Origin of the sequence: Acinetobacter sp. YT-02 (genome assembly GCF_002412355.1) — a bacterium.
GTDB classification, from domain to species: Bacteria; Pseudomonadota; Gammaproteobacteria; order Pseudomonadales; family Moraxellaceae; genus Acinetobacter; species Acinetobacter towneri.
The window spans coordinates 1-57671 of record NZ_NOZT01000017.1; the positions used below are offsets into that span (position 1 = coordinate 1).

General features: G+C 39.8%; 56 protein-coding genes and 1 pseudogene (1 of these 57 running past the window's edge). 24 read left to right on the plus strand and 33 right to left on the minus strand.

What is annotated here, in order from left to right; genetic code table 11:
* Positions 1 to 165: 165 nt before the first annotated feature.
* The 3 genes from CF596_RS06455 to ilvA form a co-directional block, all read right to left on the minus strand.
* A complete protein-coding gene (locus CF596_RS06455; protein WP_004973423.1) occupies positions 166 to 1506 on the minus strand; it encodes a TrkH family potassium uptake protein in 1341 nt (446 codons plus the stop codon).
* The gene (locus CF596_RS06460) at positions 1503 to 2159 is read right to left on the minus strand and encodes a TrkA family potassium uptake protein (protein ID WP_096901585.1); all 657 of its coding nucleotides are present in this window, start codon (positions 2157 to 2159) and stop codon (positions 1503 to 1505) included. The genes CF596_RS06455 and CF596_RS06460 overlap by 4 nt, the downstream gene beginning before the upstream one ends.
* A gap of 129 nt (positions 2160 to 2288) precedes the next feature.
* Positions 2289 to 3827 carry a threonine ammonia-lyase, biosynthetic gene (ilvA, locus tag CF596_RS06465; RefSeq protein ID WP_019837302.1) on the minus strand — a complete coding sequence of 513 codons (1539 nt, stop codon included), beginning with the start codon at positions 3825 to 3827 and terminating at the stop codon, positions 2289 to 2291.
* A gap of 106 nt (positions 3828 to 3933) precedes the next feature.
* Here ilvA and rpiA point away from each other — a divergent pair, with 106 nt between their 5' ends.
* The 7 genes from rpiA (at position 3934) to CF596_RS06500 (ending at position 10664) form a co-directional block, all read left to right on the plus strand.
* Positions 3934 to 4605, plus strand: a complete 672-nt coding sequence (rpiA, locus tag CF596_RS06470) for a ribose-5-phosphate isomerase RpiA (protein ID WP_004973429.1) — start codon at positions 3934 to 3936, stop codon at positions 4603 to 4605.
* 90 nt (positions 4606 to 4695) lie between these two features.
* Positions 4696 to 5376, plus strand: a complete 681-nt coding sequence (locus CF596_RS06475) for a SprT family zinc-dependent metalloprotease (protein WP_096901586.1) — start codon at positions 4696 to 4698, stop codon at positions 5374 to 5376.
* Between the two features lie 187 nt (positions 5377 to 5563).
* Complete coding sequence (argC, locus tag CF596_RS06480) at positions 5564 to 6619, plus strand: N-acetyl-gamma-glutamyl-phosphate reductase (protein WP_171062573.1); 1056 nt, start codon at positions 5564 to 5566, stop codon at positions 6617 to 6619.
* Positions 6620 to 6698: 79 nt separating this feature from the next.
* Positions 6699 to 7472 (plus strand): DUF6776 family protein, encoded by a 774-nt coding sequence (locus CF596_RS06485; RefSeq protein ID WP_096901621.1) that lies wholly within the window; start codon positions 6699 to 6701, stop codon positions 7470 to 7472.
* A gap of 19 nt (positions 7473 to 7491) precedes the next feature.
* Complete coding sequence (gene clpS, locus CF596_RS06490; protein WP_096901587.1) at positions 7492 to 7908, plus strand: ATP-dependent Clp protease adapter ClpS; 417 nt, start codon at positions 7492 to 7494, stop codon at positions 7906 to 7908.
* A gap of 9 nt (positions 7909 to 7917) precedes the next feature.
* Positions 7918 to 10194 (plus strand): ATP-dependent Clp protease ATP-binding subunit ClpA, encoded by a 2277-nt coding sequence (gene clpA, locus CF596_RS06495; RefSeq protein WP_096901588.1) that lies wholly within the window; start codon positions 7918 to 7920, stop codon positions 10192 to 10194.
* Between the two features lie 116 nt (positions 10195 to 10310).
* On the plus strand, positions 10311 to 10664 hold the full coding sequence (locus CF596_RS06500; RefSeq protein ID WP_004973443.1) for a YnfA family protein: 354 nt from the start codon (positions 10311 to 10313) through the stop codon (positions 10662 to 10664).
* 75 nt (positions 10665 to 10739) lie between these two features.
* Here CF596_RS06500 and CF596_RS06505 read toward each other — a convergent pair whose 3' ends face one another.
* From CF596_RS06505 to CF596_RS06515, 3 genes are all read right to left on the minus strand, one after another.
* Positions 10740 to 11228, minus strand: a complete 489-nt coding sequence (locus CF596_RS06505) for a hypothetical protein (protein ID WP_004973445.1) — start codon at positions 11226 to 11228, stop codon at positions 10740 to 10742.
* 148 nt (positions 11229 to 11376) lie between these two features.
* Positions 11377 to 12297 (minus strand): ornithine carbamoyltransferase, encoded by a 921-nt coding sequence (gene argF / locus CF596_RS06510; protein ID WP_096901589.1) that lies wholly within the window; start codon positions 12295 to 12297, stop codon positions 11377 to 11379.
* Between the two features lie 111 nt (positions 12298 to 12408).
* On the minus strand, positions 12409 to 13059 hold the full coding sequence (locus CF596_RS06515; RefSeq protein WP_096901590.1) for a TetR/AcrR family transcriptional regulator: 651 nt from the start codon (positions 13057 to 13059) through the stop codon (positions 12409 to 12411).
* Between the two features lie 337 nt (positions 13060 to 13396).
* On the opposite strand from CF596_RS06515, the gene prpB reads away from it, so the two are divergent.
* The 4 genes from prpB (at position 13397) to CF596_RS06535 (ending at position 16222) form a co-directional block, all read left to right on the plus strand.
* Positions 13397 to 14281 (plus strand): methylisocitrate lyase, encoded by an 885-nt coding sequence (gene prpB / locus CF596_RS06520; protein ID WP_004973459.1) that lies wholly within the window; start codon positions 13397 to 13399, stop codon positions 14279 to 14281.
* A 3-nt stretch (positions 14282 to 14284) separates the two neighbouring features.
* A complete protein-coding gene (prpC, locus tag CF596_RS06525) occupies positions 14285 to 15421 on the plus strand; it encodes a 2-methylcitrate synthase (RefSeq protein ID WP_004973461.1) in 1137 nt (378 codons plus the stop codon).
* A 298-nt stretch (positions 15422 to 15719) separates the two neighbouring features.
* A complete protein-coding gene (locus CF596_RS06530; RefSeq protein WP_004973462.1) occupies positions 15720 to 15941 on the plus strand; it encodes a hypothetical protein in 222 nt (73 codons plus the stop codon).
* Between the two features lie 5 nt (positions 15942 to 15946).
* Entirely contained in the window at positions 15947 to 16222 is a 276-nt protein-coding gene (locus CF596_RS06535; RefSeq protein WP_004973465.1) for a type II toxin-antitoxin system RelE/ParE family toxin, read from the plus strand.
* A gap of 7 nt (positions 16223 to 16229) precedes the next feature.
* On the opposite strand, the gene CF596_RS06540 is transcribed toward CF596_RS06535, so the two are convergent.
* Complete coding sequence (locus tag CF596_RS06540; protein ID WP_096901591.1) at positions 16230 to 16724, minus strand: CinA family protein; 495 nt, start codon at positions 16722 to 16724, stop codon at positions 16230 to 16232.
* A 212-nt stretch (positions 16725 to 16936) separates the two neighbouring features.
* On the opposite strand from CF596_RS06540, the gene CF596_RS06545 reads away from it, so the two are divergent.
* The 3 genes and pseudogenes from CF596_RS06545 to CF596_RS06550 all read left to right on the plus strand — a co-directional run bounded on the left by CF596_RS06545 (position 16937) and on the right by CF596_RS06550 (position 19528).
* The gene (locus CF596_RS06545; RefSeq protein ID WP_096901622.1) at positions 16937 to 17167 is read left to right on the plus strand and encodes a hypothetical protein; all 231 of its coding nucleotides are present in this window, start codon (positions 16937 to 16939) and stop codon (positions 17165 to 17167) included.
* Between the two features lie 532 nt (positions 17168 to 17699).
* Positions 17700 to 17861: a hypothetical protein gene (locus CF596_RS14715; protein ID WP_171324886.1), complete on the plus strand. Its 162-nt coding sequence runs from the start codon at positions 17700 to 17702 to the stop codon at positions 17859 to 17861.
* Positions 17862 to 18448: 587 nt separating this feature from the next.
* Positions 18449 to 19528: pseudogene (locus CF596_RS06550) on the plus strand (IS3-like element ISAba20 family transposase).
* Between the two features lie 210 nt (positions 19529 to 19738).
* Here CF596_RS06550 and CF596_RS06555 read toward each other — a convergent pair.
* From CF596_RS06555 to CF596_RS06565, 3 genes are read right to left on the minus strand one after another with little or no spacing between them, the layout of a single operon-like run.
* Positions 19739 to 20188 carry a hypothetical protein gene (locus CF596_RS06555; RefSeq protein ID WP_096901592.1) on the minus strand — a complete coding sequence of 150 codons (450 nt, stop codon included), beginning with the start codon at positions 20186 to 20188 and terminating at the stop codon, positions 19739 to 19741.
* A complete protein-coding gene (locus CF596_RS06560) occupies positions 20185 to 20604 on the minus strand; it encodes a hypothetical protein (protein WP_096901593.1) in 420 nt (139 codons plus the stop codon). The genes CF596_RS06555 and CF596_RS06560 overlap by 4 nt, the downstream gene beginning before the upstream one ends.
* 5 nt (positions 20605 to 20609) lie before the next feature.
* Entirely contained in the window at positions 20610 to 20963 is a 354-nt protein-coding gene (locus CF596_RS06565; RefSeq protein ID WP_096901594.1) for a hypothetical protein, read from the minus strand.
* A 264-nt stretch (positions 20964 to 21227) separates the two neighbouring features.
* On the opposite strand from CF596_RS06565, the gene CF596_RS06570 reads away from it, so the two are divergent.
* The 3 genes from CF596_RS06570 to CF596_RS06580 all read left to right on the plus strand — a co-directional run bounded on the left by CF596_RS06570 (position 21228) and on the right by CF596_RS06580 (position 23340).
* Complete coding sequence (locus CF596_RS06570; protein ID WP_096901595.1) at positions 21228 to 21533, plus strand: DUF4298 domain-containing protein; 306 nt, start codon at positions 21228 to 21230, stop codon at positions 21531 to 21533.
* Positions 21534 to 21668: 135 nt separating this feature from the next.
* Positions 21669 to 21971 carry an I78 family peptidase inhibitor gene (locus CF596_RS06575; protein ID WP_096901596.1) on the plus strand — a complete coding sequence of 101 codons (303 nt, stop codon included), beginning with the start codon at positions 21669 to 21671 and terminating at the stop codon, positions 21969 to 21971.
* Between the two features lie 187 nt (positions 21972 to 22158).
* Complete coding sequence (locus tag CF596_RS06580) at positions 22159 to 23340, plus strand: MFS transporter (RefSeq protein ID WP_096901597.1); 1182 nt, start codon at positions 22159 to 22161, stop codon at positions 23338 to 23340.
* A gap of 99 nt (positions 23341 to 23439) precedes the next feature.
* On the opposite strand, the gene CF596_RS06585 is transcribed toward CF596_RS06580, so the two are convergent.
* Both CF596_RS06585 and CF596_RS06590 read right to left on the minus strand, forming a co-directional pair.
* Entirely contained in the window at positions 23440 to 24930 is a 1491-nt protein-coding gene (locus CF596_RS06585; protein ID WP_096901598.1) for an amidase family protein, read from the minus strand.
* 51 nt (positions 24931 to 24981) lie between these two features.
* The gene (locus CF596_RS06590) at positions 24982 to 26415 is read right to left on the minus strand and encodes a GGDEF domain-containing protein (protein ID WP_197704858.1); all 1434 of its coding nucleotides are present in this window, start codon (positions 26413 to 26415) and stop codon (positions 24982 to 24984) included.
* Between the two features lie 230 nt (positions 26416 to 26645).
* On the opposite strand from CF596_RS06590, the gene CF596_RS06595 reads away from it, so the two are divergent.
* Positions 26646 to 27128: a hypothetical protein gene (locus tag CF596_RS06595; RefSeq protein WP_096901600.1), complete on the plus strand. Its 483-nt coding sequence runs from the start codon at positions 26646 to 26648 to the stop codon at positions 27126 to 27128.
* A gap of 487 nt (positions 27129 to 27615) precedes the next feature.
* Here CF596_RS06595 and CF596_RS06600 read toward each other — a convergent pair whose 3' ends face one another.
* The 7 genes from CF596_RS06600 to plsB form a co-directional block, all read right to left on the minus strand.
* Positions 27616 to 28902: a mechanosensitive ion channel domain-containing protein gene (locus CF596_RS06600; RefSeq protein WP_096901601.1), complete on the minus strand. Its 1287-nt coding sequence runs from the start codon at positions 28900 to 28902 to the stop codon at positions 27616 to 27618.
* Positions 28903 to 29175: 273 nt separating this feature from the next.
* On the minus strand, positions 29176 to 29709 hold the full coding sequence (locus tag CF596_RS06605) for a DUF2058 domain-containing protein (RefSeq protein WP_004973493.1): 534 nt from the start codon (positions 29707 to 29709) through the stop codon (positions 29176 to 29178).
* A gap of 15 nt (positions 29710 to 29724) precedes the next feature.
* Positions 29725 to 30399 (minus strand): YoaK family protein, encoded by a 675-nt coding sequence (locus CF596_RS06610; RefSeq protein WP_004973496.1) that lies wholly within the window; start codon positions 30397 to 30399, stop codon positions 29725 to 29727.
* Between the two features lie 37 nt (positions 30400 to 30436).
* On the minus strand, positions 30437 to 31633 hold the full coding sequence (gene sstT, locus CF596_RS06615; protein ID WP_096901602.1) for a serine/threonine transporter SstT: 1197 nt from the start codon (positions 31631 to 31633) through the stop codon (positions 30437 to 30439).
* A 212-nt stretch (positions 31634 to 31845) separates the two neighbouring features.
* Entirely contained in the window at positions 31846 to 33570 is a 1725-nt protein-coding gene (gene sulP, locus CF596_RS06620; protein WP_096901603.1) for a sulfate permease, read from the minus strand.
* A gap of 118 nt (positions 33571 to 33688) precedes the next feature.
* Complete coding sequence (locus tag CF596_RS06625) at positions 33689 to 34000, minus strand: metalloregulator ArsR/SmtB family transcription factor (RefSeq protein WP_004973501.1); 312 nt, start codon at positions 33998 to 34000, stop codon at positions 33689 to 33691.
* A 191-nt stretch (positions 34001 to 34191) separates the two neighbouring features.
* Positions 34192 to 36696 carry a glycerol-3-phosphate 1-O-acyltransferase PlsB gene (gene plsB / locus CF596_RS06630; protein ID WP_096901604.1) on the minus strand — a complete coding sequence of 835 codons (2505 nt, stop codon included), beginning with the start codon at positions 36694 to 36696 and terminating at the stop codon, positions 34192 to 34194.
* Between the two features lie 242 nt (positions 36697 to 36938).
* On the opposite strand from plsB, the gene cysK reads away from it, so the two are divergent.
* Positions 36939 to 37937 carry a cysteine synthase A gene (gene cysK / locus CF596_RS06635; protein WP_096901605.1) on the plus strand — a complete coding sequence of 333 codons (999 nt, stop codon included), beginning with the start codon at positions 36939 to 36941 and terminating at the stop codon, positions 37935 to 37937.
* A gap of 180 nt (positions 37938 to 38117) precedes the next feature.
* On the opposite strand, the gene CF596_RS06640 is transcribed toward cysK, so the two are convergent.
* Positions 38118 to 38726, minus strand: coding sequence for a TetR/AcrR family transcriptional regulator (locus tag CF596_RS06640; protein ID WP_004973506.1), 609 nt, complete (start codon positions 38724 to 38726; stop codon positions 38118 to 38120).
* A gap of 438 nt (positions 38727 to 39164) precedes the next feature.
* Here CF596_RS06640 and CF596_RS06645 point away from each other — a divergent pair, with 438 nt between their 5' ends.
* Positions 39165 to 40334 (plus strand): thiolase family protein, encoded by a 1170-nt coding sequence (locus CF596_RS06645; RefSeq protein ID WP_096901606.1) that lies wholly within the window; start codon positions 39165 to 39167, stop codon positions 40332 to 40334.
* 99 nt (positions 40335 to 40433) lie between these two features.
* Here CF596_RS06645 and pcaD read toward each other — a convergent pair whose 3' ends face one another.
* The 12 genes from pcaD to CF596_RS06705 form a co-directional block, all read right to left on the minus strand.
* The gene (pcaD, locus tag CF596_RS06650) at positions 40434 to 41213 is read right to left on the minus strand and encodes a 3-oxoadipate enol-lactonase (protein WP_096901607.1); all 780 of its coding nucleotides are present in this window, start codon (positions 41211 to 41213) and stop codon (positions 40434 to 40436) included.
* A gap of 71 nt (positions 41214 to 41284) precedes the next feature.
* Positions 41285 to 42490: a 3-oxoadipyl-CoA thiolase gene (gene pcaF / locus CF596_RS06655; RefSeq protein WP_070155120.1), complete on the minus strand. Its 1206-nt coding sequence runs from the start codon at positions 42488 to 42490 to the stop codon at positions 41285 to 41287.
* A gap of 138 nt (positions 42491 to 42628) precedes the next feature.
* Complete coding sequence (locus CF596_RS06660) at positions 42629 to 43282, minus strand: 3-oxoacid CoA-transferase subunit B (protein ID WP_096901608.1); 654 nt, start codon at positions 43280 to 43282, stop codon at positions 42629 to 42631.
* A 22-nt stretch (positions 43283 to 43304) separates the two neighbouring features.
* Positions 43305 to 43991, minus strand: a complete 687-nt coding sequence (locus tag CF596_RS06665) for a 3-oxoacid CoA-transferase subunit A (protein WP_096901609.1) — start codon at positions 43989 to 43991, stop codon at positions 43305 to 43307.
* A gap of 27 nt (positions 43992 to 44018) precedes the next feature.
* Positions 44019 to 45239 carry a benzoate/H(+) symporter BenE gene (gene benE / locus CF596_RS06670; protein ID WP_096901610.1) on the minus strand — a complete coding sequence of 407 codons (1221 nt, stop codon included), beginning with the start codon at positions 45237 to 45239 and terminating at the stop codon, positions 44019 to 44021.
* Positions 45240 to 45298: 59 nt separating this feature from the next.
* Positions 45299 to 46084, minus strand: a complete 786-nt coding sequence (gene benD / locus CF596_RS06675; protein WP_096901611.1) for a benzoate diol dehydrogenase BenD — start codon at positions 46082 to 46084, stop codon at positions 45299 to 45301.
* A 38-nt stretch (positions 46085 to 46122) separates the two neighbouring features.
* Positions 46123 to 47139, minus strand: a complete 1017-nt coding sequence (benC, locus tag CF596_RS06680; RefSeq protein WP_019837573.1) for a benzoate 1,2-dioxygenase electron transfer component BenC — start codon at positions 47137 to 47139, stop codon at positions 46123 to 46125.
* A 95-nt stretch (positions 47140 to 47234) separates the two neighbouring features.
* Complete coding sequence (gene benB, locus CF596_RS06685) at positions 47235 to 47726, minus strand: benzoate 1,2-dioxygenase small subunit (RefSeq protein ID WP_096901612.1); 492 nt, start codon at positions 47724 to 47726, stop codon at positions 47235 to 47237.
* The gene (benA, locus tag CF596_RS06690) at positions 47723 to 49111 is read right to left on the minus strand and encodes a benzoate 1,2-dioxygenase large subunit (protein WP_096901613.1); all 1389 of its coding nucleotides are present in this window, start codon (positions 49109 to 49111) and stop codon (positions 47723 to 47725) included. Before benA ends, benB begins: the two co-directional genes overlap by 4 nt.
* A 73-nt stretch (positions 49112 to 49184) precedes the next feature.
* Positions 49185 to 50105 (minus strand): catechol 1,2-dioxygenase, encoded by a 921-nt coding sequence (gene catA, locus CF596_RS06695; protein WP_096901614.1) that lies wholly within the window; start codon positions 50103 to 50105, stop codon positions 49185 to 49187.
* Positions 50106 to 50252: 147 nt separating this feature from the next.
* Positions 50253 to 50543: a muconolactone Delta-isomerase gene (gene catC / locus CF596_RS06700; RefSeq protein ID WP_096901615.1), complete on the minus strand. Its 291-nt coding sequence runs from the start codon at positions 50541 to 50543 to the stop codon at positions 50253 to 50255.
* A gap of 13 nt (positions 50544 to 50556) precedes the next feature.
* Positions 50557 to 51666, minus strand: coding sequence for a muconate/chloromuconate family cycloisomerase (locus CF596_RS06705; protein ID WP_096901616.1), 1110 nt, complete (start codon positions 51664 to 51666; stop codon positions 50557 to 50559).
* A gap of 116 nt (positions 51667 to 51782) precedes the next feature.
* Between CF596_RS06705 and CF596_RS06710 the strand changes: the two genes are divergently transcribed.
* The 3 genes from CF596_RS06710 (at position 51783) to CF596_RS06720 (ending at position 55827) form a co-directional block, all read left to right on the plus strand.
* Positions 51783 to 52697 carry a LysR family transcriptional regulator gene (locus CF596_RS06710; RefSeq protein ID WP_096901617.1) on the plus strand — a complete coding sequence of 305 codons (915 nt, stop codon included), beginning with the start codon at positions 51783 to 51785 and terminating at the stop codon, positions 52695 to 52697.
* Between the two features lie 289 nt (positions 52698 to 52986).
* Positions 52987 to 54360 carry an MFS transporter gene (locus CF596_RS06715; protein ID WP_096901618.1) on the plus strand — a complete coding sequence of 458 codons (1374 nt, stop codon included), beginning with the start codon at positions 52987 to 52989 and terminating at the stop codon, positions 54358 to 54360.
* A gap of 108 nt (positions 54361 to 54468) precedes the next feature.
* Positions 54469 to 55827 (plus strand): DcaP family trimeric outer membrane transporter, encoded by a 1359-nt coding sequence (locus CF596_RS06720; protein WP_096901619.1) that lies wholly within the window; start codon positions 54469 to 54471, stop codon positions 55825 to 55827.
* Between the two features lie 76 nt (positions 55828 to 55903).
* Here CF596_RS06720 and CF596_RS06725 read toward each other — a convergent pair whose 3' ends face one another.
* On the minus strand, positions 55904 to 57328 hold the full coding sequence (locus CF596_RS06725; protein WP_096901620.1) for a PLP-dependent aminotransferase family protein: 1425 nt from the start codon (positions 57326 to 57328) through the stop codon (positions 55904 to 55906).
* Positions 57329 to 57535: 207 nt separating this feature from the next.
* Between CF596_RS06725 and CF596_RS14720 the strand changes: the two genes are divergently transcribed.
* Positions 57536 to 57671: the 5' portion of a hypothetical protein gene (locus CF596_RS14720; RefSeq protein WP_004973540.1), read on the plus strand. 14 nt of this gene lie beyond the right edge of the window; only the first 136 of its 150 coding nucleotides appear in the window; the start codon lies at positions 57536 to 57538; the stop codon falls past the right edge of the window.

The following is a 57671-nucleotide window of genomic DNA, read 5'->3' on the forward strand; positions in this document are numbered from 1 at the left end:
TTGTGTCGTAACTTTCTAAATGGCTCTAACTACCTTTTTTTCAAGGGCTTTTCTTATCCGTAATTCGGGTTAGATTAAGATTGATTTCTCATTATTGCTCGCTGAATATAAAACGCCAATCTTGAAGATTGGCGTTTGTTTTTGAAGTCGGATCGTATCCAGCTTTTATCCAACTTGAATATCTGCGGTTGGATGTTTAAGTCGGCTTTTTTGTGGTGTGGCGATTAAATAAGCCAAAGTCAGCGGCCCTAAACGACCTGCAAACATCAACAACATTAAAATAATTAAGCTGGCAGGTTGTAATTCACCTGTAACACCACGGGATAAACCCACCGTGCACGCTGCAGATACAGCCTCAAACAACAGGTCTAAAAAATTCAGTTTCGGTTCAAGGGCAAGTAAGCTAAACAAACCGAGGCAAATTAACATACCTGTGATGCTGATCACCGCCAAAGCTTTAAAGGTGGTACGTTCAGGTACAGCATGATTAAACACACGCACCTCATCTGAACGTCTTAAAAAACTGATCACACTTAAAATGACAATAATAAATGTGCCAACTTTAATACCGCCTGCGGTACTGAGCGAACCACCACCAATAAACATCAGAAGCATGGTGAGCAAGGTCGAGCTATTTTGCATACTTGCGACATCTAGACTATTAAAGCCTGATGAGCGAGGAACGGTAGCGTGAAACCATGCATTGAGGGCTTGATCGCCAATACTCATGGCTGCAAGGGTATGTGGATTATTGGCTTCAATCGCCCAAATCAGCAGAAAGGCCACAAAGTTTAAACCAGCAATGGTCGATAAAATCAGCTTGCTATTGGGTGAGAGTTTTTTCCAGCGTTTGGCACGTTTAATATCCATGAGTACCACAAAACCAATACCGCCAATGATATACAGCATACTAATAGTTAAGGTAATCAGGTATTGATCTGCAAAACTCATTAAGCTATTGGGAAATAATGAAAATCCACCATTGTTAAAGGCTGAAACACTATAGAAAGCCGCATAGAAAAATGCATCGCTAAATGGATAATCCTGCATCCATGCCAAGGTTAAAATAACCGTGCCAATCCCTTCAAAAAACAATGAGTAGAGCAACACGCTTTTAATGGTCATCGACACTTTAGACAGGTTGGTTTGCCCAATGGTGTCTTGCGCCATGATTTGTTGTTTTAAACCAATTTTGGATGACAAACTTAAAACCGCTAAAATCGCAAAAGTCATAAAACCTAAGCCACCACATTGTAACAACAACATAATGACCATTTGCCCAAATACGGTATAAGCATCGCCAATATTCACTACAGACAATCCAGTGATCGTCACTGCAGATGTAGCAGTAAATAAGGCATTAATCCAACTCATCTCGCCATGATGGGAAATGGGCAGTTTCAGCAAGATTGTGCCAATGCTAATAAAGCTTAAAAAGCCCAGTGCCAAAAGACTGGGTGGGCTTAAATTGACAGTTTTGATTGGTTGTTTCGCTGTTTTTTTCATTCTGACTTAAATTGTTTAGATAAGCGTTTTAATGGTTCAAGTTGTCCTTCAACCACCAAAATATCATCTGTTTGTAGCATTAAATTGGATTCAAGCGTATAGAAAATCGTTTCGGCACGTTTAAACAGTAAAAGTTTAACCTCGGGTGCATGTGACATCAGACTATGAATGCGCGTGCCATGCAAGTTGTCTTTAATTTTTACTTTTACAATATAGTGGTTGTCGTTTAGGCTCATATAACGACTCACCATCGGATAACTCAGCGATTGCGCGATGCGAACGCCCATATCTTCTTCAGGGTGAATAATTTTACTTACGCCCAAGTGGGTCAAAATCATGGTGTGCGCTTTACTTTTGGCTTTAACGTAAATTTTAGAAATACCCAAATTCTTTAAATTTAAGACACACAAAATACTGGCTTCAATATCTTCACCAATGGCGACCACCACTGCATCACAATTTTGAATATTCAGTTCTTCCAAAACGTGTTCATCGGTTGCATCGGCAATCACCGCATGGGTAATTTGATCGGCAATGTTTTCTACAAACTTTTTATTGCTATCAATCCCAATGACATCATGGTTGAGTTTGACCAATTGTGTCGCCACAGTTGCACCAAAGCTACCTAAACCAATGACAGCAAATTGTGTCATAGCATCATCCTGAAAAATTATATTATTCTTCCAATATTCTAAAATATTTTAGGGCTCTATACTGTAGCAATATGACTAAAAAACCGCTGAAATCAGCGGTTTTTTGCACTTATTGAGATGTGTGATCGGTTATTTTAAGAAACGCTGATAACCCAAGTTATTAGTAATCTCTTGGTATGGATAAGTGATCTTTTCCAAAGTTTCAATTAAACCATCTGGGTTCTGTTTGGCATCCGAAGCTTCTAAACCGACCAATACACGACCTTCCGCTGCACCGTGGTTACGGTAATGGAACAGGGTGATGTTATGGGTTGGGCCTAAGCGCTCCAAGAAAGTCAGTAATGCACCCGGACGCTCTGGAAATTCCACACGGAATAGACGTTCATTTTCAATATCGGCATGACCACCGACCAAATAACGAATGTGTAGTTTTGCTACTTCATCATCCGACAAATCATCAACATCGTACTGGGTTTTGAGTAACTCATAAATATCGTGGCGTTCTTTTTCACCAGATTTTAAGCTGATGCCGACAAAGACTTGTGCAGCAGTAGCATCGCTGGCGCGGTAGTTAAACTCGGTGATATTACGACCTTGCAGCGCACGGCAGAAGTTAAGGAACGCACCTTTTTCTTCTGGAATGGTCACGGCAAAAATTGCTTCTTTATGTTCACCGAGTTCAGTACGTTCCGCAATATAGCGTAAACGGTCAAAGTTCATGTTTGCGCCACAGACAATTGACACAATATTTTTATTTTGCAATTGGTGTTGCTCGACATATTTTTTGATGCCTGCCAAAGCCATTGCACCTGAAGGTTCTACAATGCTGCGGTTTTCATCAAAGGTGTCTTTAATTGCCGCACAGATTTCATCGGTATTCACCAAAACTACATCGCGCTCAACAATTGGGCCTGATTGATCTGATTTTTGTAGTTGTAAAACTTCAAACGGTTTCTCACCAATTTGTGCGACAGCAGTACCATCGGCAAATAAACCCACTTGCGGCAAAATAACCCGTTCATTGGCTTCAAAAGCCGCTTTTAAGCAAGCCGATTCATCATATTCTACAGGAATGACTTTGACATGCGGTGCGACATCGCCCAAGTAGGCTGCAACACCTGCAATTAAACCGCCACCACCAACAGCAACGAAAACATATTCGACATCGCGCCATTGACGCAAAATTTCGTTGGCAATCGTACCTTGACCTGCCATGACCAATTCATCGTCATACGGTGGAATAAAAGTCATGCCTTCATCTTGGGCACGTTGAATTGCATATTTGTTGGCAACATCAAATGAGTCACCATGTAATACCACTTCGCCACCCAAGCGTTTTACCGCTTGTACTTTAATATCTGGCGTGGTTTTAGGCATAACGATAATGGCGCGAATGCCCAGTTTTTGCCCAGACAATGCTACACCTTGCGCATGGTTGCCTGCAGAGGCAGTAATTACACCACGTTCAAGTTGGTCTTTGGGTAATTGGCTAATACGGTTATACGCACCACGCAATTTAAAAGAGAATACAGGTTGTAAGTCTTCACGTTTAAAGCGAATGTTATTGTTCAGTTTTTCACTAATTCGTGGCGCTGCGTCGAGTGGGGTTTCGATTGCAACATCGTAGACCGTTGCTTGTAAAATTTGTCGAACCAAACGAGACAGCATGTTAATCTTCCATCTAACAGTTTAAAATAGGGGGTTATTGTAACAAACCCCTGCACATTTGCGCTGTAAAATCGGCAACAAATGTCAAAAATAGTTGAGTGAAGTCATGAGTCTGTATGCTACCCAAGATGAAAAGAAGCAAGCGGCTGCCAAAGCAGCATTAAAACATTTGCCTAAAGGCGGGATTTTGGGGGTAGGTACAGGCAGTACAGTGAATTTCCTGATTGATTTATTGCCTGAATTACAATTAGAAGCAGCTGTGGCAAGTTCTGAAGCGACTGCGGAGCGCTTAAAGAAACTTGGTATTGAAGTGGTCGATATGAACTCTGTGGGCAGTTTAGATGCTTATGTTGATGGTGCAGATGAAATTGACCGTCACATGCACATGATTAAAGGCGGCGGCGCAGCGTTGACCCGTGAAAAAATTGTGGCTTCTATTGCACGTAAGTTTATCTGTATTGTCGATGATTCAAAATGGGTAGAGCAGTTAGGACGTGAGTTTCCATTGCCAATCGAGGTCATTCCAATGGCTCGTTCTGCGGTAGCACGTAAAATTGTGGCTTTAGGTGGCGATCCTGCTTACCGTGAAGGTGTGGTGACTGATAACGGTAACGTGATTTTAGATATTTATAATTTAAATATTTTAAATGCGTTGGAATTAGAAAAAACCTTGAATGATATTCCGGGTGTTGTGACCAATGGTATTTTTGCCATCAATAAAGCTGATATTGCAATTGTAGCGACCAATAACGGCATTGAAGAACGTACTGCGGTTTAATTCGTCTCCCAAGCCCCTTGTTTTTAATAGGGGGCTTTTCTCCCTCCTTTATTAAAGGAGGGTCAGGGAGGATTTAATAAAAGAACAACAATGACATTGTCTGACTTACCTGAAATTCAAATTACACCACATGCAAAAGCAACACGTTTACGGTTACGTGTCGAGCCGAATCAAATTCGCTTAACTGTGCCGAAATATTGCACTCAGCGACAAATTCAGGATTTTTTGCAACAATCTGAACAGTGGATGATTGAAACTTGGCATAAACAGCAAGCACAGCAAGGACTTGTGCAGCGTGAATTGCCAAATCAGTTATCACTTTTTAATTTGCCTGAGCCTTTAAATATTCATTATCAAACACAAAAACACAGTTTTATTTTAGATTTAAAACAGCATTGTCTTTGGGTCAGTGACCGTCAACCTGCAGCATATTTAAAAGCCTTTGTTATTGCTTATGCCAAACAAATGTTGCCGATGTATTTGCAAACAGTCAGCCGTGAAATTGCTTTGCCATTTAAACAGTGCGCAATTCGTCAACCGAAAACCCGTTGGGGCAGTTGCAGTACGCAACAGCATATTATGCTCAATAGCGCCTTGGTGTTGTTTCCTGAACAAATTGTGCGATATGTTGCTGTGCATGAGTTGGCGCATACACGACATTTTGATCATAGTCCTGCATTTTGGGTTGAAGTACAACGGCATGATGCGCACTATTTGCAGCATCGCAAGCAGTTAAAAACAACGTCTTTGCCTTGGTGGTGGTATCAATAAAAAAGCCAACACCCACATGATAAGACTACAATGCAAAGGTGTTGCACGTATTGACTACAATCCAAATCATCTTTTATAAAATCAACAGAATAAAGAAAAGCCCCAAAACCCTAGTAAAACAGTTTAGAAAACCAAAACTTCCTGTCATACTATAGCGTTAGCTTAAACATGCTTTTGAATTGAGGTAATGCACGTGATTTCAGTTGGTATTGTCGGTGGTACAGGTTATACAGGCGTTGAATTATTGCGTCTTTTGCTACGACACCCAAATGTAAAAGTAAATGTACTGACTTCACGTACAGAAGCGGGTCGCCGTGTAGATGATATGTTCCCAAGCCTGCGTGGGCACACAAACCTATGCTACTCAGATTTAAACATCGAAGAATTAAAACAGTGTGATGTGGTGTTCTTTGCTACACCGCATGGCGTTGCCATGCAACATGCTGCGGAACTTGTTGCAGCCAATACCAAAGTAGTCGATTTAGCAGCAGATTTCCGTTTGCAAGATTTAGCACAGTTTGAAAAATGGTATGGCATGCAACATGCTTGCCCAGACATTTTAAAAGATTCAGTTTATGGCTTGTCTGAACTCAACCGGGAACAAATTAAACAAGCACAGGTGATTGGTAACCCAGGGTGTTATCCAACCACAGTGCAACTTGGTTTAGCGCCATTATTTAAACAAGCTGAAGCTTTAGTGAAACCTGAAAGTATTATTATTGATGCAAAATCGGGTGTATCTGGTGCAGGGCGTAAAGCCAGTTTGGGCATGATTTACTCTGAAAATGCCGACAACTTTAAGGCTTATGGCGTTGCGGGGCATCGTCATCATCCAGAAATTGTAGAAGCATTGGAAAATATTTCGGGTCAAAAAGATGTGTTTAATCACATTGTGTTTGTACCGCATTTAGTACCTATGATTCGCGGTATGCTCAGCACCATTTATGTAGATTTAACTGATGCAGGTGATGCAGCAGATTTACAAAGCCTGTATGAGCAGTTTTATGCCAATGAACAGTTTGTAGATGTCATGCCAGCCAACAGTTCACCAGAAACACGCTCAGTACGTGGCGCTAACCAGTTGCGTATCGCATTGTATAAGCCACAACCGAAAAAATTAGTACTTTTGGTGGCACAAGATAACTTGGTGAAAGGTGCAGCAGGGCAAGCAGTACAAAATATGAACCTCATGTTTGGTTTTGCAGAACATGCAGGACTTGAGGTGATTGGTTTATTACCATAAGAACACGTTTTTCAACTTCACACACATTTAGATTTCGATTTAAATGTGTGCTTTGAATGAATCAAAACAAGAGATGACGATGCATAACACCGATACAGAAACCACGTCACAGTCGAATTCAAGCATGACACCCTCATCTACACCGCCAGAAAAAAAGCCATTTCTTGAAAGCAATGCGCCTTTGGCAATTGGTGCTGCCATTTTAATTTTAGGTAGTGGCTTTTTGGGCTATTCAGTCGGGCATCGTCAGGGCTTAACTGTGGTTGGTTACGATGCCGATGCAGAACAACTGGTTGAAGTGGTGCAAGAACAAAAAACGCGTTTGGAAAGTCTGAATAAGAGCTTAAATGCTGCGGTTCAAGAACGCGATGTTGCGGTCAGTAACTCCAATGATTTGTATCAAGCTTTCACTCAAGCAACTGAAGATAAGCAACGTACTGAAGGCATGAGTGCGATTTATCGTGAAGTTTTGCGTCAACGTGGTGGTTTAAGCCTGACCGTGCAAAATCTTGGGGTGAAACCATTACCAGACAATGCTTATGAATATCAGGTCGATTTGGTACAAGTGAGTCCAAACAAGCGACGTGCAAGTGGTACGGTAGAACTGCGTTTAATTCAAGGCACAGAAGTGCTGGTTGTTCCGATGGAAGACAGCAATTTTAATTTTGATAATTATGAGCGTTTAACAGGGCGCTGGAGCATGCCTAAAGGCTTTAATCCAGACTTTATTGAAGTCCGTTTAAATGGCGCAACTCCTGTGATTAAACGCTTCAGTTGGAGCAAAGGCAAAGCCGTGGAGGCAGATTCTGCCTTTATTTCTGAAATTCCACAAGCAGAAGCTAGCGCTCAATAATGTGTGATATGTAAAACTTATGCGAACCCAAAAAAGATCCATCTGTTTAAATGAAATTAAAACCACTTTTTATCAATCTGGCTATGTCGATTGGCATTTAACCCCGCGTTTAAGTGTGGATGATGCAGGACATGAAGATGATGGTGATATTGCGGTACAAACTGCGCCGCCACAATTAAAACGCCCACCTTTATATGTTGTCGTTTTAATGAACGATGATTACACCCCAATGGACTTTGTAATTGAAATTTTACAACAATACTTTGCAATGAATCTTGACCAAGCGACTCAAGTAATGCTAACTGTACACTATGAAGGAAAAGGTGTCGCAGGGGTCTATCCGCGGGATATTGCGGAAACGAAAGCGAACCAAGTCAATAATTACGCTCGATCACAAGGTCATCCATTACTTTGTCAGATTGAGCCTAAAGATTAAGGGGGTTACATGCTCAGTCGTCAATTAGAAGTATCACTACGTTTGGCTGTTAGCATGGCTCGTCAAAAGAGACACGAGTTTCTAACGGTTGAACATTTATTATTGGCTTTATTAGACAATGATTCGGCAGTCAATGCACTCAAGGCGTGTGGTGCAGATGTTATTGTGCTGCGTAAAGAACTCGAAGAATATGTAGAACAACATACCCCTAAACTTGCTGAAAATAACGATCAGGCACCGCACCCGACCGAAAGTTTTGACCGCATTTTGCAGCGTGGTATTTTCCATGTGCAATCTAGCGGTGGTGACCGTACGGTTGAAGGCGCAGATATTTTAGTGGCAATGTACTCTGAACGTGATTCATTTGCCGTGTATCTACTCAAGCGTCATCAAATTAACCGTTTGACCTTAACGCAATACTTATCGCACGGTACACGTAAAGACGAAACGCAAGCGGAGGAAGAGGTTGAAGAATTAGATAGCGAAAGTTCAAGCTCTGCCAATGCTGGCCCGTTAGAGCTTTACACGCTAAATTTGAATACTGAAGCGCAAAAGGGTAAAACCGATCCGTTAATTGGGCGTGAAAAAGAAATTGAGCGTGCTGCACAAATTCTATGCCGTCGTCGTAAGAACAACCCATTGTTGGTGGGTGATCCAGGCGTGGGTAAAACCTCTATTGCCGAAGGTCTGGCGTGGCTGATTGTGAATGGTAAAGCGCCAAAACCACTCGAAAATGCCGAAGTATATAGTTTGGATATCGGTGCGTTGGTAGCGGGTACAAAATACCGTGGTGACTTTGAAAAGCGTTTAAAACAACTGTTAAATGCCTTGAAAAAGAAACCTGATGCCATTTTATTTATTGACGAAATCCACATGATTATTGGTGCAGGCTCAAGCATGGGTAGCACTATGGATGCATCAAATTTAATTAAACCTGCGTTGGCAAATGGTACTTTGCGTTGCATTGGCTCGACGACATTCCAAGAATATCGTCAGGTATTTGAAAAAGACCATGCACTTTCACGCCGTTTCCAAAAAATTGATGTGAATGAGCCTTCAATTTCAGAAACGATTGATATTTTACGTGGTTTAAAATCGAAATTTGAAGAATTTCACCATGTTAAATATGATGATAAAGCATTGGTGTCTGCGGTAGAGTTATCGGCCAAATTTATCAATGACCGTTTCTTGCCAGACAAAGCCATTGATGTGATTGATGAAGCAGGTGCGCAGCGCCGTTTAAGAGCTGAGCAAGATGATACTTTAATCACAGTAGAAAACATTGAAGATATCGTCTCTAAAATTGCACGTATTCCACCTAAAACCGTATCGAAAGATGACAAGACTGTACTTGAACATCTTGAGCGTGATTTAAAACGTGTGGTCTTTGGTCAAGATGAAGCTATTGAAGCGTTAGCATCAGCAATTAAACTGTCACGTGCTGGTTTAAAAACACCAGACAAACCAGTGGGTAGTTTTGTATTTGCTGGCCCGACAGGCGTTGGTAAAACCGAAGTTACCAAGCAGTTGGCAAAACTGTTGGGTGTGGAATTGGTTCGCTTTGATATGTCTGAGTACATGGAGCGCCATGCCGTTTCACGTTTAATTGGTGCACCTCCAGGCTATGTCGGTTTTGATCAGGGTGGCTTACTCACCGATGCGATTCATAAAAATCCGCATTGTGTGTTGTTGTTGGATGAAATTGAAAAAGCGCATCATGATGTATTTAACCTATTGCTGCAAATTATGGATCATGGTTCATTGACCGATAATAATGGTCGTAAATCAGACTTCCGTAATGTGATTTTGGTTCTGACCACTAATATTGGTGCGGAAAGTATTTCCCGCGTGAGCATTGGTTTCATGGATCAAGACAACAGTAATGACAACCAAGAAGCGATGAAAAAAGCCTTCTCACCTGAGTTCCGTAACCGTTTGGATGGGGTCATTCAATTTAAAGCTTTACCTACTACAGTAATTGAAAATGTAGTGGATAAATTCTTGACTGAATTACAAGCGCAGTTGGATGATAAAAAAGTCATTCTTGAGGTTGATCAAGATGCGCGTGAATGGATGGCTGAGCATGGATATGATCGCTTAATGGGCGCACGTCCAATGCAACGTCTGATTCAGGAACACTTGAAAAAGCCATTGGCAGAAATGATTCTGTTTGGTGAACTTGCAGAACAGGGCGGTAATGTGGCTGTTTCTGTGAAGAAAGAGAACGGTAAGGCAGTCGGTTTGAAACTTGAAGTCTTTGAAGATCAAACGGCTGAACCAGCCTAATCAATCCTTATTTGAATTTTGAAAATAACCCATGTTGAACAATGGGTTATTTTTTATGAATTCGCAGATGCGTGAACTTGAATCGTTACTGCTAAAAGAGAGACCACACAGGATTTATGGATTTTCAGATCACTAAAATTGCCAGCACAACGTTCTTGTTTTTTGTTACGGCAGTTATGGAAATATTAGGCTGTTATTTTCCTTATTTGATTTTAAATCAGGGGAAATCACAGTGGTTATGGCTGCCAACAATTTTAGCCTTAGCGGCTTTTGTGTGGTTATTGACTCTACATCCTGCGGCATCGGGGCGAATTTATGCGGCTTATGGTGGTATTTATATTTGTACAGCCTTGATTTGGTTAAAGTATGTAGATCAAGTCAATTTAACACGTTGGGATATGTTCGGTGGAATGATAGTAGTTTTAGGCGCATTGATCATTATTTTACAACCGCAAGGTTTAATACGTTAGGTTATATTTGGGTTTACGCATTAAACCTTAGGCATTAAATCTTAAAGCTGAGGTTGTTTTAGTTTTAAATACAGTTCAGTCTGCTTTAAATTGGCACTCGCTATTTGCCAATTGCACATTAAACTGGGTTTTTTCTGCACTGAGTTTTAAGTTCAATACATAGGGATTTACCCGTTGGAACTGATGCTCAAAAATAGATTCACAATTATGAATTAAGTTTTGTTTAATCATATTTTTGACATTGTTATAACCCGTACTTTCTACAAACTGCGTGAAGTCAGGTGAAATAATCATGCCACGAATATTGATTTGTTTGTCTGTCGCCGTACTTTGTTCAATCACTGTATTTTGATCGACCTGATAAGGCATAGTACGAGAATCTTCATCACTAATGACATCTAAAATTTCATTTAAAGCGACGATATTTTGAATTTTATAATCTGCACTTAGAATCTTTTGTTGGACTAAATATTGATCTAATTCACTGGCTTTGGCATAGAGTGAAGCACTCGCGATCAGTGTAGTAGTGCACAGCGTAATTGTGGCAAGTGTTTTATCAATCATATTGTTTATCTAGGCTCTTTTAGAAATTTTAGAAAAATAGACCATAACTCAAGATTATAGCGAGCCAAATAAAAAAACAGCACCTTTTGGTGCTGTTTGTAACAAAACTCATCAAAGTTTTGCGAATATTTAAGACGGGTTTTAAAGCTTAGTCTTTTTTAAGATTTTCATTCAATAAAAACTCAACCAATGCTTTTTGAGCATGTAAGCGATTTTCTGCTTCATCCCACACTACAGCATTTTTGTGATCGAGCATATTTTCAGAAATTTCTTCACCACGGTGCGCAGGTAAGCAGTGCATAAATAAACAATCAGGATGTGCTAAATCCATCAGGTGTTCATTCACTTGATAGTCTGCAAACGCTTTTTCACGAATTTTTTGTTCTTCTTCCTGTCCCATGCTTGCCCAAACATCGGTCACAATCAGATCAGCATTCACTGCTGCATCCTCAGCAGAATCGACCAATTCTACGCAGTGTGCAAATTCAGACAGGAAGCGCTGTTCTGGCTCATAACCTTTCGGTGTCGCAATTTTTAAATTAAAGCCCCACATGTGTGCTGCTTCAATATATGAGTTACACATATTGTTGCCATCACCAATCCACGCCACAGTTTTACCTTCAATTGAACCACGGTGTTCAACATAGGTTTGTATGTCTGCAAGGAGTTGGCATGGGTGATGATCGTCAGTTAAGGCATTGATCACAGGAACTTTAGAGTAAGAAGCAAAGCGTTCTACAATGTCGTGACCAAAGGTACGAATCATCACAATGTCAAGCATACTTGAAATGACGCGTGCAGAATCTTCAATTGGCTCACCGCGACCTAATTGTGTGTCACGTGATGATAAGAAGATCGCGCTACCACCAAACTGACTCATGCCAGCTTCAAACGATACACGGGTTCGGGTGCTGGATTTTTCAAAAATCATACCCATGACTTTGCCAGGAAAAGGCTGGAAAACTTCATTGTTATGCTGTTTACGCTTAAGCTCAATGGCGCGTTGCAAAATTTGATTCAGTTCTAAAGTCGATAAATCGCGTAATGTTAGAAAGTGACGTAGAGCCATTCGTTACTCCACAATAATTGCTGAATGAGAAAAAACAACAATTAGTTGTTGGTTGGTTAAGTGAAAAAGGGAATCGGCTAATATACTATAGGATGCAGAAATTGCAAAAAACTAAGCTTTTTGATGAGCGTCTAGAAAGCGATCTACACAATAACTTACATAATTGGTTGTTTCTTGTTCTGTTTCTTGTTTTGGAATACCCATGATGATACGCCATTCAAAATTTCTTAAAATACCGAAATACAGTTGTGCAGAATAAATAGGCTGTTCACAGCAAATTAAACCTTGCTGACTGGCATGTTCCAATACTTTGGCAATACAAAGTTGCACATGCAAAGGGCCGCGCTCATGTATGTGTAAGGCAATATCAGGATTGCGCTGACTTTGCTCTAATACCAGACGCATAAAGGCTGCATTTTCTGGTTCCAAAATATGATGATAAAAATTCAATAAGGTTTGAATCAAATAACCACGTAAATTTGAATCAATTTGTTCAAAGGGAATGTGAATATCCTGAAAAAATTTATCACGGCGATAATCACAAATAGCTTTGAATAACCCTTCTTTATTGCCAAAGTATTTATAGATCGACGCTTTAGAACCGCCTGCGTGTTGCACAATATCATCTAAGGATACGGCATCGTAACCACGCTCTAAAAATAGCTCAGTTGCACTGACTAATAACGCTACACATCGCTCATGACCACGCTTGGTTGGTGGTATATCTTTACCTAAAGGAGCGAAATGGGCGAGTTCGTGCATATTGAGTAAAAAATCATCAATTAAATAGAAGGGAGATTGTCATTATAACAAATATATGTACAGCGTGCTGTGTCGAAGTGTACTTGCACATGGCATGATTTGAGCTGAAAAAGCCATATTTTTAGAAAATAGTTTAAATTTTGCTTATTTAGTGTACTAAAAAGCTGTGTTTATCAAAAATAAAGAATAACCAACATCACGAAAATTTATTGTGCAATAAATTTGAAAATTATTTGACTAAAGTTTTAGAGTATAGATTCTAAAAAGCCATGGCGTGATCTCGCATTCTCGATATACTCGAATCTCGAAAAATATAGTAAGAAAAGCGGAAAGGAAGATGACAGAACAAACATCTGCGGGCTTAAGATTCAGACAAGCCTTGGAAGTCGAAAAGCCATTACAAATTATCGGCACGGTAAATGCTTATGCTGCCATGATGGCAAAACAAGTGGGCTATAAAGCCATTTATTTATCTGGTGCAGGTGTTGCCAACTATTCTTACGGTTTACCTGACTTGGGCATGACCAGTTTAGACAACGTCTTGGAAGATGTACGTCGTATTACTGAGCGTGTTGATACACCATTATTGGTGGATATTGACACAGGTTGGGGCGGTGCATTCAATATTGCCCGCAGTATTAAACAAATGATTGCTGCGGGTGCTGCTGCAGTTCATATTGAAGATCAGGTTGCACAAAAGCGTTGTGGACATCGTCCAAACAAAGAAATTGTAACCCAGCAAGAAATGGTTGATCGTATTAAAGCGGCTGTTGATGCGAAAACCGATTCAAACTTTGTAGTCATGGCACGTACTGATGCCTTGCAAAAAGAAGGTTTACAGGCGGTTATTGACCGTGCTTGCGCATGTGTGGAAGCGGGTGCAGATGCAATTTTTGCAGAAGCTATGACTGATATTACCATGTATAAAACTGTATGTGATGCCGTAGGTGTACCTGTATTGGCAAACATTACCGAGTTTGGTGATACCCCTTATTACACCACTGAAGAATTGGCTGAGCAGGGCATTCGCATGGTGTTGTATCCACTTTCACCAACTCGTGCTATGCAAAAAGCAGCACTTGAAGTGATGCAATCCATTCGTAAAGATGGCACGCAAGTGAATGTCTTAGACAAAATGCAACAACGTAAAGAATTATACGAATTCCTTGATTATCATACTTTTGAAAATACATTAGACAAGCTGTTCAAACAGGAGAATTAAAAAATGGCTGAAGGAAAAGTACTCACAGGCGCAGGATTGCGTGGACAAGTGGCAGGTAAAACCTCACTCTCAACTGTTGGTAAAAGTGGCGCAGGCTTAACTTACCGTGGTTATGATGTTCAAGACTTGGCAGAAAACTGTCAGTTTGAAGAAGTTGCATACTTGATTTTCTTTGGTGAATTGCCGACTTCAGAGCAATTGGCTGCCTATAAAGCAAAATTGAAATCTTTACGTGCATTGCCTCAAGCACTCAAAGAAGTGCTTGAGCGTATTCCTGCAGATTCACACCCAATGGATGTGATGCGTACAGGTGTTTCAATGCTAGGTAACTTAGAAACCGAACAGTCATTTGAACAGCAACAAGATGTAGCAGACCGCATCTTGGCGACTTTGCCAGCTATTATTTGCTACTGGTATCGTTATAGCCACGATGGCGTGCGTATTGAAGAAAATACGGATGATGATTCAATTGGCGCACAATTCCTGCATTTATTACGTGGTGAAAAACCAAATGAATTGCATGAACAAGTCATGAATGTGTCATTAATTTTGTATGCAGAGCATGAGTTCAACGCATCAACATTTACAGCACGTGTTTGCGCATCAACTTTGTCTGACATGCATTCATGTATTACAGGCGCGATTGGTTCATTACGTGGCCCATTACACGGTGGCGCGAATGAAGCAGCGATGGAAATGATTGAAAATTGGACATCGCCAGAAGAAGCTGAACGTGAAATGCTAGGCAAGTTGGAACGTAAAGAAAAGATCATGGGCTTTGGTCATGCGATTTATAAAGACAATGATCCACGTAACGGCATCATCAAAATCTGGTCTGAGCGTTTAGCGCAAGATGTAGGTGATACAGTACTTTATCCTGTATCGGTGCGTTGTGAAGAAGTGATGTGGCGTGAGAAGAAATTATTCTGTAATGCTGACTTCTTCCATGCGTCTGCGTATCACTTTATGGGTATTGCGACCAAACTATTTACACCAATCTTTGTGATGAGCCGTGTAACAGGTTGGGCAGCACACGTGATGGAACAGCGTGCAGATAACCGTATTATCCGCCCAAGTGCAGATTATACAGGCCCAGAATTGCGTAAAGTTGTACCAATTGCAGAGCGTTCGGCTGCTTAATTGGTTGTCTAAAAAGCTGTACCGTGCATGAACATCATGTGATGCAGCAGTTTAGGCTGAAGATAAGGTTTCATTGTTAAGCAATGGAACCTTATTTTTTTTGAGGTTTGGATGAGGGTAGTCAAAAATACAATGAGTAATTATTGAAGCGTTAGAGAATTAAAAAAGATCGGACGTACGATAGCGCATTTTTAAATATTTGATCATAAAAGAAGGTTGTTGTATTTTGTTTCTTAAGGTTGTAAATGGTTGCATGATTGGCTAAAATTTATTCCATAATTAATATGAGGAAAAAGCAATGTCACATGTAGCAGTTAAAATCGACAGCGATATTGTTGAATCAGCAAAGATTTACGGGATGGCTGAAAGTAGAAGTGCAACTAAACAAATTGAGTACTGGGCTAAAATTGGAAAAATCGCACAAGACAATCCCGATTTAACTTTTCAAGATATAGCAGATTTGTTGCTTAGTATGGCGCATGTCAAAGCAGGGAATACAACACCATATAGCTTTGGTTGAGTTCAATGAATATACAACAAACTCCCTTATTTGAACGGACAGTGAAAAAACTAACCAAGCAGCAGAAAAAAGATGTTGATAATGCCGTAATAACCGTTTGGAATAATCCTGATATCGGAGAAGCTAAAGTGGGGGATTTAGCAGGAGTATTTGTTTATAAATTCAAAATGGACAAACAGCTTGTGCTACTGGCTTACTCTGTGAGTGATGACGAAATCATGACACTCTATCTTTTAAAATTGGGCAGTCATGAGAATTTTTATAGAGACTTAAAAAGATAGGTTTACTTCAGGGTGCAGTACAAGTGTTTGTATCTTGCATTAGATCAATCAGGTCTTGAGCGACTAACAGAGTGAGCTGTTCTAGTCGTTGTAATGGATTGCCATCTAAAAAATATTTGTACTGAAAAGTTTGCTGCTGATAATGAATGGCGATAAAAAATGTCCCTACAGGTTTTTCTGGTGTGGCACTGCCGCCTGGTTTCAGTAACCCTGTGCATGCCACAATAAAATCTGCATGTTGAAATAGTTTTTTGCCTTGAACTGCCATGGCTTGTGTGACTTCTGCGGATTCAGCGGTATAGGTGGCAATTAAGTCACTATTCACATGCAAAATCTCACGTTTAATGCTTGGGTCGTAACTGACTAATCCACCAAGTAAAATATTGGCACCGCTATTTTTATAAATAGAAAACTGACTACATAAGTAACCTGAGCTGGCACTTTCAATAAAAGCCACAGTCTGTTGGCGTTGTTCAAGTATGGCACAGCATTGTTTGAGCATGATAAATCTGCAAGTGAATAGAATAAGTTGCTCAAGTGTACTGAATTTTGTCGACTTGTGCGAAAAAACATCAAAAAGTGAAATGCTAAAATAAGAATGTTCACGATTTAACTGCCTATAAATACAGCAAAATTTACAATTATAGGTTTAATCGTGGCATGAACGGTGATACAAATAAAAGTAAAGCAAAAAGTAATAAAAAGGATGCTGTGATGAAAACAACGATGAAATATATCGTTTTAAAAAGTTTGGACTATCAACTTGGTACATCATTATTTGAGGATGAAATTGATGCTGATGCACAATATTTTGACCAAATTCCAAGCATTATTGAATATCAAAACTTGCGCTTTAAAGTGGTGAGTAAAGAACAAAAGCGTTTACAGTTGATTGAGGAAAATGAAGAACATCAAACCATCATTGTCAGAGTTTTGGTGATTTAAAGTCATTTCAATCTAGATTAGTCAGAGCTTCAATATAACAGCAGAATGATTGAGCATCAGTGGAGCGTATCGAAGTTGGTGTTTTTTTAGTCACTGGATGCAAAAAATTGTATTTCACATCACAAGAAAAAATTGAAGAATTGATTAAAAATGCTAACTACGTCACATATTTGTGTTGGTATTTTTGTAGATTAGCATTTTTCAAACGGGCTGTAATGGCTTAAATAAGCTTATGTTTTTTAGATCAATTTTTATTTAAACAGACTGATAATTGAGATAGAGAGAAAATTAATTAAAATATCTTAAAAATATAATCATGACAGATAGAACAAAATATAATTGAATTTTAACGTATTTTTTGAATGCGTGTTACATTTTGGTTTTTATTATATTGTTAAATAATAAAGTGTTTTTCTTAGATAAAATTAAAAAAAACAGTGTATTTTCTTTATTGGAATTGAGCATTTTTGTTATTGCTGTGTATAGTCCTTGCATCTCACAATAGTGAGGAAGTTTAAAGGGGCTAAATATAATGAATCATAATGCAATTATCATGATGACGCTGATCATTTTAGCTGTGGGATTTTCTCTAGGCATTTATGTGTATTTTGAACAAAAGAGAAAGCAAAATGAAGAAATTCAGCTGATCATTACAAAAGCAAGACAGGGTCTAGTAGAGTTAGATCGGAAATAATAATCTAGGTGTAAATCGTATACTTCGATGCGGATCCAATGGGATATGTTAAAGGTGAAAAATAGACTTAAAAAAGTAATTTTATGCCACTGTTTGTCGGTCAGATGACGATAAAATAAATGAACGAAACATAGCTGTAGTTTCTTAGTTTTCCCACATTCCCATGTGGGATTTTTTTTGTCTAAAATTTAGACTAGCGCAGTATTTATTAAGATAAGTCATTATTTTTATGTACAAAAGTGACCTTTATTATAAAGATCAAAATAAGGTGCATATTCCTGCATAAACCTACCACCTATTCCTATTCGTTCCCTACCACTCATTCCTATTCCAAGTCGGCCACTTAGGGTTTATTCAGTAATAGAATTACAAGAAGAATGAACCTCATAAAAAGTATTCAAATGCCAATATTGCACAACAGCGCTACTTATATCATTTAGCGATGAACTGATTTACGATTACGTTCGATGATCGATTAAAAAATCGAACTTACACAAAATAATTTACAGGCTCTAAGGTAATCCTCCCTAAAAATAATTGAGTTTAAAAGTAGAAAATCGAATAACCTTGATTTAAGGAGATTTTCTATGAAAACATCTAAGTATTCAGACAGCTTGATCATGAGTATCTTGAAGCAAGCTGAAGCAGGAACACCCATACCGAACTTGTGCCGCGAACATGGTATGAGCTCTGCTACATTCTACAAGTGGAAGTCCAAATATGGCGGCATGGATCTTTCAATGATGACGCGGCTTAAAGAACTTGAGGCTGAAAATGCCCGTTTAAAACGCATGTATGCTGATGAGCGGCTAAAGTCAGACATCTTGCAAGATGCACTTTTAAAAAAGTTTTAAGGCCTGTTCAGCGAAAGTCACTTGCTCAGCAAGCTACTGAGCAATTTAAGATTTCAATCAGCATGGCCTGCTTAATTTTTAAAGTCAGTCAAACGTGTTATCGCTATAAAGCTCGTTTAGATGAAGAGAATCAACAGATTGCCGAATGGTTGATTCAATTAACCAATGATCATAAAACATGGGGCTTCAAGCTTTGTTTCCTGTATTTGCGTAATGTTAAAAAATACAAATGGAACCACAAACGTGTCTATCGCATTTATAAGGAGCTTGAGCTTAATTTAAGAATCAAGCCTAATAAGCGGATTAAACGAGAACAGCCTGAAACCCTTGCAGTACCGACAGCTAAGAATGAATCATGGTCAATGGACTTTATGTATGATCAACTCAGTGATGGACGTAGTTATCGAGTTCACAACGTGATTGATGGATGACTATAATCGCGAGTCATTGGATATATTGATTGACTTTTCGTTGCCAGCAGAACGTGTGCTGAGAGGACTTGATCAGCTTATTGAATGGCGAGGTAAACCTAAACGCATTAGAACCGACAATGGCCCAGAGTATATAAGTGAGCTGATGGAAAAGTGGTGTGATCAGCATGGTATTGAGCATGTATTTACTCAACCAGGCAATCCACAGCAAAATGCATATGTTGAGCGATTTAATCGTACAGTACGTTATGAGTGTCTAAATCAATATTTATTTCGAGATCTGAGCGAGGTGCAGGACTATACAACTGACTGGCAGTACTTTTATAATCATGAACGACCTCATATGTCAGTAAATGGTTGTCCACCTATTTTTAAACAATAACAAGGCTTTAGATTTTCTACCCATTAATTCAATTAAAAATGGGGGTATTACCCTAAAATACGTTTAGTACTTTTAGCAGTATCAATAACAATACCACCACCTTTCTTCGCAACCGTTACCATCCCTGTACTAATCGCTGCTGAAAGACCATTGAGTGCTGTTGTCATCTCCTAATTTTGGTGGGTATTTAGCCTTATCGACTACAGCCCCTTAATTAATTACTTCAAGAAAATCATCTATTAAATTGAGTAAATCTAGACTTTTACATTTAGAAAAAATTACCTTATTTACAATGTTATCTTTGTATTCAAAAAAATGATCTTCATATAAAAACCAAGTAAAATAAATAGTATTATTATTCCTTGCTGCCCTTTTACTGAAATCATCAAAGGTTTCTTCTAAAGTGATTCTGTAATTCTCAGATAATAAACCTTTAGGATAGAAAAATTTTTTACAATTTTCATCATTTATCACATTGCTATAATAGTAATTATCATTTAGTAAGTTTTTTAGTGAATTTATAAAGCTAGTCACATAAGTAGGAGAGTCTAAAGTTCCTAGATACTCCCCCTCAATACATAAACGCAATGGGATGAAATTACTATTCTGATAATTTCCATCAAACTCTATAAAAACTTGATCGTTTCCAATTCTATTCATTTGCTATCTACCATTTTTATCAAGTCAGAAGGGACATCAGAAATCTTGATATTTCGTTCCTTTCCTGAGGACGTAATATCTTTTGTCGAACCATTCCAATGGAAATTGCCATTACCATCATCTTGAAACCTATGATAAATGACCTTCCCATCTTTATTTTCAATTGCCCATCTATTTTTTGGATCACTATCAATTTTTACACTGTTTTCCCATAATTTTACATGATTGTCAGGAATTATTGCTTTAGTAGAGTTATAAGGCATATTTCCATCTTTCAAGTCATGATGTCCTGGATTTTCATAATATTGTGTTTCAACATTAATAACTTTATCTTTAGTTGATGGCTTGGTGCCTTCGACTATGTAATTACCAATAGTATTATTACTTTCGTCCTTATGTATGCCTAAAATCAGCAAAAAATCTATTTTTTAAATTCAGTAATATTAATAGGCTGATCTTTGACTAACTCAAGTACACCTTCACCACCTTTAAAATGAATAGATACACCATCATCATTGCTCAGTAAAATACCGCTACCAGATACAGCACGTTTTAAATGATAAACTGTGTCTGAATTATCTACCATTTCTGCAGTTTCAAAATTATCTGAAGATTTTAATTCAATGGTTAAGTCTTGTGGGCCATTAAAATAAATAACTTGTGTTTCTGCAGGTGCATTACTTTGTACTTTTTCTTGGCTCACTTCATTATTCGAATTTGAGTTACATCCCATTAAACCGAATGCAAGTAATGTTGCCCCTAAAAAATATTTCATTTTGTACCTTTTCTAAAAAATTGAAGCAAACTTATACTAATGACTTTAACTTTTGATAAAAAGATGGAATTACACTTTTATACTAAATTTTACTGAAAGTAATGAAGCTAAAGTTGACTAAATAAATCAGGAATTGTCTTTTTTAAAAATTAATGCAAAAAAATATAGCAATATATGTTTCTTTAAATAAAACCTACATACACTCACATTCCTTGATCTTGAATTATTGTACGCTCATGTCATCTTTATTTTTGAATTTCAGCTATGAGTAAAAATAAAATGTACGATGCTCAGGTTTTACAGCAACAATATGAGCAATGGCATGATTTACATCGACAGATGCGAGAAGCGCAGCAAAAATGGCAAGCTGCAGAAAAGCTCTGGCAAGAATTACAGGCCTATTATCAAAGTGAACAATGGCTTGAGGACTATGAAAATGCGCCTGAACTTAGCTGCCGCGAAGGGGAATATTCTATATTATCGCAAGATACGCTATGGAATGCTTTAGAAGAGCGTCGCCAACAGGCAATTGATTGGATGAAACTGAGTTTAAGTGTGATTGAGAATTAAACTTAATCCAAACTTACATCTAATTTATTTTGATCAATAAAACTATCATCACAGTTTTATTCAGTAAATTTACTGCAAATTTAATCAGTTATGTTATTTTGAGTTGGTTTGAAGAAATTAAAAACGAGTATCAACATGAAAAAGTTATATAGTGTTTTGGCTGTTTTAAGTGTGGCAACTTTAGCTGCGTGTAGTAATCAGCCTATCAATGAACAAACTCAGGTGCCACAGACCATGCAAAATTGTGTCCCAGAATCTGCTGCGCAGTTAGTTGGTAAAACAGGTTTGACTGAAACACAAATTAAAGCGCTTACCCGAGCTGAAATTGTGAGAATGGTTGCACCAGGTCAGCCTGTAACAATGGATTATCGTATGAATCGAGTCACTGTGGTGGTCGATCCGAAAACTAAAATTATTATACAAGCTTCTTGCGGCTAAAAATTTTAAGAAATTTTCTCAATATTACCCTGAAAATTTGCTCTGATTTTCAGGGTTTTGCGTTTTAATCAGCCAATCACTCAAAATTAAAGGACTACAGTGTTAATATATCGGTTGTCATAAAATTTTAGATCAGGTTAGAAATGCACTTATTTATGTGTTTGAAAAATCAAGGAAATATACATTGATGCAAGCCTTGAATATATCGACACGTTTAGGTGGATTCTACTTTTTCTACTATGCAATTGTTGGGACGTTTTTGCCTTTTTGGAGCCTGTACTTAGAAGATCAGGGCTTTAATTATCAGGAAATTGGTGTTTTATCTTCCATTGCCATTTTAACTCGATTTTTCGCGCCTTTTATTTGGGGATGGATTGCCGATAAATCAGGCAAACGGATGCTTTTGGTACGCATCGCAACTTGGATGGAAGCCAGCATTTGGTTACTGATTTTTATTGTTCCGAATAGCTTTCAGTCTGTTGCATTACTTATGCTGATTTTTAGCTTTTTTCAAAATGCAATTTTGGCACAATTTGAAGGCGTGACTTTGTTTTGGTTGGGCGAGAAACGTGCAGAACTCTATGGCAAAGTGCGTAAATGGGGTTCTATAGGTTTTATTGTCGGGGTTTTTGGCATAGGTGCTATTTTAGAAATTATACCAATCTCCATGTTACCGATGTTGCTACTCAGTATTTCTTTACTGGCATTTCTATGGTCGTTCAGTATTCAAGAACCAAGCACCGCACCCATTGCACAAAAACAACTTGAACCCTTATTGCCCATTTTAAAGCGCCCAGTGGTCTATTCATTTTTTATTATTGAATTGATTTTGCTGTTTTCGCATGCACCATTTTATAGTTTTTATAGTAATTTTTTAAGTCAGGCAGGATTTAGCACAAGTCAGATCGGTTTATTGTGGTCTGTCGGGGTGGTTGCTGAAATCATTATGTTTGCCTATGCGAGTTTGTTTTTAAAGCGTTGGTCTTGGCGTTCACTGGTTGCCGTATGTTTAATTTTAACAGGCTTACGTTGGGTGATAGTTGGTTTATTTCCATCCATATTTTTTGCACATTTTTTTGCACAAAGCATCCATGCCTTTAGTTTTGGATTATTTCATATCATTGCCATGCGGGTGATTTTTCAAAACTTTTCTGCAGGGCAACAAGGTCGTGGGCAAGCACTTTACAGTACCATGTGGGGTTTAGGTGTTGCATTGGGGAGTATTTTGGCAGGGCATTATTGGGATATTGTTTCAGGCGAATGGATTTTTATTTTTGCAGGATTATCTACACTCGTTGGTCTGTGTTTTATTTGGGGATTGCCAAAGCAATTAGAATCGCAGTCAATGTCGAGTGATACCAAAGCCTAGATTGGTGATTTTGCAGTGATACCGTTCTTTTATCAAAAATAGAAGCAAGCAAAGTTGGATGGGTATAGTTTGCTTGCTTCTTACTAATTGATTGCTACATTAAATACGGATTTTAGCGTATTGATGCCACCACGGTTGAGCCGTTTCAAGTTGTGCAGCCAGTTGTAAAAGCACATCTTCACGTGCAAAAGGCGCAATAAACTGCGAACCCAATGGTAAGTTATCTTTATTCCAATACAATGGCACAGACATTGCAGGCAGCCCAGTAATATTGGCAAGTTGAGTAAATGGCACCCATTTTAGGTTTTCTTTGACAATGCGATCGACCAATTTACCTTGCGCTAACCAATGTGCTTTACCTGCATGTAATAGTGTTTTTAAAATTGGTTTTTGCCATGCAGGAGTTTTAACTTCGCCATTTTTTGGTGCAACTGAGGCAGTTGCAGGGATGAGGTATAAATCATAACGCTCAAAGAATTGATTCATTTGCGCGACATATACCCCCCAATTATTCAAATTACGAATGTAATCTACTGACGTGGTTTTTGCGCCAAAGGCAGCCAAAGCCAAAGAGTCTAGCTCAAAATTATCGGAATGATTTGGCAGGCGAGTTTGAATTTCAGTAATTAAATAAGCAAATTGGCTAAACCATGTGGTAATGAAATCTTTGGCCAATTGCATGCCATCAATAGCAGGACGGTCTTCAACCACTTCATGCCCTAAAGATTCTAAAAGCTGTACGGTTTTTTGAATGGCATTGATGGCATCTTGTGAAACAGCTGTACCAATCGGAGATTGGGTCGAATATGCGATTCTTAATTTTTTTGGCGCTTGCTGAATTGCATCTAAATAACTGCGTTCAGGAGCTTCAATTTTGAAAAGTGAATGACCATCTGCGCCATGCGTTGCATCGAGCATTGCCGCACTGTCACGTACACTTTTACTTAAAATATGTTGCATCGCTGCACCATGCATGGCTTCACTGAGTTGTGGCCCCCACGGGGTGCGTCCACGACTTGGTTTTAAACCAAACAAACCACAGTAAGACGCAGGAATACGAATTGAACCACCGCCATCACCTGCCCCTGCAATCGGCACAATACCTGCCGCAACTGCAGACGCAGAACCACCAGAAGAACCACCACTATTGTGTTTCAAATTCCATGGATTTTTACATGCACCCCAAGCATCTGGCTCGGTTATCCCTTTAATCCCAAATTCAGGCGTGTTGGTACGTCCAAAGGTAACGATTCCGCTATTTTCCCAACGATTTACAATTTCTGCATTTTGTTCTGCAAGATGATGCGCACGTTTTAAACCCTGACAACCAAATGAAGTCGGATAGCCTGCATATTGTTGAAATAAGTCTTTGACTAAAAAGGGCACACCTGCAAATGGGCCTGTTAATTTTGTTTGTGTGCGCTGCCGTGCATGTTCATGCATAGGAATAATAATGGCATTTAATTGTGGATTGGTTTGTTCAGCACGTTGTAACGCAATATCTAATAATTCTGAGGCCTGAACATCCTTTTTGGCAACCAGCTCTGCCAAGCCTAAAGCATCATATTGGAGGTATTCTGCAAGTTTCATTTCAATCCTGAAAATCTGTATTGTCAAATTGATGTTGTATGCTATTTTTGTTTAAGAAGCAAGAATGACCCGATTACGACCTTGCATTTTTGCCTGATATAGCGCCTGATCTGCCTGAATAATTAAATCTTGTAAAGGGAGATTGGTGGGTAAGTGTGTATGTGACACGCCCATGCTTACTGTAAAATGAATGGGTTCAAGGTTTTCTAAATTTAACGCTTGATGTTCAATACACATACGAATACGTTCTGCAATGCGTTGAGTTTTATTTAAGTTATTATTGTTCAGCAAAATAATGAACTCTTCACCACCAATGCGACAAAATAAATCGTGATCACGTAAATTGCTTTTAACGATGTTAGAGAGATGTTGCAAAGCACGGTCACCGACATAATGCCCATATTGATCATTCATTTTTTTAAAATCGTCGATATCTAACATAATTAAAGACAATGAATGATTGTTTTTATGCTTTAAAGCTTTTTCACTTAACTGAGTAAAACTACGGCGGTTCAGTGTTTCGGTTAAACTGTCATGATTTGCCAAATACAATACTTCTCTATACAACTGATTTCGGTTTTGGCTAATCACACATAAAATTAACGTGGCAAGACCTAAAATAATTAAACCCACACGAATAGAAATAATGGTGGTTAAATAACTCGAATTCACTTGATCTATAAACAAGCCTGTGACGCTGTGATACAGAGTTAAACAGACCAAGCTATTAATCAGTGCCAAATTGAAAAGTTGATAGCTGGCAGCTGCCCAAATTAACGCAGCCAATGGATATAATAGTGCGCCTGGCCCATAGAAAATATGGGTGCAGGCGATTGAGATCAACAATGCAAAAAAAGGTAAGGCATCCCGAATTTGAATTTCTTTAACATATTGATTGTTTATAAGTTCTTTGACTTCAGACCAACGTGGGGCAGCCAAAATCAAAGGTAAGACAATCACCGCATTTAAAATTTCACCAGACCACCAAGTAAAAAAATCAATCCAGCGATTTTCTGCCAACATAAAGCTATGTGGTAAATTCGGCAGCAGAAGAATGGCAAATAAAGCGCCGAAGAAGCAGCCTAAAGTCACAGCAATAATATGTGGATACAGCTCTGACACATTATTATTGCTCGCTGGAAGTTTAGCGCGGGTATAATTAAAGAAAAACAACCCACTAAAAACAGCAACAAAGTTTGAAAGCGTTAAACCTAGCGTTATCAGCAAGGTATTGTCTGTAACTAAATCGGCACCCATATAGCCAATAAATGCACCCAAAATTCCACCAAAACTTTTTAAAGATGGAAAGCGAATGAGTAGACCTAACAAGAGGGCGTTGGTTGGCCAAAAAAACGAAAAGTAGCTAAGCGGGCGAGTAAAAATACCCAATAAACAAGCAAAAAATACCACAACGGCAAGCAGCCCAAAGGCAAATATTTGCTTTTGAGTCGAAGATATAGTTTGCGGTATGCTAAAGTTTTGCAAGTACTAAACTCACTTTTGCAATGGGTTGATAATTAAGAAAAAAACTTGAATGAGTGTGACACTCACAACAGAAACGCGATCATATCAAATAACCATTACCTACAAAGTCGATTAAATGTAAACTGAGTCACACTTTTGTTAAATAAAATTGTTGTGTTATGTTTTTGCTTGCAGATTTGGATTAAAAATATGCTAAGTTGTCTAAACGGTTTATATCTTTAAATAAATGTATGAAAAAAATATATCTAACCACAGTTTTAAGCTTATGTTCTGTCTGCGCGATTGCAAATGAAAATACAACAATAGATTCAGCCAAGTTAACGCCAGTAGCAGCAGAAACCACCAATAAATTTCGTGTGGTGACCCGCCCAGAAATTGTGGGGCTGTGGGGCATGCAAATCCCAAATAATCGTAAATGTATTGAATATTACAACTTTAAAAGTAATAGCGATGTGGTGATTAAAAGTGGTCAAGAATGGTCTGCGGGTGTGTATGATTATCAACCTTCGCAAGACCCTGAAAATTCGTTACCTGCTTTGATTTTGCAAGTTAAATATGACAATAATGAAATGGATTGTTCTGGTTATCAGGAAGACCAAACAGGGGACATTTCACAATATTTTGTAAAATGGAAAAATGCGCACACCATTAATTTCTGTAGTAATGAAAAAGCAGAACAATGTTTTGCGACGTTGTACCGCGTCCTGCCTTAAACTTTTCATTATTTGGTCTATTAGAGATCTTTTATAAACTCGTACCCCTCATCCTGTAGCGCGTGTATTGATCATCTAGAGCGCTAAAGCACAAAAGTAGTGAATTTCAATCTTTCATTAGACGAATTATTGATGATCATTTTTCGAATCCAGAATCAATTAACAAGAGCGACACATTTTAGTGAGTTGAAAAGTTAGGTGAATTCTTAGAATCATTAGACTTTTTCAACCGGCAATGACCTTATTACATAAATTTGGAGCAAGCTGTGATTTAAAGGTTTGAGGAAATTTAAATATAATTAAAACATAGTGTTAGATATTTGTTTCAACAAAGCTCTTACAAATAAGACTTTATTTTCTCTTATTCATATACGAGTGTACGAGTGCATTTTAATTTAATGAAAATTTTATCGTCTTGCTGAAAATAAAAACGGCTACTGAGCCATGCAAGCATTTTGCGACACATGGCTCAGCAATAAATCCATAATTATGCCTCGTCAATTTCTAAAGGATTTAGACTTTGGACAGAACTTGCTTTAAATGGTGCAGCAATTTGCTTTAAATCTGAACCCGATGGGGCTTGATACACTTTTAAGCCAAACTCCGGAATAATTGCCAGCAAATGATCAAAAATATCGGATTGAATACTTTCATATTCTTTCCATGCAGTGGTTTTGGTAAAGGCATAAATTTCTAGTGGTAAACCTTCACTGCTTGGCTGTAGTTGACGAATAATCAATGACTGAGATTGATTAATACCTGGATGTTGTTTCAGATAAAACTCAACATAGGCGCGGAAAGTCCCTAAATTGGTTAAACGGCGTTGGTTGTATTGTGATTGATTTGCTAACTGCTGATTAAACTGCTCAATTTCTTCATTTTTGCTATGTAAATATTGATCCAATAACAAAAACTCTTTAAGTTTGCTTTGTTCATGTTCAGTCATAAAGTGCACAGAACTTTGATCAATTAAAATGGCACGTTTAATACGTCGGGCACCAGCTTCCTGCATGCCACGCCAGTTTTTAAAGGTATCGGTAATGAGTTTATTGGTTGGAATAGTGGTCAGGGTTTTATCCCAGTTTTGCACGGTGACTGTATGTAATGACATATCAATGACATCACCATCGGCATTTAAAGAAGGCATTTCAATCCAGTCACCAATCCGTACCATATCGTAGGAAGAAATTTGTACCGAAGCCACTAGAGATAAAATGGTATTTTGGAAAACCAACATCAAAACAGCAGCCATCGCACCAAAACCTGCGAGTAAGGTAAACACATCTTTTTTCAGGAAAGTGCCTAAAATCATGAGGGCACAGACCACATAAATAATGAGTTTAACTAACTGCAAATAGCCCTTAATTGGCTTGTTGCGTGACTTAGGGTTGCGTTGATAGAACAGGTTAAAAATATTTAAAAATTCAGAAATTGCCAATGCAATGGTCAGGAATATAAAGGCTTGCGCACCCATTTGCACAAAGCTTTCTACTTTATCTGACAAATGCGGTACGGTGGTGATGCCGTTCATAATCACGACAGCTGGGACAATGTTGGCAATACGTCGGATGACACTATGCTGTGAAATAATTTCACTATTGGCAAAGGTCATTTTAGAAATCAGTTTGCGAATCCCGCGCACTACAATTTGCTTGGCAATAAAGTTGGCTAAAATTGCCAGTAGAATCACAATACTGAGTGAGGTCAGCATTTCTAACCAAGGGTATTGGTTATACCATTCCTGAATATTTTGAATAAAATTAAATTCTTGCAAAAGGTCCTCGCTTTAAGGTTGCTGATTTTCGTCTGCACGGCACTTAGAATTTTGGCCTGCAATTCACCTTAATTCTTCATTGATGTATGAAATTGTTAGATAGTGTATCGACTAAAGTTTAAATTTGAAGGCTGAGTAACTTTTTGCTACATTTCAATTATTTGTTTTTACTGAAAGTTTTCAATCAAGTTGCAGTCATAATAAAAAAGCCAGTACAGATACTGGCTTTGAATAGATACCTAGCATAAATATTTGCATAAATACTTGCGTGATCTACCACATTAAATCATCTGGAATCACATAGGCTGCGTATGGATCTTCTTCATCTGTCGTGGCTTCATTTTTCTCGGCATTATTGACAATAATAAAGCCTTCCATTTTGCTATTAATACGTTCAGCTAAAGCTTTAGGCAGGAACGCATAACTGTCATTTTCTTTGGCAATCACCAAACTACCTGCCACGAGTGCATTGTAAATTTGTTGATTGATATACACTTTTTTAATCTTGCCATCTAAAAACTGATAAGCCACTTCACCATCGGTATCACGAATTTTATGCTGCTGAATCATTTGCATAATTGCTGCTTTCAGTTCTTTTTCCTGTAAAGCGGCTTTCTTTTCTTGCTCAATAGCTTGGTCTTTGGCGAGTTTTTCTTGCTGTGCCTGTGCAATTTTGGCTTTCACTTCAGCATCTTTACTTTCACCTGTGCGCTGTTCGTGTAAGGTTTGTTTAGACAGTTTTTTTGCTTTTTTATTATCCACTAAACCCGCTTTGAGCAATTGTGCCTGTAGTGCATTTTTAACCATGATAATTTCCGAAACTTAATGTTGAAGATGTCGATAGCGAAAATAAATAATCCAATACACCAAACTCAAACTTAGGCTGAGTCCTGCAGGTACCAGAAAAGAATTCAGTTTAAATGTAGGATAAATGGCTGCAGCGAGTAATCCACCCACAAAGAAACCAATTAAAATCAGTAGGTGTAAAACAATACGTCTTTTTTCAACTTGTAAGCCCCGCACTCGATAACCGAGGGCTAAGCCTAAATCGGTCAATACCCCAGATAAATGTGTGGTGCGGATGATGGTGCCTTTATAGTAGCTGATCATGGCATTTTGTATGCCCATGGCAACTGACGCCCAAAGCAGGGCATAACGTGGGAAATAAGGCAATAATACCCAGCAGATTAAAATAAAAAAAGCCACCAAACTCATGGGAAAACCATAGCGACGCCCTAAGCGAAAATTGCTATTTCCTAAAATGACGCCGCTATAAAATGAGCCAATCACGTAGCACAAAATCACCAGAAACAAGAAAATCATGGCTTCTGGTTTCCAGTCGATTAGCGCCATCGCCAAGATACTAACGTTACCAGTCATGTGCGAAACGGACTGGTGCAATACGGTCACCAATCCGAGTACGTTAATAATTCCAGCATTGACGGCTAGAAAAAAAGCACCAAATTGCACCCAAAGGGGTAAAGTTTGAAAAGGCATAATGAGTGATTGCGTAAGTTTCCTAACGCATTGTATCTTAACTCAAACCACGGTCAACCGCAGTAGTAAATAGCACATCGGTAGATGAGTTAAGCGCAGTTTCGGTTGAATCTTGCAATACGCTAATGACCATACCAATCGCAACAACTTGCATAGCAATATCTGAAGAAATACCAAATAAGCCACACGCTACAGGAATGAGCAGTAACGACCCGCCAGCAACGCCTGAAGCACCACATGCCGACACCGTTGCAACCACAGATAAAATCAGCATGGTGCTAAAATCGACAGAAATTCCTAAAGTATTTACCGCAGCTAAGGTCAAAACGGTAATGGTGACCGATGCGCCTGCCATGTTAATTACTGCACCTAACGGAATTGCAACACTCGCGGTTGATTCCTGTACGCCTAAACGCTTGGCTAAGTCTAAATTGACAGGGATATTGGCTGCAGAACTACGGGTAAAGAAAGCAGTAATGCCACTTTCGCGTAAGCATTGAAAAACTAAAGGATAAGGATTGCTGCGGGTCACAAATGCCACCATGATTGGGTTGATGACCAACGCGACAAAGAACATCGTACCTAACAAGACTGCCAATAATTGAGCATAACTGGCTAAGGTGCTCAAGCCTGCATCGGCAAATGTCACGGCAACCAAGCCAAAAATACCGAAAGGCGCAAAGTTAATCACCAAGCGAATAACGCGATTGACTGCATTGGCTGCATCATTCAACAATGCTTTGGTGGACTCTGTAGCATGGCGGAAGGCAATCCCTAAAGCCACAGCCCAAGCCAAAATACCAATAAAGTTGGCTTCGGCAATGGCAACTACAGGGTTAGCAACAAAACTAAGTAAAAGATTTTTCAAAATTTCAGCAAGACTGCCCAGCGGGGTTAATTCTGACTGTGTTGCAACATCTAAAAATAATGTACTTGGGAAAAGCGTACTTGCAATAACTGCACTGAGCGCAGCCAAGAACATACCAATCGCATACATCAGCATAATCGGTTTGATATAGGCATTGCTGCTTCCAATTTTAAAATTGGCAATCGATGCCATGACCAAAATAAAGACTAAAATTGGCGCAACAGACTTCAGGGCTTTAATAAATATATCACCCAAAAGGCTTAAATAGGGCGCAGATTCTGGAAATAAAATTGCAACAGCCACACCGAGTACAATTGCAATCATAATTCGGGAGACTAAACTCAAACGCAAAAAAGCTGAAAACATACGAAAATAAGGTAAAAGAAAAGCGGCTATTTTATACTGAAATGTCCATGTGCTTAAAAATAATTTTGATATAAAAGTTAAGTCTATATTTTTAAAAGTGATATTTATTAAACTGTTTAAATTTCAGCAAGATAAAAGTACTCATTGATCAAAAAGTATGTGTGTTGAACATCCAGTTTTAAAGATAAAATTAAAGATCAATTTCTTGATCTTTAAGTCAGTTCAGGCGCAAGCTCTTGCATGGCTAAATAATGTGAAAAAAAAACTTTTCCATTTAAATGCTGCAAAAGTTTTGAGTGTTGTAATTTGTCCATTACCGGGCCTTTAATTTCAGAAAAATGCAGACAAATATTCAATTTTTTTAGTTCAAGATTTAAATCTTCCAGCATTTCGAGTGCGCTTAAATCAATACTGCTAATACTCGAACAATTCACCACTACATGCTTTAACTGAGGGTTTTGGCTGACTTGATTAATAAAAAAGCCTTTTAAAGTATTGGCATTTAAAAAGGTTAGATTTTCATCAATTCGCATGGATAGCACGTGTGGCGCGGTACGCACTTGATGCCGCTGAATATTACGAAAATGTTGTGTGCCTTCAAGTAAACCAATTACCGCAATATGTGGTCGGCTAATACGCCACAACATTAGAATAAAGGTGGACACAATTCCAATAATTAAACCTGTCGAAATATCAATCAATATGACGCCAAAGAACGTCACCCACATGGCTAGACCATCGGCTTTGGAATAACGCCAAGTTTCTTTAAAAGACTGAAACTCGACTAGTTTCCAAATTGAAACAATAATGGTTGCAGCCAAAACAGCCAGAGGTAAATCTTGGAAAAATCCCGTGAAGTATAAACTGACAATAACAATCACAATGGAGGTAAACACACCTGCCATGGGTGTTTTTGCACCTGCATCGGCATTCACGACGGTACGCGACAAACTGCCTGTGACGGGAAAAGAAGAGCTGACACCTGCGCCAAAATTGGCTAAACCGAGTGCAATGAGTTCCTGATTGCTATTTAAGTGACTGCGCTGTTGTAAGGCGGTGGCTTGTGCAATAGACAATGATTCTACAAAACTGATCATGGCAATCATGGCTGCGCCCGGAAGAAGCTGCAGAACGAGTTGTGTATTCCATTTAGGGAGATGAATAGGCGGGAATCCTGAAGGAATTTCTCCCACAGTTTTAATTCCGACTTGTTGCAAATGCAATGAATAAACCAAAGCAATCGAACCGATCACCAATACCAATGGCAAGGCTTTTAAGATAAAACCATTCCCTCGAACACGTTCACGAATGGCATTACTGTTGATGATTTTAGGGGCGTAAATTAGAAATAAAATGGCAGCAACACCCAAGAGCACGCTATAAAGATGGGTTTGTCCCACATATTGCCAAAAGCTGTATAAGAACTCGGGTAAGTTATTGGCTTTAAGGGGGATGTCTAAAAGAAATTTAAGCTGTCCAATCGCAATCATTAATGCAGAGGCAATAATGAAGCTTTTAATAACAGGATGGCTAATGAGTTGAATTAAAAAACCGAAACGAAAAACACCTAAAAGTAGTGAAATAATGCCGACCATCAGGGCAAGTAAACAAGCTGCTTGAATATAAGCTGCCGAGCCGACTTCAAATAAAGGATTGAGCGTCGCAAAGGTCATCATAGAAATAATGGCGACTGGGCCAATGGACAAGGTTGGGCTGCCACCAACCAAGGCGTACATGATCATGGGGATCACGCTCGCGTATAAACCCATGACAGGAGGCAAACCTGCAAGCATGGCATAGGCCATTCCTTGAGGTACCAACATGGAAATGACAATAAACGCAGACAGCAGATCAGATTTCAATGTTTCTGCATTGTATTTTCGCAGCCATTGCCAAGCAGGCAGTACACGAGCCAAACGTGAATTGAAATCTGACATACTGAAATCTAAATCATAAATTTAGATATATTATGAACAAAAAATGCTAAGAAGTCTTTGAAATAGCAGGAGAGTATTCAAGTTTTATGGTGATGCCTGATAATACAGGCATTATCATTTAGACCTGCGGGCAATAAAGTGCATAGAGGGTATTAAGTACCTGCACCATTTTTTCATCTTTAATTGAATAAAAAATTTGCTTGCCATCACGGCGGGTATTCACCACATCACTTTTACGCAGCATCATTAATTGTTGCGATAAAGTAGGCTGATGAATTTGAGTTATTTCTTCAATTTGCGATACGTTTAATTCTTGTTGAGATAAATGACAAAGAATTAAAAGACGGTCACTATTCGCCAAAGATTTTAAAATTCCAACAACGGTATCCGCAGATTCACGCATTGATGTGATTTCAAGACCATCGTTCATTGTTTTATTCTCTTAATTTACAGCTAACCCAATATATATTAGGCGGGAGTGGAAGATAAATTATATAACATAAATCATTATTTATATATGAGAACAAGTATCATTTAAGAAAAGATATCAGCCAATCATAAATAATGGGCTGATATTCTAATCAAAAAGTTGATAAAAAAGTGGCTGAGTTACAATAAAACCTATTTTTTCACCTGTTCAAAACTTTTTAATTCTTTCTCACTAAATTCACTCGATGCAGCTAATAACTCGTGAATTTCTGGGTTATACCAAGCAAAGTATTCAGACATTTTGGCACTAAAAGTATCATCTAGGCTTATCTGCGCAGCATTGTGTTGCAACAAGGCTTGCTGATCTAAACTGCTGATAAAACTTTTTAAGGTGGCACTATCAAAATAATATGCAGACTTAAATTGTGCAGAATCTGCAGCGCGTTGTAATACGGTTTTGGTCATTTTTTCCAAAACTTTCAGATTTAAAGGGATGTGTGCGCTATAACGCTGCAAAAGCCCTTGAATCAATACGAAATTATTTAAACTTGGTTTTGCCAGTTCAGCTAAGGCATAGAGTTCATGCTGTGTAGCTGGGTTCGGCTGTAATTGCAGATTTGCTTCTGTAACCCAATTTTGCTGAATAAAGTACGCCACAATTTTTTCGATTTCTTGAGAAAGTTCTTGCGCCGTCCATGCCAAGAAAAACTCTTGCTTCAAATATGGATAAATCGCCTGCAGTTTTTGCATTAAATCTGCGCATGATAATGCTAAATTTTGTTCATTAAACTGCTGCACAATTAATGCTACACACGCAGGCAAAATAAAGCAGTGCAAAATATTATTGCTAAAATAGCTCAATAAGATTTTTTGGCTTTCTGCGACTCGAATCTGTTCTACACCATCTTGGTTATAACGCTCAACTTGTTTAAGTTTTAGCGCATATTCAATAATTTCTTGTGGATTTAAACCCGTAATAATCATACGTGGGTCGTAGCACAATTGTTTGAGCAAACGTCGATATTGTTCAATTCGGGCGAGCAGCTCATCTTGTTTCAATGCATGCTGATCGGCATTTAATAAAATCAGAGAGATGAGGGCGATTGGGTTAATCACCACCGCTTTATTGATATTTTCCAAGATTGCATGCGCAGTATGATCTACCGTGTGAATCACAGAGGTCGGTAGTTCATCATTTATGTTCAGTTTTACATCGCGTGCTTGGTTGGCAGTTAAAACATCATCTAAAAATACAGGTTCGCCAAAGTTGACATAGACCTGACCAAAGACTTTTTCAATTTTACGGGCAGAGTTTAAAATACCCCATAAAGATTCGGCTTCTTTCGGTTTGCCGTTTAATTCATTTAAATAAGATGTGCCTTCAATCAGTTTTTCATAACCAAAATACGTTGGAATAAATGCAATTGGTTTGGTTGCTCCGCGTAAATGGCTTTGAATGGTCATCGACAACATGCCTTTTTTCGGCGGTAACAATAAACCTGTACGTGAGCGTCCACCTTCAATGAAGTATTCGAGTGGGGTGTTGCGTGACAATAAACTGTGTAAATATTCTTTAAATACCGAGGTGTATAATTCATTGCCGCTGAAAGTACGGCGAATAAAATACGCACCTGCACCACGCATTAATTGACCCACAATTGGTAAATTTAAATTAATACCTGCTGCAATATGCGGCACCATCAAGCCACGATTAAAAATCACATAAGACAGCAACAAATAGTCGATGTGGCTACGATGACAAGGGGTATAGACGATTTCATAGTCTTTGGCGAGTTCGCGTACCGTGTCAAAGTGATGCACTTCAATGCCATCATAGAGCTGTGTCCAAAGCTTGGTCAGTGCCAGTTCAGCAAAACGCAAAGTCGAATAAGAAAAGTCCGATACAATTTCAGTTAAATAGCTTTTAGCACGGTTTTCTGCTTCAAACATACTGACTTTTTGTTCGATACTTTCTTTACGAATAGCTTGTTGTACTGCTTCACTTTTCATCAACGCATGAATCAAATTACGGCGGTCAGATAAGTCTGGGCCTAAAATCGCTTCTTTGTGTTGATTAAAATTGTGTTCCAGATGTTGCTCAATAAAGTGCGCAGGCGATAAGTGTGGTTGTTGTTGTGTGGCTTGTTCAATAAGCTGACGTAAGGAAATTGCTTTATGAAACTCGATGTAGTTATCACGTGAATAGAGCGAAATATTAATGGTTTGTTTAAGCTTGTTTGGCGTAGACCATGCATCGGCAAATAATGCTTTAAACCAAGAGTCTTCGTATTCGGGTGAACGTCCCCAAAGTACAGTTACGGGAACTAACAACACATCATGTTCAGGATGTTGCTCTAAGGTTTCAATGAGTCGAATCAATTTAGCAGAGTAGTGATAAGCACTGTGCTGTGGGTTTTTCTCACGCAAGACCAAAATGGAATCGTCTTCCTGATGCTCGGCAATGTTTAAAGGCGCATACACAGAAGGTAAACCACGAGATTGCGTCTGCTGATCAATCAATACGGTATTGCTGAGAGAGGCATCTTGCAGCACATAACAAAATTGTGTTTTTTCAGAGCTTTGTGCAACACGATGTTCTAATTCTGCAGTCGTGCCTAATACTTGTGGCGTCACAATCTTATCTAAGATTTTTTTAGTGAAATTACGATAAAGCTGACTGTAACGTTTATTAGACATTGCATTCCCTACATTTTGTTATGTGTTGCTATTGTCAAAAAATAAATAGCGAATTTCAAACCCAAGTGCCGAGAAAATCGACAATTAAACTGAGGTCGTCATCTCTTTATTCTAATTCGCATTTTGTTGAAAGCTAATCATATTTTTGTATAAAACAATTTTCGTGAAACATCGGCAAAAATTTTATAAAAAGGTATGATAATTTAAATTTTGTTTATATAGATATAACTTAGGGAATAATCATGACCACAGATGCAGCTTTTTCAACACCAGCAAATTTAGGGATTGCCGTATATAGCAATAATGCAGAAGCGATTGGTAACACGCCATTGGTACGCATTAACCGTTTAATTTCTGGCGATGCAACGGTTTTAGCCAAAGTGGAAAGCCGTAACCCTGCATTTTCTGTGAAATGCCGTATTGGTGCTGCTTTAATTGCCGATGCTGAAAGACGTGGCGTGTTAAAAGCAGGTATGCATATTGTAGAACCGACCAGCGGTAATACAGGAATCGCTTTGGCATTTGTAGCTGCAGCAAAAGGTTATGAGATTACACTAACGATGCCTGCAAGCATGAGTATTGAGCGCCGTAAGGTGTTGAAAGCGTTGGGTGCAAATTTGGTGCTGACTGAGCCTGCAAAAGGTATGAAAGGCGCGGTGGATGAAGCAGAGCGTTTGGCAACCGAACATCCTGAAACTTATTATTTGCCGCAGCAGTTTAATAACCCTGCCAATCCGCAAATTCATGAAGAAACCACAGGCCCAGAAATTTGGGCAGCAACAGGCGGCAAGGTCGATATTCTTGTTGCAGGTGTAGGTACAGGCGGTACGATTTCTGGTATTTCGCGTTATTTCAAAAAGGTAAAAGGTCAGGCATTGCATACTGTTGCAGTCGAGCCTGCTGAATCTCCAATTATCGCTCAGGCCAAGCGTGGTGAAGCCATTACGCCTGCACCACATAAAATTCAGGGGATTGGCGCTAACTTTATTCCAAAAAACCTAGATTTAGATTTGGTGGATGAAGTGATTGCGATTGAAAGTGCTGAAGCAATTGACTGGGCGCGTAAAACAGCAACCCAAGAAGGTATTTTAGTCGGTATTTCAAGTGGTGCAGCAATGGCTGCTGCTGCAAAATTGGCGGCACGTCCTGAAAATGCAGGTAAAAATATTGTGGTGATTTTACCTGACAGTGGTGAGCGTTATTTATCTTCAGTATTATTTGAAGATATTAGTGCAGAATGATGTGTCTTTAGACAGTCAAAAGAATTTGAAAAATCCCAAAGTTTGAACTTTGGGATTTTTTATTTAGAGAATAAATTTATGAGGTGAGTTAATACGTTCTGAAAAGCAAATTTCTTTCTACTTAGACGCTAATATTTAGCGGGATCAGCAATGAATCCAACGAAGCTAACTATGTAAAAATCAAACAATCGCAGATACTTTATCTGGCGTCATCAGTGCTTGATTAATATATAGCTTGATTAAGCGTTCACGTGACCCAATAGCTTTTTGATAATGGGTAGAATTGAGTAATAACGACGCACCATAAGTTACTGTCCAAATATAAGACAGATAATCACGGATCGACATCGCGCTGTTAAAGGACTCTAAATAGGCTTGGGTGATGTCCTTAATTTCTAAAATACGCTGCTCACGAATATCGTATAACTGTTCAAACAATTCATTTAGTTTACGTTCATTATTGGTTAAGCGTTCTTCAATTGAGTGCAGCAAAATCGTACGGTTGGAATTAAGCATGTTATACAGCATGTACTGCGAAACATAAGTTTGAAAGTTATGGTGATACTGTTTGGAAATATCCAATAAACGCTGTTCATTTAAAATAATTAACTCTAAATAGAGCTGATTTTTACTTTTGAAATATTTATAAATTGTGCCTTTGGCAATATCTAACTCTGCAGCCAACTCACTTAATGTAATATCATTATGATTTTCCAGTAATAAAACCTCAGCCATTGCCAAAATTTTCTCTTTACGACGTCGGAAATTTTCTTGGCGTAGAGTCGTCATCAATCAATATTCCAATTACAACCAATTAAGCATGTTGGAGTCTAGTGCAGTTTGAGCAACTTGAAAATAGCACCAAGGTCTTGAAAAGGTAAGTTTTAACGTATGTTCATCAGTGAACCAATGAATTTAAAAAATATCATGTGAAAAATAGCACAATCCATAAGCCAAATCGGTTGTCAATAAAACTGAACCAAACAGGTCATTTTAGTGAAATAAAATTGGATTTCTAAAACTTTTATTCTATTTTTCATAAGCAAGGCCTAAAAGTCTAAGATCAATCAAGCATAGCAATTCAGCACTTTGCGAGATTGCAATGCTCATCTTTTGATTTACATTTAACGTGAATTACTTGCTAACTCACAGGGATGTTATTTGTAATTTTAAAAAGCATGGCTTTTACGGTAATCACTTTAAAAAGACGGTAATAAGGGACTAAAAATGATTGTAATTGTAGATGCTGTACGTACCGCAATGGGCGGCTTTCAAGGTTCACTGGCAAGTTGTACAGCACCCGATTTAGGCGCGGTTGCAATTCAACACGCAGTTGCACGTGCAGGTTTAAGTGGGACTGACATTGATGAAGTAATTTTTGGTTGTGTATTGCCTGCAGGTTTGAAGCAAGGCCCTGCACGTCAGGCGATGCGTCAAGCGGGTTTACCCGATAGTACAGGTGCAACCACCATCAATAAAATTTGTGGCTCTGGCATGAAAGCTGTTATGCAGGCAGCCGATGCTATTCAGGCAGGTTCAGCGCAGATTGTGGTCGCTGGCGGTATGGAATCTATGTCGAATGCGCCGTATTTGCTAGATAAAGCACGTGCAGGTTTCCGTATGGGACACGGCAAAGTCACAGACCACATGTTTCAGGAAGGTTTAGAAGATGCTGAAACAGGCTTGTCGATGGGCGTGCTGGCGCAAGACATGGCAGACAAGAAAAACTATACCCGTGAGCAGCAGGATGAATACGCAATTCGCTCTTTAAACCGTGCGGTAGAAGCCATTCAAAACGGTTATTTTAAAAATGAAATCGTGCCTGTCACTGTTCATTCACGTAAAGGTGATGTGATTGTCGATCAGGATGAACAACCGTTAAATGCCAAAGTCGATAAAATTAGCAGTTTGCGTCCCGCATTTAAAAAAGATGGCACGATTACAGCCGCCAATGCCAGCTCTATTTCAGATGGCGCATCTGCTCTGGTGATTACATCAGATGTGGTTGCGGCAGAGCGTGGCTTAAAACCGCTTGCAAAAGTTGTGGCATACGCGACACATTCACAACATCCTTCTGAGTTTACTCTTGCTCCTGTAGGGGCGATTCAAAAAGTGCTAGATAAAGCAGGGTGGTCGGTTGCCGATGTAGATTTGTGGGAAATTAATGAAGCCTTTGCCATGGTAACCATGCTTGCGATAGATGCTTTTGATTTAGACCCTGCCAAAGTGAATATTCAGGGTGGTGCATGTGCTTTGGGGCATCCTCTAGGTTCTTCAGGTTCACGTATTATTGTGACGCTCATTCATGCATTGCAACGTATAGGCGCGAAAAAAGGCGTGGCATCTTTATGTATTGGCGGTGGTGAAGCCACAGCGATTGCGGTGGAGTTAGTTTAAGTCCAGCTCGTCTAACTGCAGATTCATCTATAAAAAATAGAGTTCTCGAAAGAACTCTATTTTTTTAACTTTTAACTTATTAACAATAACAATGAAGTTTTATGCTTGGATAAACTGCTTCACTGCTTGGTTAAATTCATTTGGCAATTCTACGTTAGAAATGTGCGATGCATTGATTTCAAACAATTGGCTATTGGCAATACGTTCAACCATAAATTGACCATCGACAACTGTTGTCACAGGGTCTTGCTGACCTGCAACCACTAAAACAGGCACAGTGATGTCTTTAAGTTGTTCACGTACATCCGCTTTAGCCAAAGCTTCGCAACAGCTCGCATAACCTTCGGCGCTGCCAGCTGCCAAGTCGTTTTGAAGATTGTTGACCACTGTCGCGTTGCTTTGGATAAAGGGTTCAGTAAACCAGCGTGATGCTGCAGTCGAAGCAATCGGTTGTAAACCTTGTTCACGTACCAATGCGGCACGGTCATTCCAAGCCTGTTCTTGACCAATTTTTGCCGCAGTATTACACACCACCACCTGATTAAAACGTTCAGGGCGATGAATCGCTAACCATTGACCTGTTAAACCGCCCATAGAAATACCACAGAATGCCGCTTTTTCAACATTTAAGTGATCGAGTAGATTTACAACATCTTGACCCAATTGATCAATGCTATATGGACCTTGCGGAGCTGATGATGCACCGTGACCACGTGTGTCGTAGCAAATTACAAAAAAGTCTTGCTGGAAAAAATCAATCTGTGCTTGCCACATTTTGAAGTTTGTACCCAGCGAGTTTGAAAAAATCAGTGCAGGTTTTGTAGCATCACCAAAAGTTTGGTAATTGATTTGCGCATCATTTGAGGTAAAAGTTGGCATTTTTTTTTAAATCCTTAATCTTATAAATCCCCCTAAATCCCCCTTTATGAAAGGGGGACTTTTAATGAGGATTAAACACGTTCAATAATCAAAGCAATACCTTGACCAACACCAATACACATTGAACATAAACCGTATTTACCGCCAGTTTGTTCAAGTTGGTTCAGTGCTGTAGTGACTAAACGCGCACCAGATGCACCAAGTGGGTGACCTAAAGCAATTGCACCACCGTTTGGATTGACTTTCTCTGAACCATCTTCAATGCCTAAGTCACGAGTACATGCTAATGCTTGTGCAGCAAAGGCTTCGTTCAGTTCAATCACGTCCATTTGTTCAATGGTCAAACCTGTTTGTGCCAACAATTTTTTGATTGCAGGCGCAGGACCAAAGCCCATAATACGTGGTTCAACACCAACAACAGTTGAAGCAATGATTTTGGCACGTGGTTTTAAGCCGTGTTGTGCAACCGCTTCTTCAGAAGCAATCAGTAGGGCAGCCGCACCATCGTTAATACCTGACGCGTTACCTGCAGTCACAGTACCGTCTGCTTTTACCACTGGCTTTAATTTTGCCAATGCTTCTGCTGTGGTTGATGCACGTGGATGTTCGTCTGCAGCAACAACGACAGGCTCGCCTTTACGTTGTGGAATTTCCACTGCAATAATTTCTTTGTCAAAGAAACCGCGTGCTTGTGCAGCAGCAGTACGTTGTTGGCTGGTTAGAGCAAACAAGTCTTGATCGGCACGGTTAATATTGAACTGTTCCGCTACATTTTCAGCAGTTTGCGGCATAGTTTCTACGCCGTACATTTCTTTGAGTTTCGGGTTAATGAAACGCCAGCCCATTGTGGTGTCTTCAATTTTTTGACTACGACCATAAGCAGATTCTGATTTACCCATCACAAATGGAGCGCGGCTCATTGATTCAACACCACCTGCAATAATCAGGTTTGCTTCACCTGCTTTAATTGCACGTGCGGCCATTGCAATTGCGTCTAGCGATGAACCACATAAACGGTTTACAGTGGTTGCTGGCACTTGGTACGGTAAACCTGCTAAAAGTGCAGACATACGACCCACGTTACGGTTGTCTTCACCTGCTTGGTTGGCACAGCCGTAAATCACGTCATCAACTTGTTCCCAGTTTACAGATGGATTGCGTTGCATAAGTGCTTTGATCGGTAATGCGCCTAAGTCATCAGCACGGACTGGAGCTAAACCACCTGCATAACGACCAAATGGGGTACGGATGGCATCGACGATATATGCGTTTTTCATATTTTATTTTCCAAATATCTTAATCTCTCCCAACCTCCCTTTAAAAAAGGGAGGAGATTCCCACCTAAAATTACTTGATGGAAGTCCCCCTTTGAAAAAGGGGGATTTAGGGGGATTAAAAATTATATTTAAAGACGATTAAGCCTGAGTCGCATCAATCAGCTTTGCACCAGTCAATGACTGTAATTCTTCAAAGCTCAAGCCTTCAACTTTTTCAAGAACTTTCATACCTTCAGGAGTTACGTCAATCACACATAAGTCAGTGTAAATGCGGTCTACACATTTCAAGCCAGTTGCTGGGTAAGTCAATTCAGCCACGATTTTTGGTTCACCTTTTTTGGTGACGTGATCGGTTGTGATAAAGACTTTTTTCGCACCAACGGCTAAGTCCATTGCGCCACCAACAGCAGGAATCGCATCTGGCGCACCTGTGTGCCAGTTTGCCAAGTCGCCTTTTTCAGCCACTTGGAATGCACCCAATACTGCGATGTCTAAGTGACCGCCACGCATCATGGCAAAAGAGTCACCATGATGGAAGAATGAGCCGCCTGTTAGCATGGTCACGAATTCTTTACCTGCGTTGATTAACTCAGGGTCTTCTTCACCTGCAGGAGGTGGTGGACCGAAAGCCAATAAACCGTTTTCAGAGTGTAAGAATACGTCTTTGTCTGAAGGCAGGTAGTTTGAAATTTTAGTTGGTAAGCCAATGCCGAGGTTGACATAAGCACCGTCTGGAATGTCTTGTGCCACACGTTCAGCGATTTGATCACGTGTTAATTTGGTATAGCTCATGATGTTCTCCTTCACGTGACAGTTATGCAGATTGTTCAGGTTGTTTTGCGCCAACGGCAACAACGTGCTGAACGAAAATACCCGGAGTGATGATGTGTTCAGGATCTAACGCGCCTAACTCAACCACTTCAGAAACCTGTGCAATTGTCACATCGGCAGCCATCGCCATGATTGGGCCAAAGTTACGTGCAGATTTACGGTACACCAAGTTACCCCAACGGTCGCCTTGCTGTGCTTTAACTAAAGCAAAGTCTGCGCGGATTGGGTTTTCTAGTACGTAGTCTTTACCTTCATAATTTAAGGTTGGTTTGCCTTCTGCAAGTAAAGTACCAAAACCTGTAGGGGTATAGATTGGACCTAGACCCATACCTGCAGCCTGAATACGGCATGCCAAGTTACCTTGCGGCACCAGTTCAAGCTCGATTTTGCCTGCGCGGTAAAGTTCATCAAATACCCAAGAGTCAGACTGACGTGGGAATGAACAGATAATTTTACGTACCGCGCCAGCTTTTAGCAGTTTCGCTAAACCGTAGTCACCATTACCTGCGTTGTTGTTTACAATAATTAAATCTTTGATGCCAAGTTCAATCAAACCATCAATGAGTTCCGCTGGCTGACCTGCGGTACCAAAACCACCAATCATGATGGTTGAACCATCTTTAATTTGCGAAAGGACTTCTGTTAAAGAAGTTTGACTTTTATCAATCATAATGTGTCCTAGACAATTGCCTGTCCATTAACTTTTGGAACTTTGAGTTGAAGGTAGGGGTGCTGCTGAGCTGTCGCGTTTGGTTAATACCCAATGTGCGATCAAACCAATACAGATACCCCAAAATACAGAACTTAGCCCTAAAAACTGCATGCCAGAGGCGGTTGCTAAAAAGGTGATGAGGGCTGCATCACGCTGTGATTCTTTACTCATTGCAACTGAAATATTGGTGGCAATTGCACCTAAAAGTGCAAGTCCAGCCAACGCTGCAATCAGTTCTTTGGGCAATAGGCTAAATAGCATGACGATGCTACCCGCAAATAACCCACCTAAAATATAGAAAATACCGTTTGCAACACCTGCAATATATCGCTTTTCTTTCAGTTCGTGCGCATCTTTACCTAAGCATAATGCTGCAGTAATAGAGGCAAGTACAATGGTAATTCCTCCTACACATGCAACGGCAAGAGAAGCGATACTGGTCGCACTAATAATAGGCTTAGCAGGCATGTCATAACCGCTAATTTTAATAATTGCCATGCCCGGTAAAAACTGTCCAGACAAGCTGACTAAAATTAAAGGTAATGCCAAGTTTAAGGTTGAATTCCACGTCCATTCAGGAACAATAAACTGTGGAATTGCCAAACTAAAATTGGTGGTGACAGGGTTAATTTTACCGAGCATTAAGCTGAGTATAATGCCTGCAGCAAGCACCCAAATCATGGCATAACGTGGACTAAAACGCTTTGCCAATAAAAATACCGCTAGCATCCCAAATACAATGTATGGCAGGGTATCGGTTGCAGTAAATAAGCCTAAGCCAAATTGAACCAAAATACCTGCCATCATGCCTGCTGCGACTTCTTGCGGAATCCAAGACAGGAGTTTGTCAAAATAACCTGTGATTCCAATCAAAAAAATCACCACAGCAGAGGTGATGTAGGCTGCAACTGCTTCATTTAGGGTAATATCGGGAAACAGTGTGACCAGCAATGCGGTACCGGGTGCAGACCAAGCGGTGACCACAGGCACTTTGTATTTAATGGACAAAAAGATACCTGCGACAGCAGCACCAATAGAAATTCCCCAAATCCATGAAATCATCATGTCTGGGGAAACTTGGGCTTGCTGTGCCGCTTGGAAAAAGATGATCAATGGCCCTGAATAGGAGATCAGCACTGCTAAGAATCCTGCAACAGTGGCTGAAATTGACCAGTCATTTTTTAAAGTTTGGAACAGGTGACTCATTGACGATTTGCCTCCTTGCGTCAAGCAATGATCCTGTTGAAGTTGGTCATGATCTTGGCTTAGCCCTGATCACCACCACCTACAGGTACAACGGTACCTGTCATGTACGATGACTCATCAGAAGCAAGGAACAGAATCGCATTCACTTGTTCCTGAATGGTGCCATAGCGACCCAAGAAGGTACGATCAATGGTTTGATCGACCACTTGTTGCATCCACTCTTTTTCAGATTCTGAAAGTGGGTTGGCATTACGTGGCACTTTACGTGGTGGCGCTTCTGTACCGCCAGTTGCAATAGCATTCACACGAATACCATCTTTGGCATGTTCAAAGGCGAGGGAAGCGGTTAAACCGTTTACACCACCTTTAGACGCCGAATATGGCACGCGGTTAATACCACGTGTTGCAATTGAAGATACGTTTACAATGGTACCTTTCTGGTTTTTCACCATTTCAGGCAATACTGCGCGGCAGCACCACATAGTAGGGAACAATGAACGATTCACTTCTTTGATAATTTCTTCTTCAGAAAATTCTTCAAAAGGTTTCATCCAAATTGCACCGCCTACGTTGTTGATGAGCACATCAACACGACCATAGGTTTCAAGTGCTTTAGCAACCACAGATTCTGCACCTGCAAAAGTTTCAAGGTTGGCTTTTACGGTTACTGCATCGCCACCGTGTTCTTCAATTTCGGCCAACACTTCTTCTACATAGGGAGAAAGGTCTGCCACAACCACTTGGGCACCTTCACTCGCCACTTGTAAAGCCACACCGCGACCAATGCCTTGAGCGGCACCAGTCACGATTACAACTTTGTTTTCAAATCTTTTTGTGCGATTCATTTTATTCTCCGACTGCGTTTATTGAATGTCTAACAAACTTAGTTGGCAGAGAATTTTTCAAATAGGAAGCTTGCAGGTTTAACACCTTCTGCATCTAACCAGCCACGTACCGCTTCTACCATTGGCACTGGACCACATAGGTAGATGTCTACATCACCACCGTTGAGCCATTCGTTTTCGATATGGCCAGTCACGTAACCTTTACGCTCGTGTGCAGATTCTGGATTTGCCACTACAGTGCGGTACTCGAACCAAGAGAATTTTTCTTGTAGTTCGTTTAATTTTTCAATTGCAACCAAGTCAAAGTCATTGGTCACACCAAAAACTAAACGTACAGGGTGCTCAGAACCTTTTTCTTCAAGTACTTGCAGCATAGACATAAATGGTGCGATACCTGTACCACCTGCTAACATCACTACAGGGCGTGCTACATTACGTAAGTAGAAGCTACCAAATGGACCCGTAAAGGTCATTTTGTCGCCAGCTTTGGCATTTTGGCTTAAGAATTCGCTCATTTTGCCGTTTGGTACGTTACGTACTACAAAACCAGTTAAGCGGTTACCAGGCTTAGAGCTGAAAGAATATGAACGGGTTTCTGTTGTACCAGGAATACCCACATTCACATATTGACCTGCAAGGAAGTGAATGTCTGGTTGACCTTCATCTAACTGAATATCAAAGGTAATCGTCGAGTCAGATAAGTTTTCAACACGTGCTAATGTACCTTCAAATGCATGAATTTCAGTTTTACATACATCAGAAGTGGCTTGAATTTGGAATACTGCGTCTGAAGTTGGTTTACATTGGCAGGCAAGAATATAGCCTTGTTCAGCTTCTTCTGGTGTCAATGCATCTTCAATATAAGTTTCTTCAGGCATGTCATACGAACCTGATTCACAAAACGCACGGCACGTTCCACATGCACCGTCACGGCAGTCCAAAGGAATATTGATCTTTTGACGGTAAGCTGCGTCTGACAGTGTTTCACCATCTGTAACAGAAATAAAACGTGTAACGCCATCTTCAAATTGAAGTGCAACATTGTGGTTTGACATGGCTGAATATCCTATATAAATCTTTGAAACTAGACCTTTCAGCCAAGATTCCATCTGGCTGAAAGGTTTTTACCTTGCTGTAAATGAATACAGTCTTAGAGGTGGTAGATATCGATTACTTGGTTGATGTAATCGTTTTTCAGCACCACGTACTTGCTTAAAATTTGCGGTTTGTCGCCAGAAAAATCGATTTCATAGCGTGACATACCAAAGTAGCTGTAGTTAGTTTTGTAACGGAAACTTAAAGTGTTCCAGTTAAAACGTACAGTGACTTTATCGCCATCACGTTCAACAATTTCAATGTTGCTGATGTTGTGGCTTGTGCGTGTATCTGGCATGGTTGCAGATGAACGCTCAGTTTTGATACGGAACACACGGTCTTCTAAACCTTGACGGTCTGGATAGTAAATCAAAGAGATTTCAGACTGTGGATCTTGAGTTAAACGGTCATCGTCATCCCAAGCTGGCATCCAAAAAGAAGCAGTAGGAGCGTAGCACTGTAACCACTCATCCCATTGCTCATCATCTAAGAAGCGAGCTTCTTGATAAAGGAATTGAGCAATATTTTCTAAAGTAATCGCGCTCATGCGTTTTCTCCTTCAGTAGATGCAGCAATTTCTTTTTCAGTCGCAATACCTTTTTTGATTAGATCTAACCAATGTTGGTGCTGTGAAAGATATAAACCTTCGTCTTCAGTTTTAATACCTGAAAGTTTTGGTTTTAAACCGATTTCGTTTGCAGCATCGTCTGGACCTTGGATCCAATGCTTAGAACCACGGCACATATCGTTCCACTCAAGTGCGATACCTGCGTAGCCAACTTGACATGCACGGAATTCTTCAAGATCGTCTGGTGTAGCCATACCTGATGCGTTAAAGAAGTCTTCGTACTGACGAATACGGCGTGCGCGTGCTTCTGGCTCTTCACCTACAGGTGCGATACAGTAAATTGTCACTTCAGTCTTATCGACAGAAAGAGGACGTAACACACGAATTTGTGAACCGAACTGATCCATGAAGTACACGTTTGGATAGATACACAAGTTACGTGAACGCTCGATCATCCATTTCGCCATTGCTTCACCGAATTGCTCGGTGTATTCATCTTTCTTGGCAAAGTTAGGACGGTCTTCTGGGTTAGCCCATTGAGTCCAAAGGAGCATGTGACCATTTTCAAAGCCGTAAGAACCACCGCCTTGTTTGCCCCATGAACCTGCGCTCATTGCACGGATGTTATCGCCAGCTTCTTTTTCTTTACGTTGCTGAGTTGTTGCAGCGTAGTTCCAGTGTACTGCAGACACGTGGTAACCATCGGCACCGTTTTCAGCAGTTAACTTCCAGTTACCTTCATAGGTGTAAGTCGAAGAACCACGTAAAACTTCAAGACCTTGTTGAGATTGACCCACAATCATGTCAATGATTTTAGTCGCTTCGCCTAGGTATTCTTCTAAAGAAGGAACATCTGGGTTTAAGCTACCAAACAAGAAACCTTTATAGCTTTCAAAGCGGGCAACTTTTTTCAAGTCGTGTGAACCGTCTTTGTTAAAGCAATCTGAATAACCTGCATCTGCTGGGTCTTTTACTTTTAACAACTTACCAGAGTTGTTGAAAGTCCAACCGTGGAATGGGCAAGTATAAGTTGCTTTGTTACCACGCTTGTAACGACATAATTGTGCACCACGGTGTGAACACGAGTTGATCATGGCATTCAATTCGCCATTGCGGTTACGCGCAATGATGATTGGCTGACGACCAATGTAAGTGGTGTAGTAGTCATTGTTGTTTGGAATTTGGCTTTCATGTGCCAAATAAACCCAGTTGCCTTCAAAAATGTATTTCATTTCTAGGTCAAACAGTGCTTGGTCTGTGAATACTGAACGGTGTAATTTAAATTCACCAGATTCAAAATCATCAACCAATAATTCGTCAATACGGTCTAAGTGGCTAGTATTGATAACAGGAATACGAGGCATGTCCTTTCTCCGACTTTCCAAGGAGGGCAGTCATCGGGATGGGGCAACGACCACATCCCGATTCCATTTCAAATTATGCGCTTGCGCGGCGACGTTCAACTTCAGTAGAAGGAACGCCAGCTTGATCTTTCTGAAGAACAATGTTGAACTGGATGTGTTTGAAAGGACCTTTCAGACCACGTTTTGCAATTTCAGCTTCATCAGTCACGTCAACCGCAGTTGCCACCAGACCTTCACGAGTCGCGAATGCAAAGTCATCCCACAGGTATTGGTCGCCTTCAATATTGAATTGAGTAGTCAGCTTGCGGTAACCTGGTGCAGATACGAAGTAATGTACGTGCGATGGACGGTTACCGTGACGGCCTAGCTTGTCCAGTACAAACTGAGTTGTACCTTCTGGAGGGCAGCCATAACCCACTGGCATTGTCGTCAATGCAGTATATTGACCATCGGCAGCGGTAATGATGCTGCGACGCAGGTTAAAGTCTGACTGTGACTTGTCAAAGAATGAGTAGTTGCCCAGGCTGTTGGCATGCCAGATTTCAACTTTAGCACCTTCAACACGGTGGCCGTCAGTATCAGTCACTGTACCTTCAATGATCAGCGTCGGGATTTTGCCTTCTTCAGAACCATCGTCCATACGCGCAAAGCTTACTGTTTCAGGTGCGCCAGAGACATAAAGTGGACCTTCAATCGTACGTGGCGTACCGCCAGTAATGCCTGCTTTAGCATCCGCTTCATCAGCACGTAAGTCTAGGTAGTGTTCCAGACCCAAACCTGCAGCCAATAAACCTAATTCGTTCGCTTGACCGGCATCAGTAAAGTATTCCAGACCTTTCCACAGTTCTGACTGAGAAATATCAAGATCTTCGATCGCTTGGAAAAGGTCACCCAATAAACGCACAACAACTTGTTGTACACGTTCATCTACAGAGCCTGTCGCTGTATCAACGTTCATTTGCTTAACTAATGCATCAATTTCTTGGCGATTCATTTTCATTCTCCTTGGAGGTGTGCTTTGGTGGCGAATATCTCTGGACTAAAAACGAGATAATTGGCTGCCACTTTCCTTGTTTACTTGGTTTGCTAAATGTTTACTTTGGTGCTGGAGTAAGGTGCTTACTCCAGTTTCCGAATTAAATCAGGTGTCATCTTCACGAATTGATGAAGGGTGGCGGTTCAATGCCATCACTTCAATATTCATGTAAGGGTAGAGCGGAAGACCTTGCAGAATGTTGTGCAGTTCTTCATTGCTCTCAACATCAAAAATACTGATGTTTGAATACTGGCCAGTAATACGCCAAATATGACGCCATTTACCTTGACGCTGTAATTCCTGCGAATATGCTTTTTCAACGGCTTTAATTTCGTTAGCAGTTTCTGCTGGCATATCCAATGGAATGTTTACATCCATACGTACGTGGAAAAGCATGGGTTTCTCCTAATTACTGACGACGCAAGTTGTCAATTTTGTCTTCATCCAACTCAATACCTAAACCTGCACCTGTTGGAAGGTGTAATTCAAAGTCTTGGTACTGAAGTGGAGTTTTTAAAATTTCTTCGGTCAGCAATAACGGACCAAATAATTCTGTGCCATAAGCTAAATTCTGGAAGGTCGAGAACACATGCGCAGATGCAATCGTGCCGACAGGGCCTTCAAGCATTGTGCCGCCATATAGGTCGATGCCTGCCAACTGTGCAATTGTTGCAACTTCACAACCTTCGATTAGACCCGCAGATTGGGCAACTTTAACTGCAAATACAGATGCAGCATTACGTTTTGCCAATTGATAAGCGCTTTGTGGGCCCATCAATGATTCATCTGCCATGATGGCAATATCAAATTTACGTGTTAAACGCTCCATGGCATCAATGTTGTCAATTGCACATGGTTGTTCAATTAAATCGACACCACCATCTTGTAAAAGCTGGATGCCTTTAATTGCTTCAAGTTCTGACCAAGCACGGTTTACGTCTACACGAATAGAAACGTCTTTACCCAATGCTTGTTTGATTGCCAATACGTGTTCTACATCTTGCTCTACTGGGCGTGAACCGATTTTGAGCTTGAATGTGTTGTGGCGTTTAGCCGCAATCATTTTTTGTGCTTCAGCGATGTCTTTTTCTGTATCGCCAGATGCAAGTACCCATAACACAGGAACCGAGTTGCGTAGGCGACCACCTAAAATTTCACTTAAAGGTTGGTTTAAGCGCTGCGCTTGAATATCTAATAAAGCAGTTTGAATGGCACATTTCGCGAAACGGTTGCCATTGATATTCTTTCTAATGACCTGTAAAGTTTGCGCAACATTCAAGCCAGCTAAAGTTTTTAGCAATGATGCGAAATATGTTTCGATATTGGTTTTTACGCTTTCTGGGCTTTCTTCACCATAGCCCAAGCCGCCAATCGTGGTTGCTTCGCCCCAGCCAACAAAACCATCTTCAGTGGTGATTTTGACTAATACAAGGGTTTGGGTTTGCATGGTTGCAACCGCCATCTTGTGTGGACGGATGGTTGGTATTTCCACCAGCAAAGTTTCTACTGACTTATACATGGTTTGCCCTTCATATCATTGCTTTATTACAGTTATGTGATATACCTTAAAAGAATAAATTGCATTGGTCGAAGATCAAATATGCATTTTTTTATACTTAAAAGGTATTTTGAGCTATGGAACTCAGACATTTACGTTATTTTGTTGCTGTTGTAGAAGAGCAAAGTTTCACCAAGGCAGCAGAAAAACTCTTTATTGCTCAACCACCTTTGAGCAGACAGATCCAAAATTTAGAACAAGAGCTTGGAATTCAACTATTTGAGCGTGGAAGTAGACCGCTTAAGACCACCGAAGCAGGCCAATTCTTTTACCAACATGCCGTTAAACTTTTGTCTAATGCGGAAGAAATCAAGTCGATGACAAAACGTGTCGGTATTGCTGGTCGTACTGTGACTATTGGCTTCGTTGGTTCTTTATTGTTCGGATTATTGTCAAGAATTGTGTATTTGTTTAAGCAGCAGCATCCGCATTTAAAAATAGAAATGGTGGAAATGACCACCAATGACCAAATTCAGGCACTTAAAGAAGGGCGTATAGATGTTGGATTTGGACGCTTAAGAATTTCTGATCCTGCAGTTAAACGTATCTTATTACGTGAAGAACGCTTGATGGTTGCAGTACATTCGAGCCACCCATTTGCGGCACAAAAAGAAGGTGTATATTTGGCGGATGTTGTTGATCAACAACTATTTTTATATCCAAATCACAACAAGCCAAACTTCTCTACCCAAATTCGTGGCGTGTTTTCTGAGTATGGTTTAGAACCTCGCAAAATTCGTGAAGTGCGTGAATTACAATTGGCGTTGGGTTTTGTTGCTGCAGGTGAGGGCTTGTGTATCGTGCCAGAAAGCGCACAAAATATTCATTTGGCACATTTGCACTTTATACCTTTATTAGATGACTCGGCTGTAAGTCCTGTGTTTATGGCAATTCGTAATATGGATGAAAGTGAAGACATTCGATCTTTGTTTGACTGCATTTATCAAGTTTATGATTTGGAAGCATTTACTTATGATCGCAATGTATTCTAGTAAAGCCATATAAAACAAATATTTATAACTATATTTTTTATATAAAAGCACAGATATTTTTAACAAAATACTGTTATGTGAATTGCCTGAAAAAACTTTTTTAAGCATCACATTACAGTATTTTTTTCGCCTTGTTATTTTTATCTGTTTTAAAATCAATATCTTACAAAACTATAGACTTTTTAGGTATGTATCCATGCCTATTCAGTTTTGGACAAATTTTAACTTATTATTCATTGTGTGCATCTGAGTTGGAGTAACGGACTTCACAATTAGGAGGTGAAGCAAGATGCAAAGCAATAAAATTAATATTAATACCTTGATTGACGAGGCCAAGTTCACGCCATTCCATTGGGGTGTATTGTTTTGGTGTTTGATGATCATTATTTTTGACGGTTACGACTTGGTCATTTATGGGGTTGCATTACCACTACTGATGCAAGAGTGGGCGCTCAGTGCAGTACAAGCAGGTTTACTGGCCAGTACGGCATTGTTTGGCATGATGTTTGGTGCCATGACCTTCGGTACCTTATCGGACAAGTTAGGTCGTAAAAAGACCATCATGATCTGTGTGGCTATTTTCAGTGGCTTTACATTCTTAGGTGCGTTTGCAAGTAATCCAGTTGAATTTGGTATTTTACGTTTCCTTGCTGGGCTTGGTATTGGCGGTGTAATGCCAAACGTTGTGGCCCTTATGACAGAATATGCGCCAAAGCGTATTCGTAGTACTTTGGTTGCGCTGATGTTTAGTGGTTATGCCATTGGCGGTATGACTTCAGCATTGTTGGGTGCATGGTTAGTGCCAGAGTTTGGTTGGAAAATCATGTTTTACATCGCAATTATTCCATTGGTGGCTTTACCATTAATTTGGAAATTCTTGCCTGAGTCACTCATGTATTTGACCAACAAGAAAGAAATTGAGCAAACCCGTAGTATTGTGCAAAAAATTTCACCAAGCCAACAATTAAATGGTGACACTGAGTTTGTACTGAATGAAGTGACTAAAGGCGATGAAGCACCTGTAAAAGCATTGTTCCAGCAAGGCCGTATGTTCAGTACGTTCATGTTCTGGATCGCATTCTTCATGTGCTTGTTAATGGTTTATGCTTTGGGCAGCTGGTTACCAAAATTAATGATCCAAGCGGGTTATTCATTGGGTGCAAGTATGATCTTCCTATTCGCACTGAATATTGGTGGCATGATTGGCGCAATTGGTGGTGGTGCATTGGCTGACCGCTTCCATATCAAAAAAGTACTCACCATTATGTTTATCTGTGGTGCAGCAGCATTAATTCTGCTTGGCTTTAACAGTCCACAAATTGTGTTGTACACCTTAATTGCAGTTGCTGGGGCAGCAACCATTGGTTCACAAATCTTACTTTATACTTTCGTCGCACAATATTACCCATCTACTGTACGTTCTACAGGTATGGGCTGGGCATCAGGTATTGGTCGTATCGGCGCGATCGTTGGACCTGTCTTAACTGGCGCATTATTGACCATGAATTTACCGCACCAAATGAACTTCTTTGCTATTGCGATTCCAGGTGTAATTGCTGCTTTAGCGATCTTCATGGTGAATTTAAAAGCTTCAGTAGATGCGAAAGCCCTTACAGAGCCTGCGGTAGAAAGCAATCCAATTGCACAAAAAGCACCCCAATAATTTCTATACCTTTCAATTAATCTTTCGTCATCAATGATATAGATCGCCATCGTAAGCGATGGTGATCTGTTGCTAGAATTTGATGGCACAATAACAAGCGAGTTTAGGATGAACGCGAAAACATTAACCCAATCTTTTAATTTTCAATCTACAACGGTTCGACCAACAATGCAGCGCACGCTCATGATGAGCATGATTGCATTGAGTATGGGTGGTATGAGTGTTGCAGCTCAGGCGCAGACCCAACAGCAAACGGAAATTGAGCAACTTAGACAAGAAGTTCAGGCTTTACGTGGTTTGATTGAGCAGCAAAAAGTACAAAATGCACAAACTGCAACAGCAATTGCCAATGTGCAACGTAGTGCAGCAGCACCAGTTGCTAATCCTGTGTTAAAAACTGCCAAAGGTGCCGAATTTAATCTATATGGTAATGTGCGTTTAGATGCTTCTTATCAGGTAGAAGGCGGCGCTAGAGATATGCCGTATAACCAAATTAACGGTGTACCACTTGAAGGCAATAAAGAACAAAGTGATCGTTTAAGATCAACACTTTCTGCAACCCGTTTAGGTTTAGATTTTAAAAGCCCAGTGGGTGATCAAGACGTAAAGGGTAAACTTGAAGTTGACTTCTTAGGTGGAGCAAACCTTGATAACTTACGTATTCGCCATGCTTATTTGAACTATGGGAATTGGTTGATTGGTCAAACTTGGTCAAACTTTGCAATTCCAGACTATATGCCAGAAACCATTGATGCTTTGGCGTATGTTGGTGGTGCGGTGAAACGTACACCACAAGTACGCTATACAACAAAGTTTAGCCCACAAACCAATTTGGTGGTTGCAGCTGAAGACCCTAAAGACAGTTCAATCAGCCAGCGTTTACCTGCATTAACTGCGCGTTTAAATCATCAATTTGCAGATAATTTAAATGTCAGCGTACGTGCGATGGGACATGAAAAACGTGTCAATTCTGATGAAGAAATGGCATGGGGTGTCGGTGTAGGTGCTAAATACGATGTTGTACCGGGCACGACTTTAAAAGCCGATTATTACCATGTAAAAGGTGATAGCAGCTTTGTATCATTTACCAACAAAGGTGTTGCTGTTACTAACCTTGATGACAAAGGTGCGATTACTGCAACGAGTGCTATCGCAGCGCAAAGTGAATTCGATTCAATTATGGTCGGTATTACACAAAAGTTTGGTGACAAAGTGCATGGCACTTTGGGTTATGGTTATATGAGTTTTGACAAAGACCCTAACTACATTGCAGCAACGAAAGACACAACCACGATTAACAAAGACTTATGGCAAGCTTGGGCAAACGTATTCTATAGCCCACGTAAACCGTTAAGCTTTGGTTTAGAATATGTTTATGGTGAGCGTGAAGCATTTGGTGAAGCAGCAAATGGCAGCAAAACAGGTGAAGATAACCGAATCAATGCAGTCGCAATTTATAACTTCTAAAATAGCCCTGTAAATCACAAAAGAGCTGAGCCAAAACTCAGCTCTTTTTTATTGTCGGGTGATCGGCTCTGTAATTTTAGGCATGAGTATATTGGGTGATGTGTTGCTGTATTACCGCAGACAAAACATCCAGTGCAGTCGCAATATCACTGTTCCAAGCAAAAGAACAATTTAAACGAATAAAGTTCTGGCTGACCTGTTCAGAACGGAACAACTGACTTGGCGCAATGCCAATCTTATTTTGAATCAATTGCTGATAAATCGTATAGCCATCTATATATGCAGGCAGTTCAATCCATAAAAAGTAACCACTAGAATAGTAGTGAATTTTACAAGCTGGGTTTAAGCGCTGTTTCAATTGCTGATAAAACACTTTTTTATGTTTTTCCAATTGTTTGCGTAATTGACGCAAATGTTTTTCATAATGATGATGCGAAAGAAAATCCACCAAAGTATTTTGCAGTAAGGGACTTGCAGAAACCGTGCTCATGAGTTGCAAATGCTGAATAGCATTGGAAAATTGACCTGCATAAACCCAACCGACCCGCACAGCAGAACCCAAAGTTTTAGAAAAAGAAGCGCAATGCAGTACACGTTGTTGTCGGTCAAAATACTTCATGGGCAGTGGTTTTTGCGTACCGTAATACAATTCTTGATAGACATCATCTTCAATTAAATACACTTGATATTCTTCAAGCAAACTCGCAATACGTTGCTTAATTTCATCTCTGACACTAAAGCCAATAGGGTTATGAATATTCAACATCAACCAGCAGACTTTAATTGGGTATTGTTTTAAGGCTTGTTCAAATGAGTCTAAATCGAAACCTGAAACAGGGTGTTCTGGAATGGTAATCACCTGTAAACCAAGACGTTCAGCCGCTTGCCATGCACCATAAAAAATAGTTTCTTGTAATAGAATAAAATCTCCAGGTTTGGTCAAAGCTTGTAATGACAAATTGAGCGCATCTAATGCGCCAGATGTAATGACAATGTCATTTGCATGGGTGGGTATGCCTTGTAAACAGTAGCGATTTGCAATTATGGTTCTTAATTCATAATTGCCCGGTGGCATGTGGTCGTGGCTAAAATAACTGCTTTTTCGCTTGGCGTGCTGCGCTAAAATTTGCATTAACTTTGGGTTAAACAGTAATTCTGCATTGGGAAAGGCAGAGCCTAAAGGACTGACATCTGCAGACTGAATTGATTTTAAATAGCCAAAGACCAAAGAGTTCATTTGAATATGTGCATTTAAACTCAAACTGCTTGGTACAGGTCGTTCAGTTTGATTGAGACGTTCTGCGACATAAAACCCCGACTTTTGTTTAGCGTAAACCAATCCCTGAGCTTCAAGTTCTTGATAAGCGTTTAGCACGGTCATTAAGCTATAACCACTGATTTGTGATTGTTCTCTTAACGAAGGTAACTTGCTATGTGCTTTCCATGCACCATTTTCAATGAGTTGCCGAATGTTCAACGCCAATTGTTCAGATTTATACATGGTATGACTCAAGCATTTTTTGCAGCTGTTACTTATTTTGATCTATTTTTAGGTTTAAAACATTAAATAATTTCTGTTTTTATAACAGATTGGCATGTATCTAAAATCAACTGTTATAGTTTTTAATGAATATTTTGTATCTACAGCAATGCTTTAGAATTTTACATAATCTGTATATCCCCATAATCTGGCTAGATTGGAGTCGATATGCAAGAAGATAACTCACGCAAACCACAGAAATATGCCGATAGCAGTATTTCAGACAAAGCATTTAAGCACATGATTATTTGGTTTACCGTGTATGTAGCTTTATTTTGTATCGGCGTGGCTGTTGTGGTGAATT

Bases quoted from the DNA above. Each gene is read 5' to 3' on its own strand.
- CF596_RS14715 (WP_171324886.1), top strand. From the start codon at position 17,700: ATGAATCATAATGCAATTATCATGATGACGCTGATCATTTTAGCTGTG.
- benA (WP_096901613.1), bottom strand. From the start codon at position 49,111: ATGCCTCGTATTCCTGTTATCAATACTAGCCACTTAGACCGTATTGAC.
- CF596_RS06595 (WP_096901600.1), top strand. From the start codon at position 26,646: ATGAAAAAAATATATCTAACCACAGTTTTAAGCTTATGTTCTGTCTGC.
- CF596_RS06720 (WP_096901619.1), top strand. From the start codon at position 54,469: ATGAACGCGAAAACATTAACCCAATCTTTTAATTTTCAATCTACAACG.
- CF596_RS06565 (WP_096901594.1), bottom strand. From the start codon at position 20,963: ATGAAATATTTTTTAGGGGCAACATTACTTGCATTCGGTTTAATGGGA.
- CF596_RS06535 (WP_004973465.1), top strand. From the start codon at position 15,947: ATGAATATACAACAAACTCCCTTATTTGAACGGACAGTGAAAAAACTA.
- argC (WP_171062573.1), top strand. From the start codon at position 5,564: ATGCACGTGATTTCAGTTGGTATTGTCGGTGGTACAGGTTATACAGGC.
- CF596_RS06610 (WP_004973496.1), bottom strand. From the start codon at position 30,399: ATGCCTTTTCAAACTTTACCCCTTTGGGTGCAATTTGGTGCTTTTTTT.
- CF596_RS06705 (WP_096901616.1), bottom strand. From the start codon at position 51,666: ATGTATAAGTCAGTAGAAACTTTGCTGGTGGAAATACCAACCATCCGT.
- catA (WP_096901614.1), bottom strand. From the start codon at position 50,105: ATGAATCGCCAAGAAATTGATGCATTAGTTAAGCAAATGAACGTTGAT.
- benD (WP_096901611.1), bottom strand. From the start codon at position 46,084: ATGAATCGCACAAAAAGATTTGAAAACAAAGTTGTAATCGTGACTGGT.
- rpiA (WP_004973429.1), top strand. From the start codon at position 3,934: ATGAGTCTGTATGCTACCCAAGATGAAAAGAAGCAAGCGGCTGCCAAA.
- CF596_RS06605 (WP_004973493.1), bottom strand. From the start codon at position 29,709: ATGGTTAAAAATGCACTACAGGCACAATTGCTCAAAGCGGGTTTAGTG.
- prpB (WP_004973459.1), top strand. From the start codon at position 13,397: ATGACAGAACAAACATCTGCGGGCTTAAGATTCAGACAAGCCTTGGAA.
- sstT (WP_096901602.1), bottom strand. From the start codon at position 31,633: ATGTTTTCAGCTTTTTTGCGTTTGAGTTTAGTCTCCCGAATTATGATT.
- CF596_RS06460 (WP_096901585.1), bottom strand. From the start codon at position 2,159: ATGACACAATTTGCTGTCATTGGTTTAGGTAGCTTTGGTGCAACTGTG.
- clpA (WP_096901588.1), top strand. From the start codon at position 7,918: ATGCTCAGTCGTCAATTAGAAGTATCACTACGTTTGGCTGTTAGCATG.
- CF596_RS06715 (WP_096901618.1), top strand. From the start codon at position 52,987: ATGCAAAGCAATAAAATTAATATTAATACCTTGATTGACGAGGCCAAG.
- CF596_RS06640 (WP_004973506.1), bottom strand. From the start codon at position 38,726: ATGACGACTCTACGCCAAGAAAATTTCCGACGTCGTAAAGAGAAAATT.
- clpS (WP_096901587.1), top strand. From the start codon at position 7,492: ATGCGAACCCAAAAAAGATCCATCTGTTTAAATGAAATTAAAACCACT.
- CF596_RS06625 (WP_004973501.1), bottom strand. From the start codon at position 34,000: ATGAACGATGGTCTTGAAATCACATCAATGCGTGAATCTGCGGATACC.
- argF (WP_096901589.1), bottom strand. From the start codon at position 12,297: ATGGCTCTACGTCACTTTCTAACATTACGCGATTTATCGACTTTAGAA.
- CF596_RS06575 (WP_096901596.1), top strand. From the start codon at position 21,669: ATGAAAAAGTTATATAGTGTTTTGGCTGTTTTAAGTGTGGCAACTTTA.
- CF596_RS06570 (WP_096901595.1), top strand. From the start codon at position 21,228: ATGAGTAAAAATAAAATGTACGATGCTCAGGTTTTACAGCAACAATAT.
- benB (WP_096901612.1), bottom strand. From the start codon at position 47,726: ATGAGCGCGATTACTTTAGAAAATATTGCTCAATTCCTTTATCAAGAA.
- CF596_RS06710 (WP_096901617.1), top strand. From the start codon at position 51,783: ATGGAACTCAGACATTTACGTTATTTTGTTGCTGTTGTAGAAGAGCAA.
- CF596_RS06660 (WP_096901608.1), bottom strand. From the start codon at position 43,282: ATGAGCTATACCAAATTAACACGTGATCAAATCGCTGAACGTGTGGCA.
- pcaD (WP_096901607.1), bottom strand. From the start codon at position 41,213: ATGCCAACTTTTACCTCAAATGATGCGCAAATCAATTACCAAACTTTT.
- CF596_RS06505 (WP_004973445.1), bottom strand. From the start codon at position 11,228: ATGATTGATAAAACACTTGCCACAATTACGCTGTGCACTACTACACTG.
- CF596_RS06530 (WP_004973462.1), top strand. From the start codon at position 15,720: ATGTCACATGTAGCAGTTAAAATCGACAGCGATATTGTTGAATCAGCA.
- sulP (WP_096901603.1), bottom strand. From the start codon at position 33,570: ATGTCAGATTTCAATTCACGTTTGGCTCGTGTACTGCCTGCTTGGCAA.
- CF596_RS06665 (WP_096901609.1), bottom strand. From the start codon at position 43,991: ATGATTGATAAAAGTCAAACTTCTTTAACAGAAGTCCTTTCGCAAATT.
- CF596_RS06500 (WP_004973443.1), top strand. From the start codon at position 10,311: ATGGATTTTCAGATCACTAAAATTGCCAGCACAACGTTCTTGTTTTTT.
- ilvA (WP_019837302.1), bottom strand. From the start codon at position 3,827: ATGCTGTCTCGTTTGGTTCGACAAATTTTACAAGCAACGGTCTACGAT.
- CF596_RS06580 (WP_096901597.1), top strand. From the start codon at position 22,159: ATGCAAGCCTTGAATATATCGACACGTTTAGGTGGATTCTACTTTTTC.
- pcaF (WP_070155120.1), bottom strand. From the start codon at position 42,490: ATGAAAAACGCATATATCGTCGATGCCATCCGTACCCCATTTGGTCGT.
- catC (WP_096901615.1), bottom strand. From the start codon at position 50,543: ATGCTTTTCCACGTACGTATGGATGTAAACATTCCATTGGATATGCCA.
- benE (WP_096901610.1), bottom strand. From the start codon at position 45,239: ATGAGTCACCTGTTCCAAACTTTAAAAAATGACTGGTCAATTTCAGCC.
- cysK (WP_096901605.1), top strand. From the start codon at position 36,939: ATGACCACAGATGCAGCTTTTTCAACACCAGCAAATTTAGGGATTGCC.
- CF596_RS06545 (WP_096901622.1), top strand. From the start codon at position 16,937: ATGAAAACAACGATGAAATATATCGTTTTAAAAAGTTTGGACTATCAA.
- CF596_RS06540 (WP_096901591.1), bottom strand. From the start codon at position 16,724: ATGCTCAAACAATGCTGTGCCATACTTGAACAACGCCAACAGACTGTG.
- CF596_RS06515 (WP_096901590.1), bottom strand. From the start codon at position 13,059: ATGCACGAACTCGCCCATTTCGCTCCTTTAGGTAAAGATATACCACCA.
- benC (WP_019837573.1), bottom strand. From the start codon at position 47,139: ATGTCAAACCACAATGTTGCACTTCAATTTGAAGATGGCGTTACACGT.
- CF596_RS06725 (WP_096901620.1), bottom strand. From the start codon at position 57,328: ATGTATAAATCTGAACAATTGGCGTTGAACATTCGGCAACTCATTGAA.
- CF596_RS06555 (WP_096901592.1), bottom strand. From the start codon at position 20,188: ATGAATAGAATTGGAAACGATCAAGTTTTTATAGAGTTTGATGGAAAT.
- CF596_RS06585 (WP_096901598.1), bottom strand. From the start codon at position 24,930: ATGAAACTTGCAGAATACCTCCAATATGATGCTTTAGGCTTGGCAGAG.
- CF596_RS06645 (WP_096901606.1), top strand. From the start codon at position 39,165: ATGATTGTAATTGTAGATGCTGTACGTACCGCAATGGGCGGCTTTCAA.
- prpC (WP_004973461.1), top strand. From the start codon at position 14,285: ATGGCTGAAGGAAAAGTACTCACAGGCGCAGGATTGCGTGGACAAGTG.
- CF596_RS06475 (WP_096901586.1), top strand. From the start codon at position 4,696: ATGACATTGTCTGACTTACCTGAAATTCAAATTACACCACATGCAAAA.
- plsB (WP_096901604.1), bottom strand. From the start codon at position 36,696: ATGTCTAATAAACGTTACAGTCAGCTTTATCGTAATTTCACTAAAAAA.
- CF596_RS06485 (WP_096901621.1), top strand. From the start codon at position 6,699: ATGCATAACACCGATACAGAAACCACGTCACAGTCGAATTCAAGCATG.
- CF596_RS06455 (WP_004973423.1), bottom strand. From the start codon at position 1,506: ATGAAAAAAACAGCGAAACAACCAATCAAAACTGTCAATTTAAGCCCA.